Origin of the sequence: Azospirillum sp. TSO35-2 (genome assembly GCF_003116095.1) — a bacterium.
Lineage (GTDB): Bacteria > Pseudomonadota > Alphaproteobacteria > Azospirillales > Azospirillaceae > Azospirillum.
Genome location: NZ_LGRA01000021.1, coordinates 1,447,208 through 1,504,343 on the forward strand (window position 1 = coordinate 1,447,208; position 57,136 = coordinate 1,504,343).

Sequence of the window (57,136 nt, forward strand, 5' to 3'; positions counted from 1 at the left end):
GCCACGGCGCTGGCCACGGCACTGGATGACGCGCGGCGTCAGGCGGACGAGGGCGCGCTGATCGACCTCGCCGGTCTGGAGGACAGCGTCGCCCGCCTGTGCGCCGCCGCCGAGGCGCTGCCGTCGACCGAAGCGCGGTCGCTGATCGGCCGGCTCGGCGAGCTCGTCGCCGCGCTCGACCCGCTGGCTGCGGCGCTGGCCGACCAGAACGCCCGACGCGAGGACGCCATGGCCGCGGCCATCGCCGGCCGCGACGACCCCCACACCGCCCGCCAGCGCGCCGTCGCCGCCTATGGCCGCCCGGCGGCGCCCGAATCGACCTGAGACAAGAGTCCGATGGATCTCGACCAGTACATCCGTTTCCTGATGGCGCTGCTGTTCGTCGTGGCGCTGATCATGGTCGTCGCCTGGGTGCTGCGCCGCATCGGCATGGCCGGCGGCATGCCCGGCAAGGCGGCGCGCGGACGCGCCCGCCAGCGGCGGCTGAGCGTGGTGGAGGCGCTGCCGATCGACGCCAAGCGGCGGCTTCTGCTGGTCCGCCGCGACGACCGCGAGCACCTGATCCTGCTGAGCGCCAACGGTGACCTGCTGGTCGACAGCGCTCCGGCCGGCGGCTTCGACAGCGCGATGGCCCACAACGCGACCGCCCACAGCGACGCCGCGGCGGAGAGCCACGGCGCCGGGAGCGACGGGCGATGACCGCCCGGCGTCCGGTCCTGTCCCGGCCCGGCTGGAAACGGCCCGGCTGGAAGCCGCTGCTGGGCGGGCTGCTGCTGGCGCTGGCGGTCGGCACGGCGATGGGGCTCTGGGCCGGCCCGGCGCTGGCGCAGAGCGTGACCTTCGACCTGGGCGACGCCGGCGGCACCGCGACCTCGCGCATCGTCCAGACGGTCGGGCTGATCACGGTGCTGTCGCTGGCGCCGTCGATCCTGATCATGATGACGGCCTTCACCCGCATCGTCATCGTGCTGTCCTTCCTGCGCAACGCGCTGGGCGTCCAGCAGGTGCCGCCGACGACGGTGATGATGTCGCTGGCGCTGTTCCTGACCTTCTTCGTCATGGCCCCGGTGTTCGAGCGCAGCTACAACCAGGGCATCCAGCCGCTGATCAACCAGGAAATCGACGAGATGGAGGCGTTCCGCCGCACGGTGGCGCCGCTGCGCGAGTTCATGCTGCACCACACCAGCGAGAAGGATCTGCGCCTGTTCATGGACATGGCCCGCCTTCAGAACGTGGCGGAACCGGGCGACACCCCGCTGCACGTCCTGGTGCCGGCCTTCATGATCTCCGAGATCAAGCGCGGGTTCGAGATCGGCTTCCTGCTGTTCCTGCCCTTCCTGATCATCGACATGGTGGTGTCGTCGATCCTGATGTCGATGGGCATGATGATGCTGCCGCCGACGATGGTGGCGATTCCGTTCAAGATCATCTTCTTCGTGCTGGTCGACGGCTGGTACCTGATCGCCGGCTCGCTGGCCCGCAGCTTCGGCACGTTGTGATCGCCGGCGGCCCCTGACCTCCGCACGGTATGCGGGAGCAAGCCCCGCGCACTTCGTCGCAGGGACCAAGCGGAGGCGCCGCCGCGCAAGCTGGCGCTGGTGTTGCGGTCGGCAAACGCGTATGAGGAAACCGATGAGCGCCGGCGGGGCGCGCGGCGCTGGGTCACTCCACCGGGCCGCTCCGTCGGTCATCGGCCCGGCTGTTCGCTTGCGGCGGTCCGGGGCGTGCCATCATACCGACGGACCAACTTCGGACCGCAACCACTGCATGACTGAAACCGCTTTGAAGGCCGCGCAGCCCGACACCGGCAAGCTCGCGACGCTGACCCTCGGCGCGCTCGGCGTCGTTTTCGGCGACATCGGCACCAGCCCGCTCTACACGCTGCGCGAATGCTTCAGCCCGGAACATGGGCTGGCGCTCACCCACGACAACGTGCTCGGCATCATGTCCCTGGTGTTCTGGGCGCTGGTGATGGTGGTCACCGTCAAGTACGTGGTGTTCGTCATGCGCGCCGACAACAAGGGCGAGGGCGGAATCCTGTCGCTGCTGGCGCTGGCATCGAAGACCCGGCCCGACGCGTCCGGCCGGCTGACGGTGCTGACCGCGCTGGGCCTGTTCGGCGCCTCGCTGTTCTACGGCGACGGCATGATCACACCGGCGATGTCGGTGCTGTCGGCGGTCGAGGGGCTGGAGGTGGCGGAGCCGGCGCTGGAGTCGATGGTGGTGCCGATCACGGTCTGCATCCTGATCGCGCTGTTCGGCATCCAGAGCCACGGCACCTCGCGCGTCGGCGCGCTGTTCGGCCCGATCATGGTCGCCTGGTTCGGCACGCTCGGCATCCTGGGGCTGATCCAGGTGGTGCAGCAGCCCAGCGTGCTGGTCGCCTTCAACCCCTATTACGCCGTCAATTTCTTCATCCAGCATGGGCTGGCCGGCTTCCTGGTCCTGGGCGCGGTGGTGCTGGCGGTGACCGGCGGCGAGGCGCTGTACGCCGACATGGGGCATTTCGGCCGGCGCCCGATCCAGGTCGCCTGGCTGTTCGTGGTGCTGCCGGCGCTGCTGATCAACTATCTGGGCCAGTGCGCCCTGCTGCTGAGCGACCCGTCGGCGGTCCGCAGCCCCTTCTATCTGCTGGCGCCGGACTGGGCGCTGTACCCGATGATCGGGCTGTCGACGGCGGCGACGGTCATCGCCAGCCAGGCGGTGATCTCCGGCGTCTTCTCGCTGACCCGGCAGGCGGTGCAGCTGGGCCTGTGCCCGCGGCTGGACATCCGCCACACCTCCAACGAGGAGGAGGGGCAGATCTACATCCCTCGCGCCAACTGGGGCCTGCTGGCGGCGGTGATCGGGTTGGTGGTGCTGTTCCAGTCCTCCAGCGGGCTGGCGTCGGCCTACGGCATCGCGGTGTCCGGCGACATGATCATCACCACGCTGCTGGCGCTGGTGGTTGCGCACCGGAAATGGAACTGGAGCCTGCCGGTCTGCGCCGGGCTCGGCGTGACGTTCCTCTCGGTCGATCTGTCCTTCTTCGCGGCCAACGCGGTCAAGATCCCGCATGGCGGCTGGGTCCCGCTGGTGATCGCCGCGGTGACGCTGGGCCTGATGGCGACCTGGCGCCGCGGCCGCGCCGTGCTGACCCGGCGGCTGGCCGAGGAATCGCTGCCGCTCGACGCCTTCATCCAGCGGCGGGCGAAATCGGGCGACATCCACCGGGTGAAGGGCACGGCGGTCTTCATGACCTCCAGCAACGACACGGTGCCGATCGCCCTGCTGCACAACCTGAAACACAATCAGGTGCTGCACGAACGCGTCGTCTTCGTCACCGTGCTGGTGGAGGACGTGCCCCGCGTGCCGGCCAAGGAGCGCGTGGTGGTGGAGGGGCTGGCCGACGGCTTCTACCGCATCACCGTCCGCTACGGCTTCTCGCAGGAGCCGAACATCCCGAAGGCGCTGCGGCTGTGCAAGGCGTTCGGGCTGGAGTTCGACGTGATGGCGACCTCCTTCTTCCTCGGCCGCGAGACGCTGATCCCACAGATGAACTCGCAGATGGCGTTGTGGCGCGAGAAGCTGTTCGTCGTGATGTCCCGCACCTCGGTCAGCGCCACCGACTTCTTCAAGCTGCCGCCCAACCGCGTGGTCGAGTTGGGCACCCAGGTGCAGTTGTGACGGCCGCCCGCCCGACGGAAATACGTCGGAAGAGTTAGGCCGTTCGCGCCAAGAAAGCCGGCGGGTCCCGCAAACAATCCGGTGATCTGTTCGAAAAGCCGCCCCGTAACGGTGATGTGTCCGCCAAGAGCGGGCCTTCACCGACACGAGGACATGCTATGAAGAAGGTTGCCACCGTGGCGATCGCCACCCTTCTTTTTGCCGGTTGCGCCCACGCGGCGATGGAAAAGATGGTCGGCGGCGCGCCGATGTACCCCAGCAAGACCATCGTCGAGAACGCGTCCCAGTCCAAGGACCACACCACGCTCGTCGCCGCCGTGAAGGCCGCCGGGCTGGTCGACACCCTCAGCGGCAAGGGCCCCTTCACCGTCTTCGCCCCGACCAACGAGGCCTTCGCCGCCCTGCCCGCCGGCACGGTCGACAGCCTGCTGAAGCCGGAGAACAAGGGCCAGCTGACCAAGGTTCTGACCTACCACGTCGTCCCCGGCAAGCTGGACGCCAAGACCCTGATGGCGGACATCAAGAAGGGCAACGGCAAGGCGATGCTGAAGACGGTGGAGGGCATGCCGCTGACCGTCTCCCAGGCCGGCGACGCGGTCATGGTGGCCGACGCCTCGGGCGGCACCGCCCGCGTCACCATCGCCGACGTCGAGCAGTCGAACGGCGTCGTCCATGTGATCGACAAGGTTCTGCTGCCGAAGTAACCGGCGGGGCAACGGCGGGGAGTTGGACGGCCGGCCAGCTCCTCCCGCCAGTTCCTCCCCCTGCCCCACGCGCCGTGGCCCCGATCAGCTCGTCGGCTTGTCCGCCGTCTGTTTGCCGCGGTATCCCTTCAGGAACTTCTTGAACAGGTCGACCTCCGCGACACGCGAGCGGATCGTGCTGACGTCGATCAGCCCCATCGCCTGCTCCGGACGGGTCAAAATGCGGAAGGCGTCCTCGTTCGGACCGCCTTTTATCGCGCCGTCGAAGTCCTTTTTCAGCAGGTTCAAGCCGTTGCCGTCACCCGCCAGCGCCAGCGCGACGGCGCGGTTCAGCACGAGCTGCGAGGTGTTGGGGTCGAGCGGCTTGCCGGCCGCCGGCGGCGGACCGATCACCTTGTTCAGCGCCAGGGCCGCGGCATCCCACTTCTGGCCCTTCCAGGCGATGTCGACCCGCAGCAGGTTGGCGTTGGTGCTGTCGTCCTGCGCCAGCAACTGCATCGCCTCGTCGCCGCGGTTCAGCTCGGCCAACGCCTTGGCCTGCATCAGCCGCCGTTCCGCCGCCAGATCGGCCGGCATGCCGGTGACGTTGGACAGTTCCAGCGCCTTCAGCGCCTCCTCCGGCTTGTTGTCGAGCAGGCGGACCGAGGCGAGGCGGGTGCCGATCCGCGCCTTGTCCTGACCGGTCAGCCGGTATTCGACCTGATGCTGCAGCAGGTCGGCGGCGCGGTTCAGCAGGTCGATGGCGATCAGCCGTTCGGCCAGTTGCCGGATGATCTCGTCGCCGGCCTCGCCCACCGGGGTCAGCTCGCGGAACTGGTCGTAGAGCTGCAGCGCGTCGAGCGTCGGCATGCGCGCGGCGCCGTCCTTGAACAGGTCGGCGAAGATGCGCGACATCTCCTTGGTGATCGCCTCGGCCCGCGGGGTGTCGGCGACCAGGGCCGCCGTCTCCTTCATGGTGTTGAAGCCCTTGGCGTATTCGCCGCCGGCGATCAGGACCTCGCCCATGCGCGAGCGGATCTGCATCTCCAGATCGTCGCCGCGCCAGGTGAAGGTCAGGCCGGCCAGTTGCTCCGCCGCGGCGCTGGGCGACATCTTGCCTTCCGACAACTCCAGGTTGGTCAGGGCGAGCCCGGCCTTGGCGCGGTAGAGCCGGTCATAGCTGTTGAACGCGCCGGTCAGTTGCTGACGCGCCTGGTCGGTCTCGCCGGTCTGGGCGTAGAGCAGGCCGCGCAGATACTGGGTCTGCGGGTTCTCCTCCTGGTCGGGACCGCTGTGTTCCAGCACGCGGTCGAGCAGCCGCTTGGCGGTCGCGGTGTCGCGGGTTTCCAGCGCCGCCTCCGCCGCCCGCAGGCCGAGCAGGCCGATCATCGGTTCGGGGTAGGAGTTCAACACCGGGCCGGAGGAGCGGAAACCGGCCATCGCCTTGGGCCAGTCGCGGCGTTCGGCGGCGATGGCGGCGCGCCACAGCGCGGCCTCCGGGTTGCCGGCCAGCGCCGGGGTCGACAGGTCGGTCTCGGCGCCATCGAGGTCGCCGGTCAGCACGCGGGCGGCGCCGCGCAGGGCGCGGAACTCCGGCCAGCCCTCCAGGTCGGGCTGGTTCTGCTGCAGCACGTCGAGCATGCCCAGCGTTTCCTGCCCGAAGCCGTTGGCGAAGTAGAAGCGCGCAAGGTCGAGCTGCGCCTTGGCCCGCTCCGACTCCGGCGCGTTGACGACGGCCAGTTGCAGGTCCTGCCGCGCCTCGGTGAAATGGTCGAGATCGCCGCGCTTCCAGGCCGGCAGGTTGAACAAACGCCGGCCCTGGAGCGTCTGCCCCTTGGGCGGCTCCATCGCCGACGAGGCGCCGCCGGCGGGCGGCGGGACCGGCTGCGGCGCGGCGGCGAGCTGGGACGGCACCGGCTGGGGCGCCTGCGACGCCGGCGGGGCGGCCGGCGGGGTGGCCGGTGGCGGGGCGGCGACCGCCGGGTTGCCGGCGTCGGCGGCCGGCGACATGTGCAGCCCGCCGGCGCTGGTCAGCTCCACCCCCTCCTTCACCGGCCGGACCGTGACGTTGTCGGAGATCGGCCGGACCACGACGCCCTGGTAGGACGGCATGACCTCCAGGTCGGGGTAGCGGTGCGGCTCCGGCATGCCCAGGCCCGGCGCCGGCAGGGGCACCACCTGGATGCGGTCGCCGACGTCGGGGTCGGTGAACTGGACGACGTTCGCCGCGTCGGGCGCCCGCACCAGCAGCCGGGCTCCCAGCAGGAAATCGGGGTCGGGCTCCACCTTCAGGTCGCCGGCGCTGGCCATGTTGGCCGGGCGGGCCGAGGACAGCACCCGCCAGGTCGTGCCCTGGCGTTCGACCGTCGGCCACACCATCGGACCGATCCGGGTGCGGAACACGCTGCCGCCGGTCGCCGGCACCGGCTCCACCGTGCCCATCAGCTCCGAACCCGGACCGGACAGCTTGCCGGCGCCGATCGGCATCGGCCGGTCGAACACGATGTAGAGCTGGCCGGCGCGTGGGTAGACGGCGATGGAGGCTGGACCGCCGGTGTCGAAGGTCAGCGTCGGCCCCTTCGGCCCGGCGGCGGACGGCGCCTTGGCCTCGGCCGGGGCGGCGGTCGTCGGCTTCGCCTCGGTCCCGGCGGCGGCCGGGGCGGCAACCGGGGTGGCCGCGGCGGCGTTGGCGGCGGTCGCCGAGCGGCCGGAGGTGGTGGACGCCACCATCGGCGCGTCCTTCGGCAGCGGCGTCACCGGCAGCGCGGCGGGGGGCGGACCGGCGGGGGCCGGAGCCACGGATGGCGTGGCCGGTTCCGGACGGACCGTGGTGGTGGTCGGGGACGGCCCGCCGGACGACCCGCTGGGACCGCTGCGCGGCGGCTCGGCCCCTTGGGAGCCGGCGGGCTGAGCACCGCCCTCCCCCCCTGGCGCCTTGCGCGAGCCGGGGTTGCCGACCTCCAGCACCACCGACTTGCCGGCCTTGCTGTCCTTCACCTCGGCGTCCTGCGGCACGGCGAAGGTGACGGCCAGCGTGCCGTCGGGCTGGCGGTAGGCCTCGACATTCTGGACGTTGCGCGGCTTCGCCCTGGTCACCGCCGACAGGTCGGGGCTGCCGCCCTTGTCGAAGGCCACGGTCACCGCGGCGCCGTCGCGCTTCACCGTGTAGCCGACCGGCGCCGGCCAATCGAAGACCAGACGGCTGTGGTCGGGGTGGTCGGCGGCGCGCACCGCGACCTTGCCGGCCGACGGCACCAACTTGCCCGCAGTCGCGGACGGCAGCGGTTTGTCCGCGGTCGCGGACGGCGGTGGTTTGTCCGCAGTCGCGGACGGCAGCGGTTTGTCCGCGGCAGCGGCCGGAGCCGCGGCCTTGTCGGGTGCCGGCGCGGCGACGGCCGGCGACAGGTCGATCGCGACCGCGGCGCCGTTGCGGAAGCTCTTCACCGACACCGGGCGCTTCAGGTCGAAGGTCACCGTCTTGCCGTCCGGCTCCACCCGGCCGGCGGCCAGATAGTCCGGCAGGCTGCGGACCACGCGGTCCAGCGCGACGTCGATCGGCTGGGTGAAGGCGATGACCAGCCGATCGCCCTCCACCGCCGCGGTGTAGTCGACGGCGGACGGCCAGTCGAAGACCAGGCGGCCGAAATCCTTGTGGCTGCCCGCGCGCACCGGCACGGTGGCGGCGTCCGCCGGCGGCGCCAGCAGAACCGGCACGGCCAGCAGCGCCACCGCCGCGGCGCAGCCGCGCAGCCAGCGCCTCGTCACCAAGGCCGTTCGTCCCGATGCCGGCTGCCCCGTCACCTCAATCCGCTCCTTCCTCACGCACCACGATGTCGACCGGCAGGCGCCCGCCGCCATGGACCGGCGCACCCTCCGCCGGGATCATCACCGCCCGCGCCACCAGATCACGGCGATAGCCGGTCTCGCGCAGCGCCGCCGACACCGCCACCGCCCGGGTCAGCGCCCGTTCCCACGCCGCGCCGCCGGTCATGTCCTCGCGCTCGGCGTGGCCGACCAGCTCGATGCGGTTGCCGATGCGGCCGATCACGGCGCCCAGCAGGAACAGCACCCGCCGCCCTTCCTCGGTGAAGGCGGCGCCGGACGGGTCGAACAGCCGTTCGCCCGGCAGCCGGATGACGACCCGGTCGTCCTCCCGCCGGACATCGACCACCGACAGCTCGGCGTTCGACCGCAACTGGCTGCCCAGCAGGGCGGCCAGATAATGCAGGTCGATCGCCGCCCGCGCCTCCACCGCCTGGGCGTTGAAGGCGGCGCGCGGGTCGGCCGGCCGGTCCGACGGCGTCGTGGCGGTCGACCGCGCCGCCGGCATCGTCTCCGACACGCCCTTGGCCAGCTTCGTCCAGCGCTCCGCCTCCGGCTCGCTCATGGAATACATCAGCACGAAGAAGGCGAGCATCAAGGAAATCAGATCGGTGAAGCTGATCAGCCACAGCGTCTTGCGGTGGCCGCCGCCGTCGCCCGCGTCGCTCCGCACTGTCGGAACGCGGATCATCGCCGGCCCTCCGCCCTGCCGGCCCTGCGCGGTGCCGGGTCGTCGGTCCAGCGCAGGGAGAACAGCAGGCGGACGCCGCCCGGTTCCCCGCGTTCGATGCCGATGGTGACGTTGCGGGCCGGTGCCCCATCCTCGATCAACGCGCGGGCCAGCACGCCGGCGCGGGCCACCGGGCCCGGCGGCTGGCTGGGCGTGCCGGTCGGGCCGATGCCGAGCAGCGCGTCCAGCTCCACCCGCTCGCCCTGGCGCGACTGGCGCAGCGCGTCGGCGACGCGGTCGATCAGCCCCTGGCGGTCGGGCCGCAGCGTCATGGTGCCGGGGACGAACAGGTCGTCGGCGGGCAACCGCACCTCCAGCAATTGGCCGGGGGCCACCACATCCACCTTGGCGACGGCCACGGCGGTCGCGAACAGCGCGCCGACGTCCTCCAGGCGCTGCACGGCGAAGACCGTCCCGGCGCGCGAGGCCACCGGCTCCGCCCCGTCGCGCAGGCGCGGGTCGATGACGAAGCTGGGAAAGGTCCGCTCCAGCGACGCGGCCACCGCCTTCACCTTCTGCACCGTCTGCACCGAATTGGCGTTCAGCACGATGAAGAAGACCAGCAGCAGCAGGAACAGCGACAGCAGCATCAGGATGCTGCCGTTGTTGGGGTTGGCGTGGCCGTCGACCCGCCCGGCACCCGGATGCGGCGCCCGCAGTCCGGGCGTGCCGACTCCGGTGCTGGTGGTCCCGGTGCTGGTGGGCTTGCCGGCCAGCATGGCGTCAGTCGAAGCTGGCGAGCAGGCGGTCGATCTCGTCCTGGTCCATGGCGTTGCCGGGCAGCTGCGGCCCGTGCAGAAGCTGCTGCTCCGCCTCTTCGCTGCTCATCGGCTCGTAATGGCTCTCGGCCGCGGCGTCCTCGGCGGCGAGCTTGGCCAGCCGCGGGGCGTGGTTCTGCCGCACCTCGCTGCCGAAGGCGGCGACGATCTGGTCGACCTTCGATTCGATGTGCTTCAGCGTCCGCACCACCTTGCTGATGCGCTGGCCGGTGATGTCCTGGAAGTTGCAGGCTTCGTAGATCGCGGTGATCTGGTCGTTCAGCTTGGCCGCCGTTTCCGGCGCCGTCTGGCCGGCGATGCCGCCGATGGCGTCGCAGGCGTCGAAGATCGCGAAGGTCGCCTTCTCGGTGGCGCCCACCACCGCGTCCAGCTCGTCGGTCGCGCTGCGAATGTGCTCGTCGCGGATGTCGGCGGGCTGGAGCGCCGCGATCTCCTGCTTGGCGGTCTCGATGAAGCGGGCGAGGTCGACGACCTCCTTGTAGAGCCGCAGGTCGGTCGCCGAGATGTCGCCGTCCATGCTGCCCAGGATGGTGCGGACGATCTCCGTCACCTCGTCCCGCGACAGCGGCTTGGCCGCTTCGGCGAAGGCAACGTCGAGGCGCTGTCTCAGAAGCTTCTGCTCCGTCACGGCGGAATGGGCGGAAAAGGTCATCGGGCGTGTCCAGCGAGTGGGGCGGTTCCAGCGGGTGGTCGTTCCGCCGGCCGCCCGCGCGGAAAACCACGGTGGCGGCCGAAGGTGAAGCTGCCGGAACCGCCCCGGGGAGCGCTTTCGGGTGCCGGTGCCGGCCGGAGGAGCGATGCCCCGACCGCCCGCGGCGCCCAGCCGTCCCGCCCAACGGTCCCAGGAACTGTCCCTAGCGGATCAACCGTAATTCGCGAGGGTTAAGAGCCCGTAAAGAGAGATCCGCCGACACAACTGAGTGGCGGAATCGGCACAGGTGTGACCGCAGGACCGCGGCCCAAGCCGGTCTGCTCAGAACAGGCTGGCGGCCGGAACGCCCAGCAGGGTGGCGATGACGATCAGCGCGCTGACCGCGGTCAGCTTCTCCGCCGACGACCAACGCTGCCAATCCCTTTTGAAGCTCTTCAGTTCGTCGGCCATGACAAACCTTCCGGGTTCGAGAACTACACTGCAACGCAACGAAAGTGACACAGGGACAGTTGACGCGTGGTTAATGCCGCACATGGCCCTGTCAATCCCGACTACCTGGCACAGAAATGCCACAGTCGCGGCCGTCAGAGCGATGATCCGCATCAAAGATCGGATAAATTATCGGCATTTCCATGCTCTCACCCGAGATGGAAGCGGCGCCGGCGGCGTGCCTCTTATGGTGGCTTCCAGAGACGGGCGGCGATGCCTAAATGATACGCTCCAGGTCAAGGTGGCCAGGTCAAGGTGGCCAGGTCAAGGTGGCCAGGTCGGTCTGGCCCGGGCGGCCAGGCGGGTGGCCGGGGCCATGGCGGGAGCGGCGGGGAGCCAGGGGATGCGGATGGGGAACGGAACCGATCGGAAGATCGGGCTGGCGCTGGGCAGCGGCGCCGCGCGGGGCTGGGCCCACATCGGCGTCCTGCGCGCCATGGAGGAGATCGGCATCGAGCCGGACATCATCTGCGGCACCTCGATCGGCGCCGCGGTCGGCGCGGCCTATCTGACCGACCAGCTCGACGAGTTGCAGGCCTGGGCGCAGAAGATGGGCTGGATCGGCATGCTGGGGGTCATCGACCTGACCTTCCGGCGCGGCGGACTGGTCGCCGCCGAGAAGGCGTTCGGCCGCTTCGACAACGAACGCAGCAACGTCCGGATCGAGGATCTGCCCCGCCCCTTCGCCTCCGTCGCCACCGACCTGACCACCGGCCGGGAGATCTGGCTGCGCGACGGGCCGCTGATGTCGGCGGTGCTGGCCTCGGCCGCGATGCCCGGCCTGTTCCCGGCGGTGCGCCGCGACCATCACCTGCTGGTCGACGGCGCGCTGGTGAACCCGGTGCCGGTGTCGCTGTGCCGGGCGCTGGGGGCCGACGTGGTGGTGGCGGTCAACCTGAACAGCGAGCTGTCGCCGCTGGGACGTCCCAACGGCAAGGCGGTGGCGCGGCGGGAGCCGGTGACCGCCGGCGGCGACGCCGGTTCCCCCGCCTTCTCGCAGCTGACCGGCCAGATCTCCACCTGGCTCGGCCGCAAGCCCAACCGGCGCACCCGCTTCCTGGCCGACCAGATCGACCACGCCCACGCGCCGATGCCCAACGCGCTGGAGGTGATGGCGGGGTCGATCGACATCATGCAGGACCGCATCACCCGCTCGCGGCTGGCCGGCGAGCCGCCGGACGTGCTGATCGCGCCGCGGCTTGCCCACATCGGCATCCTGGAGTTCGACCGCGCCGCCGAAGCGGTGGAGATCGGCCACGCCGCCGCGTCGATGCTGCGCCCGTCGATCGAGCTGGCGCTGCGCCGCGCCTGAGCCGGCCCAGCGGGAGCCGCACCGGCGAGCCGCGCCACCCAAATTGTTACGGGTGCCGCGCTGGACAAAACCCTTCACCCACGTACCATTCCTTCGCCGGACTCCGTCCGGACACGCATGACGTTCCGCCGGCCGCCACGGGCGCGGAATGGACCTGGAGCCGTGCCGCATGAGCCAATCCGTACTGACCGACACCATCTCCGCCCTGCTGGCCAGCGGCACACCGCATTGGGGCAGCGGCGGCAGCGTGCTGGACGGCGGTTCCACCGGCGTCGCGGTGACCGTCTCCTACGCCTTCCTGACCAGTTCCCGGCAGGTCGCCGCCGCCGACGCGTCGGGCTTCGCCACCATGAGCACCGCCCAGCGCGCCGCCGTCCGGCAGGCGCTGGCCGCCTGGAGCGCCGTGGCGAACATCACCTTCGTCGAGACCACCGACACGGCGAACGCCACCATCGCCTTCGCCACCAACCGCCAGAACGGCCAATCCGCCGCCTACACCTATTACCCATCGACCGCGGCCCAGGGCGGCGAGGTGTTCATCGCCAACGACAGCCCCAGCAACAGCAACCCGGTGTCGGGCAGCTACGGCTACATGACGCTGGTGCACGAGATCGGCCACGCGCTGGGGCTGAAGCATCCCGGCAACTACAACGCCGGGTCGGGCGGCGGCGCGGAGCCGCCCTATCTGGCGTCGGCGCAGGACAATTACGCCTACAGCGTGATGTCCTATTACAGCAACGCCTCGCTGCCGTCGGGAAGCTACCTGACCGGCCCCAGCCTCTACGACATCGCGGCGATCCAGTATCTCTACGGCGCCAACATGGCGACGGCGGCCGGCGACAGCGGCTATGCCCTGAACACCGGCGGCTTCACCACGCTGTGGGACCCGACGGGGCGGAACAGCCTGGACGGCAGCGCCCAGACCGCGGCGCTGTCGCTCGACCTGCGGGAGGGCAGCTTCAGCACGGCGGGCAACACCACCTTCCTGGCGCTGGCCTACGGCACGCGGGTCCAGATGGCGACCGGCGGGTCGGGCGACGACAGCTTCACCGTCAACAGCCTGGGCGACAGCCTGAACGGCGGCACCGGCAACGACACCGTGGTGTTCAGCGGCGCCTCCGCGCAATACCGCCTCGCCCGGCTCGACAACGGCAGCTATATCGTCAGCGGCGTCGAGGGCAACGACCTGCTGACCAGCATCGAGTATCTGCTGTTTTCCGACCGGACGACGGCGCTGGCCTCGCTCTCCGTCGCCAGCTTCGACCCGTTGCGCTACATCGCCTCCAACGCCGACCTGATCGCCGCCTTCGGCGCCAACGCCGCCGCCGGCACCGCGCACCTGACCGGCTACGGGGTGTATGAGGGGCGCAGCCTGACCGGGTTTGACCCCTACAACTATCTCGCCGGCTACGGCGACCTGCTGAACGCCTTCGGCAGCAACGTCACCGCGGCGACGCAGCACTTCATCCAGAACGGCTACCGCGAGGGCCGGAACTCGACCTCGTTCGACGTGCTGTCCTACGAGGCGAGCAACCCCGACCTGATCGCCGCCTTCCGCGGCAACAGCGAGGCGGCCGAACTGCATTACATCCAGTTCGGCCGGTTCGAGGGGCGGTCCTTCACCGCCTTCAACGCCGCCGCCTATCTGGCCGCCAACCCCGACGTCGCCGCGGCCTATGGCGGCAGCCTGACCGGCGCCAGGCAGCACTACATCCAGTTCGGCTACGCCGAAGGACGGGCGCTGGCCTGACGGGGCCGCCGTTCAGGCTGCCCGGGTCCTCGAGCCGCCCATCAGGCGGCGGGCCACATCCAGGTGAGTTCGTGCTTGTTGTGGTGCAGGTGCAGCAGCCGCCCGCCGGGGATGGCGGCGAAGGCGCGGGCGGTTTCGTGGTCGGTCTCCGCCTGGAACTTCAGGGTGCAGACGAAGCGCTTGGCCAGCCCGCTGTCCATCCACTCCCGCACCAGCCGCAGCAGCCGCGTCGGGTAGCAGATCACGTCGCAGCACAGCCAGTCCACCGGCCCGACCGCTGCCGGCTTCAGGCCGAAGGCGCTTTCCTGGCGGATCTCCACCCGCGGCAGCGCGGCGATGGCGGGGTCGAGCGGCGCCTTGTCGACGCTGACCACCGACGCCCCCAGCTCGTGCAGCACCCAGGTCCAGCCGCCCGGGCAGGCGCCGAGGTCGAGGCAGCGATCGCCCGGTCCCGGCTGCTCGCCGAACAGGGTCAGCGCCTCCCACAGCTTCAGGTAGGCGCGGTTGGGCGGGACGGTGCGGTTCTCGACGAAGGTCACCTCGCCGTTGCGGAAGGGGCTGGAGCAGCGCGCGGCGGCGACGATGGTCGACTCGTCCAGCAGCGTCCAGGAGCCCAGCGGCGCGGTCGGCAGCGGCGACGGGAAGACCACCGGCTTGGCCGAGACGTGCGGCAGGTTCTCCTGGATCAGCGTGGCGCGGCGGTGGTGGCGCTGCGACCACAGGGCCCAGTTGCGCTGGATGTTGCGCAGCGCCTTCGCCCCGCCCTTGATCGAGGAGAACTCGATCCGCACCGGGTCGTACCAGATGTTCTGCGCCCAGGCCGCCGGCCGCGCCGGACCATCGGCGTAGACCAGCCGCCCGTCGACCGCGGCGACCTCGCCCAACTCGGCCACCAGATCGTCGAGGAAGCCGTCGGCCGCCAGATAGATCGTCTGGCCGAGCGGCGTCACCACGGCGCCGGCCGGGGTCTCGCCGGCGGAGGGCGGCGCGGAATCGGGGCCGGAATCGGGAGTGGTGTTGGGGGCGGTGTCGTCCATGCCCCACGGGCTACCGCCGCCCGGCCGCGATTGCAAGCGCAAGCGTGCGCCGATGCGGCCGATGCCCTTCCCCGGGCCATGCCGGGCCGGCCGGTGTGACAAAGGCGCACACCCCCCGCTAATATGCGAGCGGTTCGCAAAGGCAGCATTGACAACGATTCTCAGTCTCAGGTAATGCTGAGGACAGAACACGCCCGCACACCGAACGTTGCCGAGGGGCCATGTACGTCTGCGTCTGCCACGCGTTGAACGACAAGAAGGTCAAGGCCGCCCTGGACCAGGGCGCGACGACCCCGGCCTCGGTGTTCCGCCATCATCAGTGCCAGGTCCAGTGCGGCAAATGCGTGCCGATGATGCGCAGCATGGCCAGCGAGCATCAGGCGGCCATCGCCCAGAAAAGCGTCGACTGCGCCCAGCAGGGCGGCTGCCAGCACACGGTCGGCGCCCCGGCCAACGCCGACACCCAGCCGCTCCCCCTGCCCGCCTACGGCATCGCCGCCGAATAAGCGCCTCTCCGAGCGGGGTCCTGGTCCCGAACCTCGACTTTAGGCTGCGACAGAATGGTCGCCGTCTATGATTTTTGGTCGGATTGACCGACCCGCCGCGTTCCGGCACAAAAGCGTCAACAAAGCAAAATGGCCCCGTCAAAAAGACGGACTATATAAGGCCAAGCGGGTCGGATGAAACCGACCCTGGAGGAAACGCACATCCAACCAGGAAGACATCCTCGGCCACCGGGTTTGCCTTGTCCCACCGGATCAGGGCAGCCCGGCGGAATTTGGATTCGGACGGGAATAGCCTTGTCCGCTCCATCCATCATTCCGGCATAGCGGGCATCCCCCATCGGGGTGTTCCAACTGCGCTTCCGTTGCGTTTTCGACGCACCGGGCCGGCGGTATCGTGCCGCTTGGCCGAGATGTCAAAGAACGGTTGAGACTGACAGGAGGACATTTCATGAGCCGCCGCAACCGGCACGCCTTCGATACGCTGAGCCGTGACCTTGTCGTGCGCGCCACCGACCGGATGGAGACCCTGCGGTCCCTGGTCGAGCGGTCCGACAGCGACGGCCGCGAGGCGTGGGAGCGCACGCTCGACCATCTCCGCGGGCTGAACAACCGCGCCATCGCCCGCATCGAAGCCGCCCATCTGGCCGACGACGATGCGTGGCCCTTCGCCCGTTCCCGCGCCGACCAGGCGATGATGGATCTGATGCACGCGCTCGACGAATTCGACGGCCGCCTGCGCCTGCTGGCGGCGTAGACGCCTCCGCCCCACCCTGCGCGTCGGGTGAGGCCAACAAAATTGGGGCCGGCCGAGGATGATCCTCGCGCCGGCCCCATTCACGTTCGGGCTGACGGTTCCGGTCAGGACGCGCCGAAATCCAGCCCCCAGGCCGAATAGCGCTCCGGGTCGTCGACCCAGCCTTCGCGGACCTTCACGAACAGGATCAGGTGGACGCGGCGTTCCAGCATCTCCGTCAGCTCGCGGCGGGCGGTGGAGCCGAGCGCCTTGATCCGCTGGCCGCCCTTGCCCAGCACGATCGCCTTCTGGCTTTCGCGCTGCACGTAGATGACCTGCGAGATCTTCACCGACCCGTCGTCGAACTCCTCCCACACCTCGGTCTCGACCGTGGCGGAATAGGGCAGTTCCTGGTGCAGTTGCAGGAACAGCTTCTCGCGCGTGATCTCCGCCGCCAGCAGGCGCATCGGCATGTCGGAGATCTGGTCTTCCGGGAAGTGCCAGGGGCCGTCCGGCAGGCGGTCGGCCAGGAAGTTCTTCAGGTGGGCGACACCGTCGGCGGTGGAGGCCGACACCATGAAGATGTCGGAGAAGATCCCCTCCTGCCGGAAGGCGTCGGCGATGCCCAGCAGCACGTCGCGCTTCACCAGGTCGATCTTGTTCAGGATCAGGATGGCTTCGCGCCCCTGCTCCTTCAGCCGGGCGACGATGCTGCGGGTGTCGTCGTCGATGCCGCGGCGCGACACGTCGTAGAGCACGCCGATGACGTCGGCGTCCTCCGCCCCCTGCCACGCCGCCGCCACCATCGCGCGGTCCAGCCGGCGCTTCGGCTTGAAGATGCCGGGGGTGTCGACGAAGATCATCTGGGCGTCGCCCTGGATGGTGATTCCCAGGACGCGGGTCCGGGTGGTCTGCACCTTCGGGCTGACGATCGACACCTTGCTGCCGATCATCGCGTTCAGCAGCGTCGACTTTCCGGCGTTGGGCGCGCCGACCAGGGCGATGAAGCCGCAGCGCGGGTGCTCGGGCATGGTCGGCAGCGGCGGCAGGACGGAAATGGGCTGCCCGCGCGGGGCATCCTCATCGTCGAAGTCGCCGTCTTCGAAATCGTCCTCATACTCGCCGTCTTCGACGTCGCCCTCTTCGGCGTCTTCGCCCTCGACGTCGCCGTCCTCATGGTCCAGCGCCTCGTCGTCCGTTGCGGACTCCGGTGCCACGGACTCATGCGTCGGCTCCGCAGCGTCGGAACCGGGCGTTTCGTTCGTCGTCTTGTCGATGTCGTCGCGACCGTCAGTCATCGACCTGTACTCCCATCTGGCGCAGCAATGCGCTGGCCGCCTTCTTTTCCGCAATGCGCTTGGACGAGCCGGTGCCGGTGACCGGCTCCATGCCCGCGACGCGCACCGCAACCACAAACAACGGCTCGTGCGCCGGGCCGCTGCGTTCGATCAGTTCATACTGGGGCAGCGGCTTGCCGCGCCCCTGCGCCCATTCCTGCAAGCTCGTCTTGCTGTCGAGCGGCGGCGGGGTTTCCTTGTCGATCTCCCCCGCCAGGGCGTCGCGGACAAAGCGCGTCACCGGCTCCAGCCCGCCGTCGAGATACATCGCGCCCAGCACCGCCTCGCAGGCGTCGCCCAGGATGGTGCGGTTGGCCCGGCCGCCGCTCTGTGCCTCCGCCGGGGACAGGCGCAGATAGGCCCCCAGCCCGATCGAATCGGCGACGCGGCCCAGCGATTCCCGGCGCACCAGCGCGGCGTGCCGCTTGGCCAGCGCCCCTTCGCGCTCGTCCGGGTAACGCTCCAGCAGCCATTGCGCGACGACCAGACCGACGACGCGGTCGCCCAGGAACTCCAGCCGCTCGTAGGCGATGCCGGGGCCGTTGTGCGTCTTGCGGCCGGCGCGCTCCAGCCCCATCAGGCTGGGGTGGGTGACGGCGTCGCGCAGCAGCGACGGCTTGGTGAAGCTGTAGCCCAGCGCGCGCGCCAGCCCGGCCACGTCGGCGGAATCGGCCGCCTTCGACGCGTCGGCCTCGGTTGAGCCGGACCCGGCGCCTGTGTCGGCGGGCGCCATCTTGGCGATGGACACTTACCTGACTCCGTTGAACAGGCGGCTGAAGCGCAGGTCGACCGGCCAGCGCCAGATCTCGTAGAAGCGGGTGCCCTCGTCGAGCGAGAAGAACAGGAATTCGGCGCGGCCGACCAGGTTCTCGACGGGGACGAAACCCACCTGCGACGGCACCCGGCTGTCCAGCGAGTTGTCGCGGTTGTCGCCCATCATGAACAGGTGGCCGTCCGGCACCTTGAACACCGGCGTGTTGTCGAGCGGGCCGTTGTCCGACTCCTCGATGATCCGGTGGGTGCGGCCGTTCGGCAGCGTTTCAATGAACTGCGCGGTGCGGATGCTGCGGCCCAGCGAATCCGTGGTCACGTAATCCTCGATCCGGTCGCGCTTCACCGGCTGGCCGTTGATGTGCAGGATGCCGCCGATCATCTGGATGCTGTCGCCGGGCAGGCCGATCACCCGCTTGATGTAGTCGGTCTTGTTGTCGCGCGGCAGCTTGAACACCGCGACGTCGCCGCGCTCCGGCGGCTTGCCCAGGATGCGGCCCTCGAACAGCGGCAGGCCGAAGCCGACGGTGTATTTGCTGTAGCCGTAGCTGAACTTCGACACGAACAGGTAATCGCCGATCAGCAGCGTCGGGATCATCGAGCCCGAGGGGATGTTGAACGGCTCGAACGCGAAGGTGCGCACGCCGAAGGCGATCAGCACGGCGAAGATCACCGTCTTCACCGTCTCGGCGAACCCCGACTCTTTGGGCTTGGCGTCGGATGCCGTCTGCTTCTGAAAGGTCATTCTGGGGTCGCCGTGTCGGTGGGCATTGCGGAATGGATCGGATCGGCGCTGATGACGACGAAGGCCTCGGCCATCGGGTATTCGTCGGTCAGCGTCACATGGATGCGGGCGCGCATGCCCGGCGGCGTCATCGCCTCCAGCCGGGCCAGCGCCCCGCCGGTCAGGCGCATCGTCGGCTGGCCGGAGGGCAGGTTCACCACCCCCATGTCGCGCCAGAACACGCCGTCGCGGAACCCGGTGCCGAGCGCCTTGGAGCAGGCCTCCTTGGCGGCGAAGCGCTTGGCGTAGGTCGAGGCGCGGGCGTTGTTCTTCGCCGCCGACCCGGCCCGCCGCTCCGACTTGGCCTGCTCGATTTCGGTGAAGATGCGGTCGATGAAGCGCTGGCCGAACCGGTCCAGCGATTTCTCGATGCGCCGGATGTCGATCAGGTCGTTGCCGATGCCGAGGATGGTGCCGGACAGCATCATGCGCGCGCCGCGCCGCGGGCGGTGTCCATCGCCTTGCGCATGCGCGCGATGGCGTTGGTCAGCCCGACGAAGATCGCCTCGCCGATCAGGAAATGGCCGATGTTCAGTTCCACGATGGTCGGAATCGCCGCCACCGGCCCGACGCTGTCGTAGCTGAGGCCGTGGCCGGCGTGGCATTCCAGCCCGATCGCCTCGGCGTGGGCGGCGGCGCGGACGATGCGCGCCAGCTCCGCCTCGCGCTCCGCCGGGCTGTGAGCGTCGCAATAGGCGCCGGTGTGCAGTTCGACCACCGGGGCGCCCAGCCGCTTGGCGGCGTCGAGCTGCGCCGGCTCCGGATCGATGAACAGCGAGACGCGGATGCCGGCGGCGCCCAGCGCGCCGACCGGGCGGGTCAACGCGTCGTACTGGCCGACCACGTCCAGCCCACCTTCGGTGGTGACCTCCGTCCGCTTTTCCGGGACGAGGCAGGCGGCGTGCGGCTTGTGGCGCAGCGCGATGGCCAGCATCTCGTCGGTCGCCGCCATCTCCAGGTTCAGCGGGCGGTCGATCTCCGCCATCAGCCGGTCGATGTCGCGGTCGACGATGTGGCGCCGGTCCTCGCGCAGATGGGCGGTGATCCCGTCGGCCCCGGCCTCGATCGCGAGCTTCGCCGCGCGCACGGGGTCGGGATGGGCCCCGCCGCGCGCGTTGCGGACGGTCGCCACATGGTCGATGTTCACGCCGAGGCGCAGGAAACGGGACATGCACGGACTCCAAAGCGTCGCCGGCCCGCGGCGAGCCGCGGGAGCGATTCCGTCTATATAGCGGTGATGGGGCGTTCCGTCACGCCGAACCGACCGATGCACCCGCAGATGACAGGGAATTTACCGTCCCCGCGCGCGCTCCACCGAGTGGATGGCCGGGGTTGCGCGCAGGGCGGCCATGATGTTGGTCAGGTGCTTGGCGTCCTTCACGTCGATGTCGATCAGCAACTCGAAATAGTCGGTGCTGCGGTTGGTGATCTTCTGGTGGATGACGTTGCCCTGGTTCTTGCCGATCACCGTGAACAGCGTGCCGAGCGAGCCCTGTTCATTGGCGATGACCACGGTGATGCGGCCGACATGCTCCTCCGGCGAATCGGGGCCGGTTTCCCACGACACGTCGATCCAGCGTTCCGGCGATTCGTGGAAGCTTTCCAGCGTTTCGCAGTCGATGGTGTGGATCGTCACGCCCTTGCCGGTGGTGACGATGCCGACGATGCGGTCGCCGGGCAGCGGGTGGCAGCACCGGGCGTAATGCACCGCCATGCCGGGGATCAGGCCACGGATCGGCAGCGCCGATTCCTTGCGCGCCTTCTTCGGCTTGATGGTGGGGACGCCGGGTTCCTCCACCTCGCGCACCGCCGGCGCGGCCTGCGCCTTGTGGCCGGGGAAGACGGCGTGGAAGACCTCGCGCACCGAATGCAGGCCGGAGCCGACGCCGGCCATCAGATCGTCCACCGTCGGCTGCTGGAAGATCTTGGTGGCGGCTTCCAGCGCCTTCTCGGTGAACTCGTAGCCTTCCGACTTGAACTGCCGCATCAGCATGCCGCGGCCCAGTTCCATATACTGGGCGCGCTGCTGGGTGCGCAGGAACTTGCGGATGCGGGCGCGCGCCTTGCCGGTGACGACGAAGCGTTCCCAGCCCGGGACCGGCGTCTGCGCCTTGGAGGTGACGATGTCGACCTGGTCGCCGTTCTGCAGCTGGGTGCGCAGCGGCAGCATGCGGCCGTTGATCTTGGCGCCGACGCAATGGTCGCCGACCTGCGAGTGGACGGCGTAGGCGAAATCGACCGGCGTCGCCCCGCGCGGCAGCGCGATCAGGTCGCCCTTCGGCGTGAAGCAGAACACCTGGTCCTGGAACAGCTCCAGCTTGGTGTGTTCCAGGAACTCTTCCGGCTTCTGCGCGTGCTCCAGGATGTCGAGCAGTTCGCGCAGCCAGCGGTACTCGCCGCCGTTCGGGCGCGGCTGGTGGTCCTGCTTGTAGGCCCAGTGGGCGGCGACGCCCAGCTCGGCGATCTCGTGCATGTCCTGGGTGCGGATCTGCACCTCGATCCGGTTGCGGCCGGGACCGATCACGCCGGTGTGCAGGCTGCGGTAGCCGTTGGGCTTGGGCGTGGAGATGTAGTCCTTGAAGCGCCCCGGCACGACCGGGTAATGCGCGTGGACGACGCCCAGCGCCTGATAGCATTCGCCGACCGAGCCGACCGTGATGCGGAAGGCCATGATGTCGGAGAGCTGTTCGAAGCTGACATTCTTGCGCTGCAGCTTGCGCCAGATCGAGTAGGCGGACTTCTCGCGCCCCGACACCGTCGCTTCCGGCAGCCCTTCGGAGGCCAGCAGCTCGCGCAGTTCGGTGATGATGGTCTGGACGCGGTTCTCGCCCTCGCTGCGCAGGCGGGCCAGCTGGGCCAGGATGCTGTCGCGCGCGTCGGGGTTCAGCTCGGCGAAGGCCAGATCGTCCAGCTCGTCCTTGATCTTGTGCATGCCGATGCGCTCGGCCAAGGGCGAGTAGATCTCGATGGTCTCGCGGGCGATGCGGCGGCGCTTTTCCGGCTTCTTCAGGTGGAACAGCGTGCGCATGTTGTGAAGCCGGTCGGCCAGCTTCACCAGCAGGACACGGATGTCCTCCGACATGGCCAGCACCAGCTTGCGGAAATTCTCCGCCTGCTTGGCCTGTTCGCTGTGGAGTTCAAGGCGCGACAGCTTGGTCACGCCGTCGACCAGCCGGGCGATTTCCTTGCCGAACACCCGCTCGATGTCGTCGAGCGTGGCGACGGTGTCCTCGACCGTGTCGTGAAGCAGCGCCGTGGCGATGGTGCCGGCGTCCAGCTTCATCTGGGTGAGGATGCCGGCGACCTCCAGCGGGTGGAGGAAGTAGGGATCGCCCGACGCGCGCGTCTGCGACCCGTGCGCCTTCATCGAATAAACGTAGGCGCGGTTGAGAAGATCCTCGTCGGCCGAGGGATCATACGCTTTGACGCGCTCGACAAGCTCGTACTGCCGGATCATGGGGCCCGACCCGACGCACGCGGCGCCTCTGGTGTGTTCACGAAGGTCCTATGGGAACCGAAGGGGGGCCGGATGCCCCCCACCCTGGTCAGGGTCCTGCGGTCGTTGTCCAGAATCAGAGATCTCCGTCGGGATCCTCGGTCATGGCGAAACCGGCGCCCGGCTCGGCATCCATGTCGGCGGCGACGTCGTCCTCTTCGGTCAACTCCTCGCCGTCGCTCTCGCTCATGCCGTCGTCGTCGCCGAGCGAGTTGTTGCCGCGGGCGGCCCAATCGTTCTCGCCGGCCATCAGCTCGACGATCTCCTCCTCGGGCTCGTCGGGCTCGACGTGCTTCTGGTGGCCCTTGATCAGCGCGTTCTTCAGGTATTCCAGCGACACCGTCTCGTCGGCGATCTCGCGCAGCGCCACCACCGGGTTCTTGTCGTTGTCGCGGTCGATCGACAACGGCGCACCGCTCGCCACTTCGCGCGCGCGCTGAGCGGCCATCATCACCAGCTCGAAACGGTTCGGAACCTTCAGGACGCAATCTTCAACGGTAACGCGGGCCATGCCAGACGAACTCCGGATTCAAAGGAGGCTCTAGACTATATGGATGAGGTCCCAGTGGTGCAAGCGCGAACGACGGCGTTGCTGCCCTGCGCGGGACGGGCACTCGGCAGCGGGCGGCGAGCGGAAGGCGCCACCCTCTTGTTTGTTGGTAACAAATCCACTAAGTTTCAAAATTGGAATGCGAGATTTTTCGCACGCTCCATTGATAATCCACAAGCAGCGATGGAAGGATCCAGGCATTGGACCGCAATTCGACTTTGCCCCGCGACGTCAGCAAGTTGTTTTATAAGGAAGAACGGCTCGCTTTGTTCATTGATGGCGCGAACCTCTACGCCGCTGCGCGTTCATTGGGATTTGACATCGATTACAAAAGGTTGCGGGACGGCTTTGCCGGAGAGGGCCGGCTGATGCGCGCCTTCTACTACACCGCGTTGGTTGAGGATCAGGAATACTCGCCGATCCGGCCGCTGGTCGATTGGCTCGACTACAACGGCTACACCATGGTCACCAAGCCGACCAAGGAATTCACCGACGCGTCCGGCCGCCGCAAGATCAAGGGCAACATGGACATCGAGCTGGCCATCGACGTGATGGAAATGGCCGACCATGTCGACCACATCCTGCTGTTCTCCGGCGACGGCGACTTCCGCCGGCTGGTGGAGGCGGTGCAGCGCAAGGGCGTTCGCGTCAGCGTGGTCAGCACGGTGCGCTCGCAACCGCCGATGGTCGCCGACGAACTGCGCCGGCAGGCCGACAACTTCATCGAGCTGCAGGAACTGGCACCTTTCATCGCCCGCACCCACCATCACCGCGAACCGACCGCCGGCCACCAGGACCACCAGAGCGGCCCGACGATGTACGACCCCGACGATCGCGGCTGATCCCGCGCCGGCCAAGCGGCTAAATAGCACGAAAAAAGGAGCGCTCTGGCGCTCCTTTTCGCTTTGTGGGACGGGGCAAACGCCTAGGCGGGACGCGCCCCGCTCCGGTGCCGCGCCATGCGGTCGGCGGTGGTCAGCGCCGCGATCAGGCTGGTCGCGTTCGCCGTCCCCGTCCCCGCGATGTCCAGCGCCGTGCCGTGGTCGGGCGAGGTGCGGACGAAGGGCAGCCCCAGCGTGATGTTCACGCCGCTGTCGAAATCGACCGTCTTCAGCGGGATCAGCGCCTGGTCGTGATACATGCACAGCGCCGCGTCGAAGCCGCGGCGGGCGGCGGCGTGGAACAGCGTGTCGGACGGCCGCGGGCCGATGACCTCGATGCCCTCCGCCCGCAGGGCCGCGACCGCCGGAGCGATGATGTCGATCTCCTCGCGGCCCATCGCCCCACCCTCGCCGGCGTGCGGGTTCAGCGCCGCCACCGCCAGCCGCGGCCGGGCGATGCCGAAGTCGCGGGCCAGCGCCGCCGCGGTGACCTGGCCGGCGTGGATGATGGCCGCGCTGGTCAACTGGTTCACCGCGTCGCGCAAGGCGACATGGATGGTGACCGGCACCACCCGCAGGTCGGCCGCCGCCAGCATCATGATCGGCTCGTCCGTCAGCCCGGCGAGATGGGCCAGATACTCGGTGTGGCCGGGATGGCGGAAGCCGGCGGCGTAGAGCGCCGATTTCTGGATCGGGTTGGTGACCACCGCGGCGGCCTCGCCCGCCCGCACCAGGGCGACGGCGCGGTCGATGCTGGCGATCACCGCGGCCCCGTTCGCCGGATTGGGCGCGCCGGCAACCACCGGAACGGCGAGAGCCACCGGCAGCACCGGCAAGGCGCGGTCGAACAGGGCCACGGCCTCCGCCGCCGACCCGACCGCCTGCACCGGAACGGCCAGCCCCAGCCGAGCCGCCAGCGCCGCCAAGCGGGCCGGGTCGTCCAGCACGACGAAGGGCGGCAGACCTGCCTCGCGGCGCGCCGCCCAGGCCTTCAGCGTGATGTTCCCGCCGATGCCGGCCGGCTCGCCCATGGTGACGGCCAGCGGCAGCGCATCCGGCGGGGCGGCCATCAGATGCGCACCTCGATGAAGGCGGTGCGGCGCAGGTCGCGCAGGTAGCGCCGCGACAGCAGGTCGGCCCGCTCGTTGATCAGGTCACGCTCCACCTCGTCGCGGCCGGGCAGCTTGGCCTCCTTGACCGGCGCCGGGGCCGGGGCGGGGGCCGGCTTCGGCTGGGCTTCCGGCGGCGGCTGGATCATCGGGACGTCGCGCTTGCAGACGATCAGGATGACCGCGGCGGCCTGGCTCATCAGCACCGGGCTGGGCTGGCCCAGCGGGATGCCGAGGGCGAGGTTCTGCAGGCCGGGCGCCATGTCCTTGACCCGCATCGTGCCCATGTCGCCCGATTCCGGCATGCCGCTGTCCTTGGCCCGGGCCTGGAAGTCGCCGCAGCTCTTGATCGACTTGCGCAGCTTCTCCGCCTGTTCCTTGACCGCCTTGGCCTGCTCCTTGGACTCGATGGGGATGATGATCTGCTTCATGTTGACGGTGGCCTTGGCCACGTCGGGACGCGCCTGCGGGCGCGGCGCGGCGGGCTGGGCCGCCGGCATCGGCATCTCGCCGCCGCTGCTGCCGAAGGGCCGCTGCCCGCGCACCAGCAGGATGTGGTAGCCGGTGGCGGTGCGGATCGGCGCGGACAGCTGGCCGGCGCGCATGCCGGACAGCGCCTTGTCCACCTCCGCCGACAGCTCGCCGGTGCGCACCCAGCCCAGGTCACCGCCCGAGGCGGCGCCGGCCGACTGCGAGAACTGACGGGCCAGCGCCGAGAAGTTGCCGCCGCGCTTGACCTCCTCGACCAGACGGTCGGCGTTGCGCCGCACCTCGTCGTCCTGGTCGGGGGTGTCGACGGCCAGGAAGATTTCGGCGACCAGATATTCCGGCTTGCCGATGTTGGCCTTCAGCCGCTCCATCGCCGCGTCGACCTCGTCCTCGCCGACGACGATCTCCTGGCGGCCGCGGCGCTGCATCACCTTCTGCCAGGCCAGCAGCGCCTTGATCTGGTCCTTGAGGGTGGAGACCGGCACGTTCTGCCGCTTCAGCATCTCGTCGAGCTGGCCTCGGTTCATCCGGTTCTGCTCGGCGATGCGCTTGATCGCGTCGTCGATCTCGGAGGCCGAGACGCTGACACCCTGGCGCTTGGCCTCCTGCATCTGCAACCGCTCGTCGATCAGCAGGCGCAGCACCTGCGGGGCCAGCCGCTGGCGCGTCTCCTGGCTTTCGGCGGCGCCGGCGTTCAGCAGCGCCATGCGGATGCGGGCGTTGACGTCGGAGACGGAGACCACCTCGTCGTTGACGACCGCAGCAATGCCCTCGGCACCCGGCACCCGCGGGGCGGCGGCACTGCCGGGCGCCTTGTTCGACTGCGCCGCGGCGGGCAGAGCCAGAAGGGCGCAGGCAGTCGCCACGGCGAAGGCAGACCGGACGGCTCGCAAACTCGACATGGTGCTCAAGCTCCAAAAACGGGTCGCCCGTTATTACGGTGGGCTCAGTCCCTGTGCAAACGGAATCCGATCCGCCTTGATTCTGTGCGGAATTAAGGCGGCGGAATTATGACCGCCCCGGATAACCGGCGCCTTGCGACGGTTCGCCCCGGAGATCGCGCCACCAACCCGCCGCGATCAGCCATCCTCCAGATGCAGCAGGGCGGCGGTGCCCAGCAGCAGGCTGATGCCCGCCGGGCTCCAGGCGGCCATGATGATCGGGATCGTTTCCGACATGCCGAAGGTGCGCACCACGTCGGTCATCACGAACAGGACGAATCCGGTCAGCACGCCGCCGGTGACCATCGCCATGGTGCCGCCGCGCCGCGGCAGCCGCAGCGAGAAGGCGGCGGCGAACAGCACCATCGCCAGGAACAGGAACGGCTGGGCCAGCAGCGACTGGTAATGCAGCCGGTGACGCACGGCCGGGAACCCGGTGGTCTCCAGCGTGTGGATGAAGCGCGGCAGCTCCCAGAAGGAAATCGTCTCCGGCGGGGCGAAGCTCTCCTCGATCGTCGTCATGTCGAGTTCGGTCGGGATGGTGTAGCTCTCCAGCTTCTCCGGGTCCTTCCGCGCCATGTTCAGCACGGCGTCCTGCAACTCCCAGCGCCGGTCCTTCAGCGCCGCCGCGGGCGAATCAACGCGGCCGAGATAGGTCTGGTTGGCGTCGAACAGGAAGACGATGACGTTCGACAGCTCGAAGGTCACCGGGTTGACCAGCTCGGCGTGGATGAAGAACTGGTCGGTCTCGTTGCTCTGGCGCAGCCACAGGCCGGACCGCGAGATGTTCAGCGAACTGGACTGGAGCTTCAGGTAACGGTCCTGCAACTGGTCGTACTTGGCGATGAACACCGCGCCGACCGGGTTGATCAGCGTGACCTTCACCACGCCGATGGCGGCGGCGGCGAACAGCACCGGCATCAGGAATTGCCACGCCGACACGCCGACGGCGCGCGCCACCACCAGCTCCGCGCTGCGGGTCAGCCGCCAGAAGGTGAACATGCCGGCGAACAGGATGACGAAGGGGAAGATCTGCTGCCCGATCTCCGGCAGCTTCAGCAGCGCCATCTCCACCACCAGCCCGAAGGTGACGTGGGGCTTGGTGCCGGCGCGGCGCAGCAGCTCGACGGTGTCCAGCAGCAGCACGATGGCCAGCAGGATCACCATCAGCAGGCAGAACCAGACGATGAACTGGCGCCCGATGTAGCGGGACAGGGTCGGCGAGGAGTACATGCGGTGTCCGGTCTCCGGATCCCCGGCCGCGGCGCCGTGCAACCGTGGGCGCCCGCCGGAACGAGTCCCGGCTGTTTACCCCTGTTGCAGCGCGATGACAACCGCGCCCGCCGCGCGCCATGGCGGCCATGTGCGAAATGGCTCCCCCGCCTCGGCCCCGTTTTCCGGCTGGACTTCCCCGGTCCGGCAGCCAAACTATCTGTGGGGCAAGGGTGTGCACGGGAGGGCCGGTCGATGACGGACACCACGGTCGCAATCCGCGAGGCGCGCGCGACGGACGCCGCCGCCATGGCGCGGGTCCATGTGCAGAGCTGGCGGTCGACCTACCCCGGCATGATCCCCAACCCCTTCCTGGTGGCGCTGTCGGAGCCGGCCGCCGCCCAGCGCTGGGCCGCCATCGCCGAGGCCAGGGCGCCCGGCCAGGGCGCCTTCGTCGCGGTGGACGTCGCCGGCGCGCTGGCGCCGCCGGGCACCGTGGTCGGCATCGCCTCCTTCGGGACGCGCCGCGTCGCGGTGGAGGGCCACACCGGGGAGTTCCACGCGCTCTACCTGCTGGACGACGCCAAGGGCTACGGCATCGGCCGTCGGCTGATGGCGGCGATGGCCGACCGGTTCCTGGCCGCCGGCATCCGCTCCGCCGCGGTGTGGTGCCTGCGCGACAACCCGTCGCGCTGGTTCTACGAACGGTTGGGCGGCCTGCGCGTGGCGGAACGGCCGATCCGCTTCGCCGGCAGCGATCTGGTGGAGATCGCCTATGGCTGGCGCGACCTGACGCCGCTTGCACGCTTGTCGGCGGGGCCGGAGGTGCGGTAGTGAAGGGCCTTGAGTCCCCCGCATCAGGATTCGTCGATGTCCAGCGCCGCCTCCCTGTCCTCTGAACGCGTTCTCATTCTCGATTTCGGGTCGCAGGTCACCCAGCTCATCGCCCGCCGCGTGCGCGAGAGCGGTGTCTACTGCGAGATCCACCCGTTCGGCATGAGCGACGAGCGCATTCGCGAGTACGACCCCAAGGCCGTGATCCTGTCCGGCAGCCCGGCCTCCGTCACCGAGGCGAACGGCCCGCGCGCGCCGCAGGCGGTGTTCGACCTGAAGGTGCCGGTGCTGGGCATCTGCTACGGCCAGCAGACGATGTGCCACCAGCTGGGCGGCACCGTGTCGGGCTCCGACCACCGCGAGTTCGGCCGCGCCTTCATCGAGATCAAGGAGCCCTGCGCCCTGTTCGACGGGCTGTGGGACATCGGATCGCGCGAGCAGGTGTGGATGAGCCACGGCGACCGCGTCACAGCATTGCCCCCCGGCTTCCGCGCGGTGGCGGTCAGCGACGGCGCGCCCTTCGCCGCCATCGCCGACGACCAGCGCCGGCTGTACGGCGTGCAGTTCCACCCGGAGGTGGTCCACACCCCGCACGGCGCCCAGCTGCTGGCGAACTTCGTCCACCGCGTCGCCGGCATCACCGGCGACTGGACGATGGCCGCCTTCAAGCAACAGGCGATCGAGAAGATCCGCGCCCAGGTCGGCAGCGGCAAGGTGATCTGCGGCCTGTCGGGCGGCGTCGATTCGTCGGTGGCCGCCGTGCTGATCCACGAGGCGATCGGCGACCAGCTGACCTGCATCTTCGTCGACACCGGCCTGATGCGCGCCGGCGAGTCGGAAGAGGTCGTGCGCCTGTTCCGCGACCACTACAACATCCCGCTGGTCCACCGCGAGGCGTCGGACCTGTTCCTCGGCAAGCTGGCCGGCGTCACCGACCCGGAGCAGAAGCGCAAGATCATCGGCGGCCTGTTCATCGACGTGTTCGACGAGGAAAGCCACAAGATCGGCGGCGCCGAGTTCCTCGCCCAGGGCACCCTCTACCCCGACGTGATCGAGAGCGTGTCCTTCACCGGCGGCCCGTCGGTCACCATCAAGTCGCACCACAATGTCGGCGGCCTGCCCGACCGCATGAAGCTGAAGCTGGTCGAGCCGCTGCGCGAGCTGTTCAAGGACGAGGTCCGCGCGCTGGGCCGCGAACTCGGCCTGCCGCCCGCCTTCATCGGCCGCCACCCCTTCCCCGGCCCGGGCCTCGCCATCCGCGTCCCCGGCGAGATCACGCCGGAGAAGCTGGAGATCCTGCGCAAGGCCGACACGGTCTATCTGGAGGAGATCCGCAACGCCGGCCTCTACGACGCGATCTGGCAGGCCTTCGCGGTGCTGCTGCCGGTGCGCACGGTCGGCGTGATGGGCGACGGCCGCACCTACGACCATGTGCTGGCGCTGCGCGCGGTGACCTCCACCGACGGCATGACCGCCGACTGGTTCCCCTTCCCCCACGACTTCCTGGCGCGGGTGTCCAACCGCATCGTCAACGAGGTCCGCGGCGTCAACCGCGTGGTCTACGACATCACGTCGAAGCCGCCCGGCACGATCGAGTGGGAGTGAGGCGGGGTTCCGCCGACCACCGTTGAAGATCGGTCACGGAAAAGGGGCGGGAAACCGCCCCTTTTTTCCGTCCGAAGCGATCGGGCGTGCAAACCCTGGCTTGAGAAATCCAGACGCCAGGGAACCGGATAGCGCTCATGCCACCGTCATCCCCGCGGAGGCGGGGACCAGCCATTCCGCAAGTGAAGCGATGGGTAAGCGGGATTCCCGCCTTCGCGGGAATGACGGAAATCTTTCGAAACACCCGGCTCGTCCGGTGGGATTATCCCAGCCGTTTACCCGTTCAGAACAGCGGTTCGGCGTGCTGGGACCGGCCGCGCCGCTTGCCGCGCACCGGTTTGGGCGTGGACGGCAGCAGCCCTTCCTTCTGGGCGCAGAGGTCGTGCCAGACGCGACCCGGGCGCTCCGGGGTCCAGTACATGGGTTCCCCCAGCAGCACCTCGTCACCGCAGCAGGAGCAGGGCGGGTAGGGGCTGGATGTGTGTTCGGACCGGTCCATCCCACCTCTATGCCAGTGCCGACGCGCTCCGTAAGTGATGCGGATCAAATCCGACCGCAAGGATGCAAAAAAATTGTGTGCGGGAAGGCGCCGCCAAGCGCCCGCCCCCCTTACATCCCCGGGCCGCTGGCCAGCGCGACGCAGACGCGGTCGCGGCCGGCCATGCTGCCGCAGCCGTCGGCGCGTTGCGAGACGAAACGCATGACCACCCGCTCGCCCTTGCCGGCGGCGGCCTGCGGCGGCAGCAGCGCCTCGGCCACCTGGGTCGCGAACTGCGGGGCGACCTGATGCACCGTCGCCGGCGAGGCCGACTCGAGGCTGGCGACCTGGATGGGCTTGGCGACCGCGGCGGCGGGTGCGGGCGGCGTGATCGAGGCGACCACCACCGGAGCCGGAGCGGGTTCCACCGCCTTCGGTTCCATCCGCCGCGGCTCGACGGCGCGCGACGGCGGGGACGGCAGCGGGGCCTCGGCCGAGGCCACCACCACGGGGGCCGGCTCGGCACGCTGCGGCGGCAGCGACGCCGGCGACGCGGAGGTCCCGCGCGGCTTGGGCGCGTCGTCCGGCACCACCGCCACCTCGATCGCCGAGGCGCCGACGGACTGCGACGGCTCGCGCGGGGCGGAGCCGCGCAGCACCGGGGTCAGGGCCGCCAGATACAGCTTGGTCTCGCGCGGCAGCCTCTGCTTGCCGGCCAGATGCTGGGCGTAGCAGGCCGGGCCGCAATTGTAGGCGGCGAGGAACCCGGGGGCGCCGAACAGGTCGTACATCTGGCGCAGATAGGCGGCGCCGGCCATCACGTTGTCATGCGGATCGGACGGATCCGGCCCCAGCCCATACTGCACCCGCATCAGATCGTAGGTGCCGGGCATCACCTGCATCAGGCCGATCGCGCCGGCGGAACTGGTCAGCACCTTGCCGCTGCTGCCGGTGGCGCGCCCGTTGCTCTCGCGCATCATCACCGCGCGAATCCATTTTTCCGGCATGTCGTAGCGTTGCGACGCCTCGCGGATCAGCGGCACCCAGCGGGCCAGCGGGTCGTTCGGATCGGGCGCATAGGCTGCCGCCACCGGGGCCGCCGCGGTCTGCGGCGGTTCGGAGGCACAGCCGGCAAGCCCGAGGGCACCGACGGCCAGGCACAGCACCGCACCGGCGGCGTGGATCGTCGCGAGGTTTCGTTTGACCACGAGTGGATTTCCGAGCAGTTGGCGCAGGCGGGCAAAGTGTCGGAACGTTTCTCCAATGTACAGCTCATGCCTGTCAAGCGACAACGTGACCTTTTCTTGACGCCTGTCCCGATGATGCCTTGCCCCGCACTGGACAATTCGGATTTTCGGCAAATCTCCATAAGCCGTTCTTCAGTGCCGAACGAACAGAGGACCGGCGCGACAATGAGAACCTTGACGGAACATCGCCGCCATCCTTAATGGAAGGCGGCGACCGGGCCTGCAACCCGCCCTCCAGCCCACGGCACCGGGCACTGGCCACCGAAAAGCGCTGCCGAACAGGGCCGCCGAACAGGATCGAGTGTGATGACCGCCCCGCACAGGACCGTGTCTCCGGCACCGCCGCCGCTTCATCTCCAGCGGCCCGACCCCGCCCAGGATGAGCCCGCCCAGGGGCTCGTCCGGGAGCCCCCCCTCCCCCACCCGCGGCGGTTCCGCCGGCTGGGCTGGCTGCTGCTCCTGCTGTTGGTGGTGGCCGGGGGTGCGGCGCTTTGGCACGCCCGCGGCCCGGCCGCGCCCCCGGCCGCCCCGGCCCTGCCGGCGGCCGAACGCCCGGTCGAGCTGGCGGCGCTGGAGGTGACCACCGTCGCCCCGCGCCGGCTGGCCGACACCGTGCGGCTCAGCGGCTCGGTGGCGCCGATGGAGCAGTCGGCGATCAAGGCGGAGGTCGCGGCCCGGCTGTCGGAGGTGCTGGTGCGCGAGGGGCAGGCGGTGCGCCGCGGCCAGGTGCTCGCCCGGTTCGAGACGGTGGAACTCGCCGCCCGGCTGACCGAGAAGCAGGCCAACCTGGAGGGCGCCCGCGCCCAATTGGTGCTGGCTGACAAGACGCTGGCCAAGAACCGCACGCTGAACCGCAGCAACATCGTGTCCGACACCAGCCTGGATCAGGCCGAAAGCAGCTTCCGCTTCCAGGAGGCGCAGGTCGGCGCGCTGGCCGCCCAGGTCGAGCTGGCGCGCAAGGCGCTGCGCGACGCCGTCGTGGTCAGCCCGATCGACGGCATGGTCGCCACCCGCGCGGTCAACCCGGGGGAGACGCTGGCGGTCAACGCCGCCATGTTCACCGTCGTCGACCTGTCGCGGGTGGAGGTCGAGGCGACCGTCCCGGCGGAGCAGGTGGCGCGACTCGCCGTCGGCCAGACGGTGGCGCTGCGGGTGGAGGGCTTCGGCGACCGCGACTTCCCCGGCCGCATCGCCCGCATCAACCCGATGGCGCGGGCGGGATCGCGCGCCATCCCGGTCTATGTGACCGTCGACAACCCGGACGGCATCCTGCGCGGCGGCATGTTCGCCGGCGGCGAGGCGCTGGTGGCGGAGGCGGCGAACGCCGTCGCCGTGCCGCCGGTGGCCATCCGCCATGACGACCAGGGCGACTTCGTGCTGGTGGTCGCCGACGGCCGCACGGCGCGCCGGCCAGTGACGCGGCTGGCCGTGTGGGCGCGCGGCGATCTGGTGCAGGTCGACGGGCTGGCGCCGGGCGACCGCGTCGTCACCGGCAACCTGCCCGGCCTGACCGCCGGGCGGGTCGTCACCGTCGCCGGCTCCTGACCCGGACAAAACCACCATGCCGATCACCCGCATCAGCGTCGACAACCCGGTCTTCGCCACCATGATGATGGTGGCGTTGATGGTGCTCGGCCTGTTCTCCTACAACCGGCTGGGCGTCGACCAGTTTCCCGACGTCGATTTCCCGGTGGTGGTGGTCAGCACCAGCTATCCCGGCGCCAGCCCGGAGACGGTGGAGACCGACATCACCCGCCCGGTCGAGGACGCGATCAACACCATCGCCGGCATCAAGACGCTGACCTCGCGCTCCTACGAGGGCCAGTCGGTCGTGATCGCCGAGTTCGACCTGAAGACCTCGTCGGTCCAGGCGCTGCAGGACGTGCGCGAGAAGGTGTCGGCCATCCGCGCCACCTTCCGCGACGAGGTGAAGGACCCGCAGATCACCCGCTTCAACCCCGACGACCAGCCGATCCTGTCGATCGCGGTGACGTCGGACCTGCGGTCCTTGCGCGACCTCACCACCATCACCGACCAGATCATCCTGAAGCGTTTGCAGAACGTCCGCGGCGTCGGCAAGGCGACCATCGCCGGCGGGGTCAAGCGCCAGATCCTGGTTCGGCTGAAGCCGGAGAAGCTGGAAGCGCTGACCATCGGCGTCGACGAGGTGATCGCCACCGTCTCGGGCGAGAACCAGGACGTCCCCGCCGGCACCGTCAGCGGCCAGGGCCGCGAGCGGGTGGTGCAGGTCGAGGGGCGCGTGCGCAACCCGCGCGAACTGCTCGACCTGATCGTCGCCCGGCGCGGCAACAGCCCGGTGCGGCTGGGCCAGGTCGCCGAGGTGCTCGACGGCCAGGAGGAGCAGGACTCCGCCGCCTTGCTGAACGGCAACCCGGCGCTGGCGGTCGACGTGGTGAAGGTCCAGGGCGCCAACACGGTGGAGGTCGCCCGCGGCCTCCAGGCCGCCATCCGGGATCTGCGGACCAGCGGCGCGCTGCCGCCCGACGTGACGCTGGCGGTGGTGCGCGACAGTTCGCGCGGGATCACCAACTCGCTGAACAACGTGCAGGAAACGCTGCTGGAGGGCGGCGTGCTGACCATCCTGATCGTCATGGTCTTCCTGGGATCCTGGCGCAGCACGGTCATCACCGCGCTGACCCTGCCGGTGGCGGTGCTCGGCACCTTCGGCGTGCTGGCGGCCTTCGGCTTCACGCTGAACATCATGACGCTGATGGCGCTGTCGCTGGCGATCGGCATCCTGATCGACGACGCCATCGTCGTGCGCGAGAACATCATGCGCCATCTCGGCCGCGGCCAGGGTCACCGGCAGGCGGCGCTGGACGGCACGGCGGAGATCGGGCTGGCGGTGCTGGCGACCACGCTGACCATCGTCGCGGTGTTCCTGCCGGTCGCCTTCATGGGCGGCATCATCGGCCGCTTCTTCCTGCAATTCGGCATCACCGTGTCGGCGGCGGTGCTGATCTCGCTGTTCGTGTCCTTCACGCTCGACCCGATGCTGTCCAGCGTCTGGTACGACCCGGCGGCGCACGGCCGCCACGGCCGCTCGGTCTTCGGCCGCTTCGCCGCCGGGTTCGAGCGCGGCTTCACCGCCCTGTCGCATGGCTACGGCCGGCTGCTGCGCTGGGGCTTGCGGCGGCGCTGGCTGGTGCTGCTGGCGGCGGGCGGCATCTTCGCCGGCAGCTTCGTCCTGGTGCCGCGCATCGGCGTCGAGTTCGTGCCCGCCGCCGACCTCGGCGAGCAGATCGTCGAGGTCGAGGCGCCGGTCGGCTCCTCGCTCGCCACCACCACCGCCAAGGTGCGGCAGGTCGAGGCGGCGATCCGCGAATTCCCCGAAGTCGCCTACACCTACGGCACCGTCAACACCGGCGTGTCGGTCGGCCACAACCGCGGCAGCGTCTTCATCCGCTACACCCCGATCGAACAGCGCAAGCGCTCGCCCAACGACCTCGCCCCGCTGCTGCGCCAGCGGCTGTCGGCGATCCCCGGCGTCACCACCGGCATCGCCATTCCCGGCGTCGGCGGCGTGCAGAAGCAGATCCAGGTGTCGGTGCAGGGCCGCGACATCGCCGAGCTGGACCGGCTGTCGCAGCGGGTCGGCGCGGCGATGCGGGCGATCCCCGGCTTCGTCGACATCGACAGCACGCTGAAGGCGGCCAAGCCGACGCTGGCGGTGCGGCTGGAGCGCGACATCGCCAGCGACCTCGGCATCGGCACCGCCAAGGTCGCCGACACGCTGCGCCCGCTGTTCGCCGGCGACACGGTGTCGAGCTGGAAGGCGCCGGACGGCGAGAGCTACGACGTGCTGGTCCGCCTGCCGGAAGGCGACCGGGTCGGCCGCGCCGACCTTGACCGCATCTATTTTTCCGGCGGGGTCGACGCCAACGGCACGCCGCGGATGATCCCGCTGACCCAGGTGGCGGAGGTGACGACGACGCTCGGCGCCTCGCAGATCAACCGCCGCGACCTGCAGCGCGAGGTGAACGTCCAGGCCAACGTCCAGGGCCGCGCCGCCGGCGACGCCGGGCGCGCGCTGCAGGCGGCGCTGGCGACGATCGAGCTGCCGCCCGGCTACCGCATCGTCTTCGGCGGCTCGACCAAGGACATCGCCGAGACCAGCGGCTACGCCGCCCAGGCCCTGGCGCTGGCGGTGATCCTGATCTACCTGATCCTGGCCTCGCAGTTCGGCAGCTTCCTGCAACCGCTGGCGATCATGGCCTCGCTGCCGCTGTCGCTGGTCGGGGTGTTCCTCGGGCTGCTGGTGGCGGGATCGACGCTGAACATCTTCAGCGCCATCGGCTTCATCATGCTGATGGGGCTGGTGACCAAGAACGCCATCCTGCTGGTCGATTTCGCCAATCAGGCCCGGCGGCGCGGCGTCGCCCTGCATGACGGGCTGGTGGAGGCCGGCATCATCCGCCTGCGCCCGATCGTCATGACCACCATGGCGATGATCTTCGGCATGCTGCCGCTGGCGCTGGGCATCGGCGAGGGCGCCCAGCAGCGCGCCCCGATGGCCCACGCGGTGATCGGCGGGCTGCTGTCCTCCACCATCCTGACGCTGCTGGTGGTGCCGGTGGCGCTCAGCTACCTCGACGGGCTGTCGCGGCGGATGAAGCGCTGGTTCGCCCACAAGGACCCCGACGCGGCGCAGCCGGCGGAGTGAACCTCGCGATCACACCAACGCCGCCGACCGGGCCGAGCTTTCGACGCCGATCGTCGTCCGATTCTCGTCCACCCAGCGCCCCGCCGCTTCGCGCCCGGCGTCGCGCAGCCAGCTGAGGAAGCCCCAGTCGGTCATCAGCTTCGAATAGAGGCCCAGGTCCTGGAGATGCTCGTCGGCGTCGATCAGGTGCAGGCGCGGAGCGCCATCACTGCCGCCAAGCGCGCGCATCTCGTGCAGCAGCGTGGCGTTGAAGGTGATCTGGTTCAGGCGGGCGGCGATGCCGGCCGGGTCCTCCGGGGTGGTGGCGCAGGTCAGCGGGTTGATCGCCACCACCAGCAGGTCGGCGCCGGGGCAGGACTCGACCAGCGGGGACAGCGGCGGGTTGGCGAGATAGCCGCCGTCCCAATAATCCTGCCCGTCGATCCGCACCGCGCGGAACAGGTGCGGCAGGCAGGCCGACGCCAGCAGATGGTCGACCCCGACCTCCGTCTCGTCGAACAGCCGCAGCGCGCCGGTCCGCACGTTGGTGGCGCTGACGAACAGGCGCAGGCCCGACCGCCGGATCAGCGCCGGCTCCACCATCTCCGCCAGCAGACCGCGCAATGGGTGGAAATCCGCCGGCTGCGTCTGGTAGGGGGTGACCCAGCGCCGCGCCCAGTCCACCAGATGGCTGCCCGGCGCGTGGTCGACGTTCCAACGGCCGCGCAGCCGGTCGGACAGGCTCGGCCGGATCGGCCCCAGCCGGCCGGCGGCGCTCACCCGCTCCCAGAAACCCGCCAGTTCCGCCCGCGCGCCATCGCGTCCGCCCAGCGGCCCACCACGCGCCCAGCCCTGCACCACCATCACCGCGTTCATCGCCCCGGCGCTGGCCCCGCTGACCCCGGCGAGGTCGATGTCCTCCTCCAGCAGCCGGTCGAGCACGCCCCAGGTGAACGCCCCATGCGCCCCGCCGCCCTGCAACGCCAGCGCCAGCCGGGGCCGCGGCGCCGGCAAGGCCAGCATCGGCTCCGGCGCCGGCAGTTCCAGCGGTTCCGCCGGCATGGCCGGCCGAACAGGTTCGGGCCTGCGGCGCACGCGGTTCAACAGCTTGCGGATCATGGTCATGGTCGGCACGTCCTCAATCACTCATGCTGCATTGCAACATGAGCAGAGGCTTGAGCATCGGCAAGGGGGTATGCCGATGAGGCATGGGTGTTCTTCCGTCCGCTGGGATCCCCTCTCCCCCGGGGGAGAGGGAGGAAGGCGCAGGCCACACGCCATTGGAAAGCCGCCCCCATATGCACTAAGTAGGCACACACCCCGAACGCCGAGTTCCCCCTTGCCCACCATCATCGCCATCGACGACCCCGACGACCCGCGCATCGAGCCGTACCGCGATGTGCGGGAGCGCGACCTCGTCGGCCGCGACGGGCTGTTCATCGCCGAGGGGGCGGTGGTGGTGCGCAGCCTCGTCGTCTCCACCCGCTACCGCGCCCGCTCGCTGCTGATCGCCGACAAACGGCTGGCGGCGCTGGAACCGATGCTGGCGTCGTTGCCCGCCGACACGCCGGTCTACACCGCCAGCCAGCCGGTGCTCGACCGCATCGCCGGCTTTCCGTTGCACCGGGGAATCCTGGCGGTCGGCGAGAAGACGGTGATCCCGACGGCGGCCGACCTGCTCGGCGGCTGCGGGCCGGTGGCGCGGGTGGTGATGCTGTTCGCCATCGGCAACCACGACAACATGGGCGGCATCTTCCGCAACGCCGCCGCCTTCGGCGCCGACGCGGTGATCCTCGACCCCAACTGCTGCGATCCGCTCTATCGCAAGGCGATCCGGGTGTCGGTCGGCGCGACGCTGCTGGTGCCGACCGCAAGGCTGGCGCCGGGCGAGGACCCGCTGGCGCTGCTGGATCGTTTCGGGTTCGACGCGGTGGCGCTGAGCCCCGGCGGCGGCGAGACCCTGGCCGCCCTGGCCCCGCCGCGCCGCGCCGCCCTGCTGTTCGGGTCGGAGGGGCCGGGCCTGCCGCCCGCCCTGCTGGCCCGCGCTCGCGGCGTGCGCATCCCGATGGCCGGCGGCTTCGATTCCCTCAACGTGGCGACGACCAGCGGCATCGTGCTGCACCATGTCGCCAGCGGACAGGACGCATGAGCGACCACGCCCCCGAGCTGCCCGCCGACCCGCATCTGGTCCACGACCTCGCCGTCGCCCATCCGGAGGTGACGACGCTGGGCGCCGCCGGGCTGCTGCGGATGACCGACGCCGAGGCGCGCGGGCTGGTGCCGCTCGGCCTGCCGCTGCCCAAGGGCAAGCGCGACCTGCTGGTCCCGGCGGAGCGGCGCGAGGCCATCCTGATGGAGATCGCCGGCCGCATCGACCGCGCCCGGCGGCGCGACGCGCTGCTGGCCCAGGGGCGCCGGGCGCTGGCCGGCAGCCGCACCGCGCTGCTGTCCTGCGACGACCGCACCCGCGTGCGCGCCGTGCGCAGCGACGCCCTGCCCTGGCCCGGCCTGCCGCAGCCGGTGCAGCTCCAGGCGTCCCGCACCCTCGACGCGCTTGAGCTGTCCGACCTGTCCGACGCCGAGCTGGCGGCCCGGCTCGACCATGACCCCGCCCTGGCCGGCGCGCTGGAGGCGGCGCTGTCGCGCGTCGCCGCCGCCCTGCGCGGCTTCGCCGGGCGGGCCGGCGACGATCCCGACTGGGGCTTCGCCAGCCTGGCCGGGCGGCTGTCGAAGGCCGCCCGCAACCGAACCGACGCCGACGAGCTGCTCGACCGCTGGGAGCGGGAGTACGACCAGTGGCGGCGCGACCGGGCGGAGGCGCGCGGCCGCGCCTATGTCGACCGTCAGTTCGACTTTTCCCGCTTCGAACGGCTGTTCCCGGTGGCGCGCGGTATGAACCGCCGGCTGGTGCTGGTGATCGGCCCGACCAATTCCGGCAAGACGCACCGCGCCATCAGCGCGCTGAAGGGCGCCCGCGACGGCGTCTATCTGGCTCCCTTGCGTCTGCTGGCGCTGGAGGTGATGGAGCGGCTGAACGGCGAGGGCACGCCGACCACCCTGATCACCGGGGAGGAGGAGATCCGCACGCCCGGCGCCCGTCACACCGCGTCGACCATCGAGGTGATGGACCCCGACCGTCCGGTCGAGGTGGCGGTGATCGACGAGATCCAGATGCTGGCCGACCCGACGCGCGGCTGGGCCTGGACCGCGGCGCTGATGGGGGTGCCGGCCGAAACCGTCTACATCCTCGGCGCGCCGGAGGTCCGGCCGCTGGTGGAACGCGCGGCATCCCATCTCGGCGAGCCGCTGGAGGTGGTGGAGCTGGAGCGCAAGACGCCGCTGTCGATGCTCGACCGCCGGCTCGACTGGCCGGAGGTCGAGCCCGGCGACGCGCTGATCGCCTTTTCCCGGCGCGAGGTGCACAGCGTGCGCGACACGCTGCTGGCGCGCGGCCTGTCGGTCGCCGCCATCTACGGCGCGCTGGCCCCGGCGGTGCGGCGGCGCGAGGCGGCGCGCTTCCTGGCCGGCGAGGCCGACGTGGTGGTGGCGACCGACGCCATCGGCATGGGGCTGAACCTGCCCTGCCGCCGCGTGCTGTTCACCGCGCTGGAGAAGTTCGACGGCAGCGCCGTGCGCCCACTGACCGCGACGGAGGTCAAGCAGATCGCCGGCCGCGCCGGCCGCTACGGCCAGTTCGAGGAGGGGCATTTCGGCGTCATCGCCCGCGGCACCCCGGCCACCCTGAAGCGCCTGCTGGAGCAGCCCGACCGCCGGCTGCACGCCGACGCCCCCCTGCCGGTCCGCCCGACCCGCGCCATGCTGGCCCGGCTGGCCAGCCACATCGAGGCCGACGAAACCCGGTTGCTGGTGGAGTGCTTCGCCGACGCCGCCACCGCCGGCTCGCCCTTCCGGCTGGCCGACCTGTCGGCGTTGCGGCGGGCGGCGCCGATGCTCGACGCGCGGCGACTGGCGCTGTCGGCGCGGCTCGACCTGCTGCTCGCCCCCGCCGACCTGGAGGAGCCGGAGGACGCCCGCGTCTTCGCCGCCATCCTCGACGCGGTCGAATCGGGCGACCGGCTGCCGCTGGCCCGGCTGATGCCCGACCGTTTCGACGGGTTGGCGGCCGACGTGCTGGAAGGGCTGTCGCGCGCCTGCGACCTCTATTTCTGGGCGTCGCGCAAGTTCCCCGATGTCCTGCCCGACCGCGAGCGGGTGCGCGGCGCCCGCGACGCCATCGGCCAGCGCCTGTCGGACGCGCTGGCCTCCCGCGCCCGCCGGCGCGAGGCGCCGCCCGCCGCCGGCTTCCGCGGCGCCCCCCGCAAGCGGTTCGGACCCCGGCGGCGCTAGACCACAGCGGAGCTGTGTGGCGGAAGAGCCACCACATTGCGGCTTGACGCTGTTGCTGTGCGAACAAACTATGATCTGCGCTGTTCTGAACAGGGCTGCATCCCGCCGGCTTCGCATCGCCACCGATAGACACCATCTATTGAATCGTTTGGAAGTGCCGATTGGACACTATCGCCCAACCCTGCCACTCTGCCATCACCGGCCAAGCATAAGGCCGGCCTTTCCGGACCGTTCAGGAGCAACCGGCGTGACGACCGCAACCGACATCGCACAGACCGCCGACCGCAACCCGCTGCCGACCCCGGCGCCGGGCCGCCGCTTCTGGACCATGCTCGGCCCGGGTTTCGTCGTGGCGGTCGGCTATATGGACCCCGGCAACTGGGCGACCGACATCGCCGCGGGGTCGAGCTTCGGCTTCGCCCTGCTGTCGGCGGTGCTGATCGCCAGTCTGGCCGGCATTTTCCTGCAGACGCTGATCGTCCGGCTGACGCTGGCGACCGGCAAGGATCTGGCCCGGCTGATCCGCGACCGCTTCCCGCGCCCAGTGGCGATGGTGGTCTGGCTGGTGTCGGAACTGGCGATGATCGCCACCGATCTGGCCGAGCTGCTGGGCAGCGCCATCGCGCTGAAGCTGCTGTTCGGCATCCCGATCATGGCCGGCGTGCTGATCGCCGCGGTGCTGACCTTCGCCATCCTGGCGCTGCCCGGCGCCCGCGGCCGCGCGCCGGAACTGGTGGTCGGCGCGCTGATGAGCGTCGTCGTCGTCTGCTTCGCCTGGGAACTGGTGATCGCCGGCCCCGACCCGGTCGCCGTGCTGGCCGGGCTGGTGCCCAGCGTCGAGTTGGCCCGCGATCCGGAGATGCTGTACCTGTCGCTGGGCATCATCGGCGCCACCGTCATGCCGCACAACCTGTTCCTGCACTCCGGTCTGGTGCGGTCGCGGCTGGCCGCGGTGACGACGGAGGAGGAGCGGCAGCGGGCGGCGCGCTGGCTGACCATCGACCTGACCACCGCGCTGGCGCTGGCCGGTCTGGTCAACGGCGCCATCCTGGCGGTCGCCGCCGTCGCCTTCCAGGGCGCCGCCGGCACCGCGGCGCCCGGCATCGAGGACGCCCACGCCCTGCTGGGCGGCAGCATCGGCGGCGCCGCCGCGCTGATCTTCGCCATCGCCCTGCTGGCCGCCGGCCAAAGCTCCACCACCACCGGCACCATGGCCGGGCAGATCGTGACGGAAGGCTTCCTGAACCTGCGGATGCGGCCGATGACCCGCGCGCTGATCACCCGCAGCGCCTCGCTGGTCCCGGCGCTGGCGATCCTGGGCGTATCGGGCGACCAGGGGGTGGACGAGTTGCTGGTGCTGAGCCAAGTGGTGCTGGCGCTGACCCTGCCCTTCATCCTGGTGCCGATGCTGTTGCTGCTGCACAACCGCAAGATGATGGGTGGCCTGGCGATGGCGCCGCTGACGCTGCGGCTGGCCAGCCTGATGGTCCTGGTGCTGACCGGCCTGTCGGGCTGGCTGGCCGGGGCGAGCGCCATGGCCTGAGCGGCGGCGTCACCAGCCAGCCCACGACAAGCCCGCTCGACCCGGAACGGGGAATGGTCCATGTTGCGGCCCGTCCCCGTTCCCCCTCGACCCTCCTCCGGTGCCCGCCCCATGGACCCTGCGCTGCAACAACGTCTGGCCGACCTGGAAAGCCGCCTCGCCCACCACGAGCGCATGGCGGAGGACATGTCGGAAGTGATCATCGCCCAGGGCAAGACCATCGACCGGCTGACCCTTCAGATCCAGCGCCTGCGCGACCGCCTGGAAACGGCGGAATACGCCATCCTCTCCCCCGAGGACGATCGGCCGCCGCCGCATTACTGAGGGCCAGCCCCAGGCCGGCCCCTCCCCTCAGGCGAAGCCGTCATAGACCAGTTCGGTCATCATGCCGGTCGTCATGTGCAGCAGGTTGTGGCAGTGCAGCGGCCAGCGGCCCGGGTTGTCGGCGTCGAAGGCGACGGTGACGCTCGCCATCATCGGCACCAGCACGGTGTCGCGCACCGCCCCCACCACCGGCCGGCCGTCGATCGCCACCACCTGGAAATGATGGCCATGCAGGTGCATCGGGTGCGCCATCATCGAGGCGTTCTCGAAGGTCAGCTCCACCCGCTCGCCCGGCCGGACAAGGATCGGCCGGTGCGCGCCGAAGCCGCGGCCGTCGAGGCTCCAGGCATAGGGCGCCATCGACCCGGTCAGGGTGACGCGTTGCACCAGGTCGGCCTTGCGGGTCGCCAACGGCGTCAGCGCCGACAACTGCCGCTCCAGCCCGAGGTCGAGCGCCTCGGTCGGCGCGTCGCCCTGCCCGTCCAGCCGGGTGACGGTGGCGCCGGGGGTGGCCAGCACGATGCCGGTGCGCTGCGGCCCGCCCTCGCGCAGGGCCAGGATGGGGAAGGCGCCGCCGCCGGCCGGCAGGGTCAGGCGGATGTCGAGCCGCTGGCCCATCGACAGGCCGAACCGGCTGCCCGCCACCGGCCGCACCGCGTTGCCGTCGACCGCGATCACCTCGCCGCTCAGCGTGCCGAGGTCGAGGTGGAAGGCGGTGGAGGTGGCGCCGTTGATGACGCGCAGCCGCACCCGCCCGCCCCGCTCCACCCGCACCACCTCCGGGTCGGCCAGGGTGCGGTCGTTGGCCAGGAAGGCGTCGTATTCGACGTCGTTCAGGTCCATCACCATGCCGCCGCCGGTGCCTGCCGCGGGCATGGCGTGCCCCATCTGGGCATGGTTCATTTGGGCGTGGTCCATCGCGCCGTGGTCCATCGCGCCATGCCCTGCCGCGCCCTGCTCCGTGGCGCCATGCCCCGTCGCACCGTGCCCGTCATGGGCCGCGCCGTCGGCGGTCCCGACCAGCAAGGCCAGCAGTTCGGCCGGGTCGCGGAAGGTGAAGTCGTGCAGCAGGATGGTGACCTCCTGCTCGTCGGCGCCGCGGTCCGCCTCGCTCCGGACGATCAGCGGCGCCGCCATCAGGCGCTGCTCCTGCAGGCCGTGGTGGGAGTGCATCCAGTGGGTGCCGGGGCGCGCCGCGAAATCGTAGCGCGCGGTGCCGCGGTCGGGGATCATCGGCCGGTTGGTGTCGGCGACGCCGTCCTGGAGATAGGGCGGGGTCTGGCCGTGCCAGTGGATGACGCTGTCCTCCCCCGCCCGGTTGGCGAGATCGACCAGAAAGCGCTGGCCGGCGTCGAGCGTCAGGCCCGCCGTGCCGTCGGGCTGGAGGATGCCGAACACGCTGGCGGCCTGACCGTTCACGTCCAGCAGACGGCGGCCGATCGTCAGCCGGATCGGATCGCCGGGGACCCGGGCGAAGGCCAGCGTGGACCGGGGCATGGCGGGCAGCAGCGCGGCACAGCCACCGGCGACCGCCGCCGACAGCAGACGGCGGCGCGAAAGCGAGAGAGTCATCCTGGACTCCGGAAGATCGGGAACGCGAAGGGGGAAGGTTCGGGCGCGGCGTGGCGCGTCAGACCGGCCGTGGCGGCGGCAGGTCGGGACGGATCCCCAGCCCGTCGTTCAGGGATGCCGACCTCCAGGACACCGGCGAACGGCCGGGGTGGCCGCCCACCGCCAACCCGACCCCGATAACGGCGGCCTGCATCGCGGTGCAGGTCGTCCCGGCGCAGCAGGGCGGAACGGCCGGCCGGGCCGCGTGGCGGGATGCCCCGGCGTCAACCGACGGCGGGACCGACGCCACGGCGCTGGAGGATGTCATGGATGGGGAGATCGCGGCGCCGCCGTGCGGGCAGGCGGCCGACGCGGCGCCGGTCCACAGCAGGACGGCCAGCGCCAGCATGCCCAGCGTCCATGCGCCGGCAACGCCCGCCATCCGTCCCCGCAGCCCGGTCCTGCCGCGCATCGGCATCGCAGTCCCCCCGTGTGTGTTCGACCTTCCAGATAGGCGGTTCGCCGGGTGCGGTCAATCGCCTATGCCCCTGTGGTCAGAGGCTTCCCCATACGGCCATAGGTGTCGTCCCGAACATGGAACTGCAACACGCGGTCCCTATATTGGCGGTCACCCGAAACAGCCCCACGCCGTCCGTCATGTCCGCCTCCACCCGTTCGGGCCAACCGAACCATCCGGAAACGTCCGGCACTCCGGACCGCCGGGAGCGTCAACTTCATTGCGCCTGCTGCGGCCGCCCCTTCACCCGTCCGTCGACGCGGGGCCCGGCGCCGCTCTATTGCTCGGCCGATTGCCAGAAGCAGATGCGGGTGCGGACGCGGGTGTGGAGCCAGCGGGACGACGCCCCCGTCAGCCTGCGTCGCCTCTCCTAGAGTCCATCAGGCGCTCATTGACGCGCCTGATGGACTCCAGGCTTTTGGTCTTCGGGATTTTGGTTTTCCGTGTGATCCACGCTTCAAGCGATTCCGCTTGAACCGACCACACGCCAACGGCCATCAGCGGATCTCGACCGTGGCGCTGTCGCTGCGGCCGTCGGCGTCCAGCACGGTGACGCGGACCACCCCCGGCCCCTCCGGCCGCCACACCACCTCGCGCGCGATCGGCGAATAGGCGATGCGCCGGCCGTCGATCAACCAGGACAGCGGCCGCCGGCCGCCGCTGGCCGACAGGGTCATCGGCTCGCCCTTGCCGTCCGGCCCCAACGATTCCAGCACCATGTCGCTGACCGGGAAGGTCAGGCGCAGCCGGTCGGCCGGCTGGGCGCCGGCCACCACCGGCCCCTCCCCTGGGCGCAGCCGGCGCAGCAGCTCCGGCGGGGCGTCGTTGCGGACCGGTCCGGCGGGGCGCCCGCGGTCGGCGGGCAGCCGGTCGAACAGCTCGAACAGCAGCGGGGCGGCGGTGTTGCGGCCGTAGTGGTCCGGGCTGGGCGTGCCGTCGGGCCGCCCGACCCAGACGCCGACGGTGTAGCGCCCGGTCACACCGAAGGCCCAGGCGTCGCGGAAGCCGTAGCTGGTGCCGGTCTTCAGCGCCACCGGGCCGCTGCCGCGCAGCTCCTGCGCCTGGACGACGCCGGGCGGCGGCGGCGAGCCTTCCAGGATGGCGCGCACCTGCTGGGCGGCGGTGGCGGACAACAGCCGGTGCTCCGGCCCCTCCGCCTCGTCGCGGACGGTGCGCAGCGGCGCCACCAGCCCGTCGCGCGCCAGCCCGCTGTAGAGCGACGCCATGTCCCAAAGGCTGATCGAGGCGCCGCCGAGCGCCACCGGTAGGCCGGGCAGCCCGGCGCCGGCCGGCATCACCAGCCGCGCCCCGGCCCGCCGCAGCGCGTCGGTGAAACGCAGCGGCCCGACCCGGTCGAGCACCAGCACCGCCGGCACGTTCAGCGAGCGCTGCAGCGCCTCCATCACCGTCAGGTCGCCGGTGAAGCTGCGGTCGAAGTTGCGCGGCGCGTAGTCGCCGAAGCGGGTGGAGACGTCGGCGATCTGGGTCAGCGGGTGGATGATGCCGTCGTCGAAGCCCAGCCCATAGATGAAGGGCTTCAGCGCCGACCCCGGCGAGCGCACCGCCCGCACCATGTCGATCGGCCCCTGCCGGGTGTCGTCCAGCACGTCCGGGCTGCCGAGATAGGCGAGGACGGAGCGGTCGCGGTTGTCGACCACCAGCACCGCCAGCCCGGCGTGTGAGGTCAGGGTCTCCGCCGCGCGGCGGGCCATCGCCTCGACCGCGTGCTGCAGGGCGCCGTCGATGGTGGTGACGATCACCGGCCGGTCCGGGTAGCGCCCGCGCAGCCGGCCGGCGAGATGCGGGGCCGAGGCCGGCAGCGACAGGCGGGCCGCCGGCACCGGCTCGGTCTTCGCCTCCGCCACCGCCTTGGCCGGCAGCGCCCCGGCCTCCGCCACCCGGTCGAGCACCTTGTCGCGCGCCACCCGCGCCCGCTCCGGGTAGCGGTCCGGCCGCAGATGCGAGGGCGACTGCGGCAGCGAGACCAGCAACGCCGCCTCCGCCGCGTCCAGCTCGACCGGCGGCTTGCCCAGCAGCATCAGCGACGCGGCGCGGATGCCCTCGATGTTGCCGCCGTAGGGGGCGAGCGTCAGGTACATGCCGAGGATGTCGCGCTTGCTGTAGCGCCATTCCAGTTGCGCCGCCCGCGCCGCCTCGATCAGCTTGGCGGTCAGGCTGCGCGGCCGCGGCTCCAGCAGGCGGGCCACCTGCATGGTCAGGGTGGAGGCACCCGACACCACGCGGCCGGCCCCGAGATTCTGCGCCGCCGCCCGCAGCACCGCCGCCGGATCGACACCCAGATGGCTGTCGAAGCGGCGGTCCTCATAGGCCAGCAGCAGTTCGACGAACAGGGGGGAGACGTCGTCGACCGTCGCCGGCAGCCGCCACGCGCCGGCGGCGTTGGTGAAGACGCGCAGCGGCGCGCCCTTGCGGTCGGCCACGGTGACCGACAGGTCGTTCAGGGGCCCGAGCGGCGGCGGGAACAGCCGGTCGAGCGCCAGCGCCGTCCCCAGCACCAGCGCGACGCCGGCCGCCGCACCCGCCGCCCACCGCTGCCCCCGCCCCTGCCAAAGCCGCCGCAACCCGTCACTCCGCCGGATGGACCGTGATCCGCCCGGTGGTCTGGCGGGCGAAGAAGCGCGGCTTGTACATGTCCTCCAGCGTCGCGCCCGGCAGTTCATAGCTGCCGGGGGTGATGGCGCGGACGATGAAGGCCAGCTTGAAGGTCTGCTGGTCCTCGCCGATGTCGACGGCGGCGTTGTAGCGGTCGTCGCGCGCCTCCGACGTCCGGGTGGCGGTCAGTTCGCCCAGCCACGGCATCTCCTCCGGCGTGCCGGCGCCGAGCTTGGCGTTCTCGATCTCCCAGCCGGCGGGCAGCGGGTGGGTCACCATGCCCTGATGGAACAGCTTGGTGTTGGCCTCGCCCTCCAGCACGACGACGAAGACGTCGTTCTGCTTGATGGTGTCGAGGTTCAGCGGCTCGCCCTTGCGGGTGAAGAAGTAGCGCTTGATCCGCAGCCCCTCGCGCGCCGCCGGCTGCGGCGCCACCGGCACGCCGGACAGCGACACCGCCTGCCACACCGCCACCTTGCCCGAGTTGGCGACCGGGATGCCGGCCTTCAACTGGGCCAGCGTCGGCGTCAGGTCGACCCGCGCGCCGTCGCGCTTGGCACCGCCCAGCGTCACCTCGACCTTCGCCGGGGCGCCGCGCAGCAGCGCGTCGGCGGCCAGCACCGACCACGCCTTTTCCTGCGTGTTGGTGCGGTTCGCCGCGGTGGCCGACGCCGGCAGGCGGTCGATCAGCGCCGGGATGCGGTTGCCCGCCATGTTGACCTCGGTCATCAGCGCCACCAGCGCCGCGGCGTCGCGGACGGTGGAGCCGTAATCGACATGCCATTCCGCGCGCGCCAGATGGGCGACCGCGCTGTCGAAGGCGATGGTCGCCCGTTCCTGGTCGCCCATGCGGGCGAGCGCCGCGCCGAGCTGGCCCTTGGCGAGCGGGGTCGGCAGCGTCTCCAGCGCGGTGTCCAGCACATAGCGCGCCGGCCCCGGCAGGGATATCCCGGCCAGCGCCAGCGTGTGCAGGGCGTAGGCGCGGACCGCCAGTTCGTCCGGCTCCGACGCCTTTGAGATGGCGCGCTGGCGCAGCCACGACAGCGCGTCGGCCAGCGGCTTGTCCGGCACCGCCTCGCCCTTCTGCTTGGCGCGGACCAGGAACTCGGTGGCGTAGGCGGTCAGCCAGCCGTCGGCCTCGTCATGGGCGCCCCACAGGCCGAAGGCACCGTCGAAGCGCTGCTTGTCCAGCGTGCGGGAGATCGCCTGCTGCACCCGCCCCTCCAGCCCGTCGTCGGGCTTGCGGTCCTTGCCCAGCGCCAGCTCGACATCGCGCACCACCAGCAGCGGCAGGGCGCGGCTGACCGTCTGCTCCAGACAGCCGAACGGGTAGCGGTCGAGCGCGCGCAGGATGCCGCCGACGTCGAAGGGCGGCGCCGTGGTGAAGCTGGCCGACCAGCTCGTCGTGCCCGGCAGGTAGGCGGCCAGCTCGGCGCCGTCGAAACGCACGCTGTCGCCGGGGGCGATCTGGCGGGTGACGAACTGCGTCTCCACCGACCGCGCCGGGCGGACGGTGATGCCGTACTCGTGGTTGAGCGCGAGGTTGTCCGGCCCCTTCACCGCGACGGCGACGTGACCGATCCCGGCGGCAACGCCCTTCAGCGGCACGACCAGGGTCTTGCGCTCGCCCTTGGCCAGCGGGACCGACAAGGTGCCGCCCTCCACCGCCACGGCGTCGGTCGCGGTCACCGCGACGTCGTAGGTGCCGGCGGCGGCCTCGACATTGTGCAGCGACAGCGTCACCCGGCTGTCGTCGCCGGGGGCGAGGAAGCGCGGCAGGATGGCGTCGGCGACCAGCGGGTCGCGCACCGTCACCGCCCCGGCGCTGGAGCCGACGCGGCCGCGGCTGTAGGCCACCGCCATCAGCCGCAGCTCGCCGGTGAAGTCGGGGACGTCGAAGCCGATGCGGGCGGTGCCGTCGGCGCCGACCTTCACCGGGCCGTGGAACAGCGACACCACGGTGAAGGGCACCACCGGCAGGCCGGCGCCGCTGGAATCGCCACCCTGGCGCATCGCGCCGAACGGCCCCTCGAGCGGGCTGATCAGCCGGCCGTAATCGTCACGGATGTCGAGCCCGAGCCGGCGCTTGCCGAAGAAATGCTTCTCCGGCTGCGGGCTGGCGAAGTCGGTCAGGCGCAGGATGCCCTCGTCCACCGCGGCCAGCGTGACGTAGGTGTCCTCCAGCGATCCGCCACCGGCGGCGGCAACCGTCACCCCGACCTCCAGCCGGCCGTTCGGCCGCATGACCTGGGGCGCGTCCAGCGCGACGTCGATGGTGCGCACCGTCGGGTCGATGCCGACCCAGGCGACGCCCATGGCGCGCACCGGCTGGCGGTCGCGGCCCTTGACCGGCGGGCGGTAGGCGGTGGCGGTGACGTAGGCGCCCGGACCCCAGGCGGCGTCGACCGGGATCTCCACGGTCGCGCCCTCGGCCGGGACCGACAGGGTGCGGACGTCGAACAGCCGGTCGGTCGCCACCGTCACCAGCACCTCGCCGGCGAAGGGCGGCGCGATGCGGATGCGGGCGGTGTCACCCGGCTTGTAGGCCTGCCGGTCGGTGGAGACCTCCAGCTTGTCGGGGATGTCGGCGGTGTCGTCGTCGCTCTGCCAGCCAGAATAGAAGCGGTAGGAGCTGGCAACCCCGGCCGCCTTGTCGGTCACCTCGATCCGGTAGCGGCCGAAGTCGCGCTTGCCGAGCGCCAGCGCCGCCGGCTTGTCGGCGGCGACATCGACGGTGCCGGAGGCCAGCGGCACGTCGCGCACCGTGGCGTTGTAGCTGTAGCGGCCGTTGCGGCGGTACCAGACGAAGGACACCCGCTCTTCCACCAGCTCCCAATGGACGCCGGGCTTGGCGATGGCGCTGCCGTCCGGCGCCACCGCCACGAGGTCGAAGCCGGCCTCGGCCCCCTCGCCGATGCGGCCGTCGGAGAAGCGCGGGCGCAATCCCAGCGCGTAGGTCTTCGGCCGCACCGGCACCGACACCGACTTGTGCACCGGGCGCCCGCCCGGCTCCGACAGGGTGACGCGGATGTCGGCGCGCAGCGGCTTGGTGGTGTCGGGGATCTCGGGCAGCTTCACGTCGATGCGCGACACGCCCTGCGCGTCGGTCGTCGGGAACTCCAGCGGGTCGAGCCGCTCGGCCGGGCTGTCCTGGACCCGGCCGAACCGGTAATCCTTGAAATTCGGGTAGGGCATCGGGTCGGGCTTCAGCGCCACCTCGGCGGTGCCGTCCAGGCCGGCGGCGGGCGGGCCGTAGAGGAAGCGGCCCTGCGCCGTCACCTCGAAGGGTTGGCCCGGCACCAGGATCGGCGCCCCGGCGGTCAGGTCGAGCGCCAGCTTGACCGGCACGAAATCCTCGACCTGGAAGGAGCCGCGGCCGACCGGCTCGCCCTTCGGGTCGCTGTAGACCAGCACCTCCCAGCCGCCGAGCGGCGCGGTGCGGGTCAGCGACAGCGGCAGGAAGAAGCCGCCCGCCTCCTGCCCCTTCAGCGCGCCGCTGTAATACTCGGTGCCGCTGGGGCGCAGCACCTTGACGGTCAGCGGGAAATTCTCCACCGCCTCCGTCTTGTCGTCGCGCAGCAGGATCGACAGGTTGACCGTCTCGCCCTGGCGGTAGACGCCGCGGTCGGTGTAGACGAAGGCGTCCATCGGCCCCGGCGCCTCGCGCCCGCCAACGCCGCGGTCGCTGAGGTCGAAGGCGGCCTTGGTCAGGTCCTGCATGGCGAAATCGGTGCCGAGATAGGCCATCGCCATCTCCGGCGCGTTGCCGCCGGTCTTCAGCAGCCCGGACGGGAAGCGGGCGCGGCCGAGATTGTCGGTGGTCACCCGCGCCAGCTCGGCGTTGTTGCGGGCGATCAGCGCCACCTCGACCCCCGGCAGCGGCTTGGCGCTGCCGAAGGAGCGGGCGAAGACGGTCAGCCCGTCGGCGCCACGGACGCTGGTCAGCCCGATGTCGGACAGCAGCACCCATTGCGTCGCCAGCGAATCCCAGCGGTCGGGCGATTCGACGTCGTGCGGACGGGCGGTGACGGCGTAGAGGCCGGGCTTCGGATCCTCGCCCACCGCCTGGCGGAACGGCAGGGCGGCGGTGGTGTCGCGGTTGCGCTCCCCCTTGACGTCCAGCGTGCCCTTCCACACCAGCTCGCCGTTCTCCTCGGCCAGCCGGTCGGCGGCGTAGGAGGTCAGCTCGCTGAAGATGTTGCCTTCATACTTGCTCGCCACCAGGGCGCGGTCGGTGATGCGGTAGACGGCGACGTCCAGCTTGTCGGTGTTGACGCTGACCACCGGGATGCCGTCGCTGCCGGTGCGCGGCAGGATGTAGGCGGAGCCGCGGAAGGCGGCCATCGCCGGCCGGTCGGGCACGCGGATGCGCTGGGTCTCGTCGGCCTTCAGCAGCACGCCGTCCTCGCCCGGCAGGCCCTTGCGCAGGGTGACGGTGTAGCCGTTGCCGTGGGTCATGCCGCGCAGGCACAGCGTGTTGTCGCGCGGCTCGATGGCGATCTTGGTCGCCGGTTCGACCTGGAGGTAATCGCCGAAGCGCACCCCCTGCTTCTCGCTCAGCCGGTCGGAGAACTGGAAGCAGACGCGCGGGTTGGTGCCCTCCGGGTCGACGGTGACGCTGGCCAGCGTCATGCCGGCCTTCTGCCGCATGGCGATCCAGCGCTTGTCGAGGTTCGGCGCCTGGGCGTCGAGCGTCGCCGCTTCCAGCCGCCCGCTGAGTTCGCGAATCGCGGCCAGCGCCTTCACCCCCTCCTCCGGCTTGCCGAACGCCTCGTCCATCAGGGTGGCGAGGCGCCAGAGGATGGCGACCCGCTCCTCGTCCTTCGGGTTGAACTGGCCGGCCATCACCGCGCTGTGCAGCGCGCGGTCCTTGTTCGGCGGGGTGGCGGCCATCCAGGCGGCGCTCAGCTCCAGCCACAGCGAGGGCGAACCGCCGCCCTGGGTGATCGCCTGCTCGTATTTCTGGATCGCGCCGGCGATGTCCTTGCGGTCGCGGGCGGCGCGCGCCTGCTTCAGCAGGTCGGCGATGACCTGGGGCTTGGGCTGCGGCGGTGATTTCAGCAGCAGGCCATTGGCGTAGGCGGTGGCGTCGGCCAGCGCTCCCGGCGGCGTGTAGTCGGCCCGGACCGTGCCCGCCGACGCGGCCATCACCACCAGAACCCAGAGCAACGTCAGCAGCCGTACCATTGGGTATCGCCTTGAACCGGAAGCGGAAGGGCTTCCGTTATAGCGCCGATAATCGGTGGGGTGCGAGGTGGCGTTGTGGCGAACGCCGATAGATCGTTTCGCCTAGGACGGGGCGTCCTCTCCCAGCGCGATCCGCACCAGGGCCCGCTCGGCGATGCTGCGGTGGCGGTCGCGGTGGCGGACCAGATGGAAGCAGCGGGCCGGCAGTTCCAGCCCCTCCAGCGCGACGATGCGGCCGGCGGCCAGATCCTCGGCGACGACCAGATCGGACAGCACGCCGGCGCCGACGCCGGCCAGCAGGGCGGCGCGGATGATGCAGCCGCCGGGCAGCGTCATCGCGACCTCCAGCCCGGCGGGATCGAGACCGGCGGCACGGATCGCCTGGTCGAACAGGGCGCGGGTGCCGGAGCCGGGTTCGCGCAGGACCCAGCGGGCGGCGGCCAGTTCGTCACGCTTCACCCGCCCGCGCGTGGCCCAGGGATGGCGGCTGCCGACCACCAGCCGCAGCCGGTCGCCCGGCACCGCGTCCGACAGCAGCGCCGGGTCGGCGACCGCGCCCTCGGTGATGCCCAGTTCGGCGCGGCCGTCGCGCACCGCCTCGGCCACCTGCTCGGTGTTGCCGATGGTCAGGTCGACGCGGATGCCGGGATGGACGGCGGCGAAGCGCAGCAGGCGCGGCGGCAGCCAATGGTTGCCCACCGTCTGGCTCGCCGCCAGCCGCAGCGAACCGCGTGTCAGCCCCGACAGCTCGCCCAGCATGGTCCCGGCCTCCTCCACCTTCAGCAGGATGGCGCGGGCCTCGCGGTGCAGCAGGGTGCCGGCGGCGGTCAGTTCCACCCGGCGGCCGATGCGGTCGAACAGGCGCAGGCCATGCTCCGCCTCCAGCGCGGCGACGGCGGCGCTGACCGCCGGCTGCGACAGGTGCAGCGTCTCCGCCGCGCGGGTGAAGTGCAACGCCTCCGCCACCGCGACGAAGACGCGCAACTGCTCCAGCGTCACGCGAACAGCCCGGTGAAGGGCAGGAAGTCGACCAGATCGCCCGGCCGCACCGCCGTGGCCTCGGCCGGCATGTCGACCAGCCCATCGGCCTCCACCATCGAGGTCAGCACGCCGGAGCTGTTGGACGGGAACTTGATCGCCAGCGGCCGGCCGTCCTCGCCACGCTCCAGCCGGGCGCGCAGGAATTCGCGGCGGCCGGGCTTCTTGGTGAAGGAGAAGCCGGCGACCACCAGGCTGCGCGGCGTCGCCGTGCTGGTGGCGCCGGACAGCCGCAGCACCAGCGGCCGGCCGACCAGCAGGAAGGTCACCATCGCCGACACCGGGTTGCCCGGCAGCCCGAGGAAGGGCGTGTCGCCGACCCGACCCAGCGCCAGCGGCTTGCCGGGCTTGATCGCCAGCGTCCACAGGTCGATGGAGCCCAGCGCGTTGACCGCCGCCTTGACATGGTCCTCCTCGCCGACCGAGACGCCGCCGCTGGTGATCATCAGGTCGGCGGTCCCGGCGGCCTCGGCCAGGGCGGCGCGCGTCGCCTCGGGCTTGTCGGGCAGGATGCCGAGGTCGCGCACCTCAACCCCCAGCGCGTCGAGCTGGGCGGCCAGCGTGTAGCGGTTGGCGTCGTAGATGGCGTGGTCGGGCTTGGGCGTGCCCGGCTCCCGCAGTTCGTCGCCGGTGGAGAACAGCACGACGCGCAGCCGCTGGCGCACGGTCAGGGCGGAGCGGCCGACCGCGGCGGCCAGCCCGACCTCCTGCGCGCGCAGCCGCTGGCCCGGGTGCAGCACGGTGGAGCCGGCGGTCATGTCCTCCCCGGCCTTGCGGACGTTGGTGCCCGGCTTGAGCGAGGCCGGGACCAGCACGCCGTCCGCCTCGGTCCGGCAATCCTCCTGCATGGCCACGGTGTCGACCCCGGCGGGGACCGGGGCGCCGGTGAAGATGCGCACCGCCTCGCCGGCCCCGACCACGCCGTCGAAGACGGAGCCGGCGGGCACGCGGCCGACCGCCGCCAGCCGCCGGTGCCCCTCGCCCGCCACCGCCGCGAAGCCCCAGCCGTCCATGGCGGAGACGTCGGCCGGCGGCACGTTGACCGGCGCCACCACCTCCTCCGCCAGCACCCGGCCGAGCGCCTTGCGCAGCGGCACCTCCTCCGTCCCGGTCACCGCGCCATAGCCCTGCTCGATCCGCGCGACCGCTTCGTCGAGCGACAGGGGGGTCGGGCCGTGGGCGCTGCAATCGTCCATGATGTCGGTGTCCTTAAAAGCGTTGAAGCTGCGTGGATATGACGGCCGTCACGACTAGACCCGACCGCAGCGCCGGACATTGATCCCCATCAAACGTGGGGTCTGGCAATTTCATGACCAGATCCGCAGGCGGTCGGCTTGATGTGCTTCATCGCCATATGTGACTTCACCACATCGCAGGAATGGCTTATCTTGGAGCATGAACAAAGCCGTTCTCCTCCTGTCCCGCAAGACGATCTACGACGACGGAAGCATTGTCCAGGTCCGGGTCTGGTCCGTGACGGCCCCGGTGCCTCCGTCGGAGCACCGGTACAAGTACAGCCTGTTCTACGGCAGGGCTGGTGAACGGATCGTCGGGTACGACAACGAAAAGGGCAAGGGCGACCACAAGCACATCCGGGGCCAGCAGTCACCGGTTGCGTTCGAGTCAATCGACCAGTTGATTGACCAGTTCTTCACCGATGTCGCAGCGTTCAGGGAGGGAAGCCTATGACGACACTTCAGATCCACATCGGGGTTGACCTCCAGGCCGAGGCCGCCGCGATCAAGGACGCGATTCGCCGCCATGAAGCGGGCGAGACGGTCCGGGAACACCACATCACCTTCGAGTCCTTCGAGGGCATGAGCCGGGTGCTGACGCCAAAGCGACTGGAAATCCTCCGGCATCTGCACCGCAATCCCACCACGAGCATCCGGGCCCTGGCCGGGGCGCTGGGCCGCGATTACCGCAACGTCCACCTGGACGTGACCGCCCTGATCGAAGCCGGCCTGATCGACGATCAGGATGGGTTGCGGGTCGAGTATGACGATGTCGAGATGAAGATGGCTCTCTGACCAAGATTGCCCAACGGCATCAATCGTCTCGCGGCCCCGGGCGTCGGCCTTGCTTGACCTCCGACCGCTGGGCCTTGCCCTCCAGCCGTCGCTGCTGCGACCCGTAGGTCGGCTTGGTCTTGCGGCGGATTTTGGGCACGACCGATGCGTCGCGGATCAGGTCGATCAGCCGCTCCCGCACATCCTCGCGGTTCCGGAGCTGGCTCCGGTAGCTGTCGCCCTGGATGATCAACACCCCGGCGGACGTCATCCGCGATCCCGCCAACTTCGCCAGCCGGACCTTTACATCCGGTGGGATGTTCGGGGAGGCAGCGACATCGAATCGGAGCTGGACCGCCGAGTCCGTCTTGTTGACGTGCTGTCCGCCCGGCCCGGAGGCGCGGACGAACTCCTCCTGAAGCTCGGACTCGTCCAGCGAAATCCGATGGGTGACCCGGATGCTCATGGCGCCTCCGCTGGTGGCTCCGCCGCCGGCGCGATCGGATTGCGGGCGCGGAAGGCGCGGGCAAGCGCGGCGAAGCCGGCGACGTCGACCTCCTCCGCCCGGCCGGTCGGCGGGATGCCGGTCTCCTCCAGCAGGGCCTCGGCGTTGCCCAGCGACTTCAGGCTCTGGCGCAGCATCTTGCGGCGCTGGCCGAAGGCGGCGGCGGTGACCTGCTCCAGCGCGCGCCAGTCGGCCGGCTCCGGGTTGGCGCGCGGGGTCAGGTGGACGACGGTCGATTCGACCTTGGGCGGCGGGGTGAAGGCGCGCGGCGGCAGGTTGAACAGCACGCGCGCGTCCGACCGCCACTGGGTGATGACCGACAGCCGGCCGTACGCCTTGCTGCCGGGCTTGGCGACCAGCCGGTCGGCGACCTCCTTCTGGAACATCAGCGTCAGGCTGACATAGGCGTCGATGCGCGCCAGCCAGCCCAGCAGCAGCGGGGTCGCCACGTTGTAAGGCAGGTTCGCGACGATGGCGCGGGGGGCCGGCGCCAGCTGTTCGGTGTCGACGGTCAGCGCGTCGGCCTCGACGATGGTCAGGCGGCCGTGGGCGGCCTCGACCACGTCCTGCAGCGCGTCGATGAAGCGGCGGTCGCGTTCGATGGCGATGACCTTGACCGCATCGGTCGCTAGCAGCGCCCGGGTCAGCCCGCCCGGACCGGGGCCGACCTCGATCGCCGTGGTGCCGGCCGGCAGGTTGGCCGACCGCGCGATCCGCCCGGTCAGGTTCAGGTCGAGCAGGAAATTCTGCCCCAGCGACTTGCGCGCCTCCAGCCCGAAGCGCGCGATCACGTCGCGCAACGGCGGCAGGGCCTGCGGGTCGAAGGCGGCGGACGGCGCCGCGGGGGCGGCCGGGGGAACGGCCGGGGGAGCAAGGTTCGGGTCGGTCATTCCCGACTTATAGGCATCCCCCGCCCGCTTCACCAGACGACAGTTTGCAGGGCGCC

The 57,136-nt window shown here is 70.6% G+C and carries 47 protein-coding genes; 20 read left to right on the plus strand and 27 right to left on the minus strand.

The features are described 5' to 3' along the window. The 5 genes from TSO352_RS33620 to TSO352_RS22705 form a co-directional block, all read left to right on the plus strand. A partial coding sequence (locus TSO352_RS33620) for a hypothetical protein (protein WP_199231699.1) occupies positions 1-324 on the plus strand: 324 nt, incomplete at its 5' end. Between the two features lie 12 nt (positions 325-336). Next, positions 337-699 carry a flagellar biosynthetic protein FliO gene (locus TSO352_RS22690; RefSeq protein ID WP_109109464.1) on the plus strand — a complete coding sequence of 121 codons (363 nt, stop codon included), beginning with the start codon at positions 337-339 and terminating at the stop codon, positions 697-699. Then, positions 696-1,499 (plus strand): flagellar type III secretion system pore protein FliP, encoded by an 804-nt coding sequence (gene fliP, locus TSO352_RS22695; RefSeq protein ID WP_109109465.1) that lies wholly within the window; start codon positions 696-698, stop codon positions 1,497-1,499. Before TSO352_RS22690 ends, fliP begins: the two co-directional genes overlap by 4 nt. A gap of 268 nt (positions 1,500-1,767) precedes the next feature. Then, positions 1,768-3,666 carry a potassium transporter Kup gene (locus TSO352_RS22700; protein ID WP_109109466.1) on the plus strand — a complete coding sequence of 633 codons (1,899 nt, stop codon included), beginning with the start codon at positions 1,768-1,770 and terminating at the stop codon, positions 3,664-3,666. 158 nt (positions 3,667-3,824) lie between these two features. Continuing rightward, on the plus strand, positions 3,825-4,370 hold the full coding sequence (locus tag TSO352_RS22705) for a fasciclin domain-containing protein (protein WP_109109467.1): 546 nt from the start codon (positions 3,825-3,827) through the stop codon (positions 4,368-4,370). A gap of 84 nt (positions 4,371-4,454) precedes the next feature. Here TSO352_RS22705 and TSO352_RS22710 read toward each other — a convergent pair whose 3' ends face one another. The 5 genes from TSO352_RS22710 to TSO352_RS34295 form a co-directional block, all read right to left on the minus strand. Next, a complete protein-coding gene (locus TSO352_RS22710) occupies positions 4,455-8,114 on the minus strand; it encodes a tetratricopeptide repeat protein (protein WP_247872321.1) in 3,660 nt (1,219 codons plus the stop codon). 37 nt (positions 8,115-8,151) lie between these two features. Continuing rightward, complete coding sequence (locus TSO352_RS22715; RefSeq protein ID WP_109109469.1) at positions 8,152-8,862, minus strand: flagellar motor protein MotB; 711 nt, start codon at positions 8,860-8,862, stop codon at positions 8,152-8,154. Further along, the gene (locus TSO352_RS22720) at positions 8,859-9,620 is read right to left on the minus strand and encodes a hypothetical protein (RefSeq protein WP_247872322.1); all 762 of its coding nucleotides are present in this window, start codon (positions 9,618-9,620) and stop codon (positions 8,859-8,861) included. Before TSO352_RS22720 ends, TSO352_RS22715 begins: the two co-directional genes overlap by 4 nt. 4 nt (positions 9,621-9,624) lie before the next feature. Then, positions 9,625-10,332, minus strand: a complete 708-nt coding sequence (locus tag TSO352_RS22725; protein ID WP_109109470.1) for a protein phosphatase CheZ — start codon at positions 10,330-10,332, stop codon at positions 9,625-9,627. Between the two features lie 321 nt (positions 10,333-10,653). Continuing rightward, entirely contained in the window at positions 10,654-10,782 is a 129-nt protein-coding gene (locus TSO352_RS34295) for a hypothetical protein (protein ID WP_282183904.1), read from the minus strand. 388 nt (positions 10,783-11,170) lie between these two features. On the opposite strand from TSO352_RS34295, the gene TSO352_RS22730 reads away from it, so the two are divergent. Together TSO352_RS22730 and TSO352_RS22735 are read left to right on the plus strand one after the other, a co-directional pair. Continuing rightward, a complete protein-coding gene (locus TSO352_RS22730; RefSeq protein ID WP_109110809.1) occupies positions 11,171-12,133 on the plus strand; it encodes a patatin-like phospholipase family protein in 963 nt (320 codons plus the stop codon). 169 nt (positions 12,134-12,302) lie between these two features. Further along, positions 12,303-13,883, plus strand: coding sequence for a matrixin family metalloprotease (locus tag TSO352_RS22735; protein WP_109110810.1), 1,581 nt, complete (start codon positions 12,303-12,305; stop codon positions 13,881-13,883). A gap of 41 nt (positions 13,884-13,924) precedes the next feature. Here the strand turns inward: TSO352_RS22735 and TSO352_RS22740 are convergent, their stop codons facing one another. Then, positions 13,925-14,920: an SAM-dependent methyltransferase gene (locus TSO352_RS22740; RefSeq protein WP_247872323.1), complete on the minus strand. Its 996-nt coding sequence runs from the start codon at positions 14,918-14,920 to the stop codon at positions 13,925-13,927. A gap of 221 nt (positions 14,921-15,141) precedes the next feature. Here TSO352_RS22740 and TSO352_RS22745 point away from each other — a divergent pair, with 221 nt between their 5' ends. Both TSO352_RS22745 and TSO352_RS22750 read left to right on the plus strand, forming a co-directional pair. Continuing rightward, positions 15,142-15,426: a (2Fe-2S)-binding protein gene (locus TSO352_RS22745; RefSeq protein WP_109109471.1), complete on the plus strand. Its 285-nt coding sequence runs from the start codon at positions 15,142-15,144 to the stop codon at positions 15,424-15,426. A gap of 448 nt (positions 15,427-15,874) precedes the next feature. Then, positions 15,875-16,180 (plus strand): hypothetical protein, encoded by a 306-nt coding sequence (locus TSO352_RS22750; RefSeq protein ID WP_109109472.1) that lies wholly within the window; start codon positions 15,875-15,877, stop codon positions 16,178-16,180. Between the two features lie 104 nt (positions 16,181-16,284). On the opposite strand, the gene era is transcribed toward TSO352_RS22750, so the two are convergent. From era to rpoZ, 7 genes are all read right to left on the minus strand, one after another. After that, positions 16,285-17,190 carry a GTPase Era gene (gene era, locus TSO352_RS22755; RefSeq protein WP_109110812.1) on the minus strand — a complete coding sequence of 302 codons (906 nt, stop codon included), beginning with the start codon at positions 17,188-17,190 and terminating at the stop codon, positions 16,285-16,287. Positions 17,191-17,449: 259 nt separating this feature from the next. Beyond that, entirely contained in the window at positions 17,450-18,244 is a 795-nt protein-coding gene (rnc, locus tag TSO352_RS22760; RefSeq protein ID WP_247872324.1) for a ribonuclease III, read from the minus strand. Continuing rightward, positions 18,245-19,012, minus strand: a complete 768-nt coding sequence (gene lepB, locus TSO352_RS22765; protein ID WP_109109473.1) for a signal peptidase I — start codon at positions 19,010-19,012, stop codon at positions 18,245-18,247. Further along, on the minus strand, positions 19,009-19,479 hold the full coding sequence (gene acpS / locus TSO352_RS22770; protein WP_109109474.1) for a holo-ACP synthase: 471 nt from the start codon (positions 19,477-19,479) through the stop codon (positions 19,009-19,011). Before acpS ends, lepB begins: the two co-directional genes overlap by 4 nt. Beyond that, positions 19,476-20,222, minus strand: a complete 747-nt coding sequence (locus TSO352_RS22775) for a pyridoxine 5'-phosphate synthase (RefSeq protein ID WP_109109475.1) — start codon at positions 20,220-20,222, stop codon at positions 19,476-19,478. The genes acpS and TSO352_RS22775 overlap by 4 nt, the downstream gene beginning before the upstream one ends. Positions 20,223-20,342: 120 nt before the next feature. Then, positions 20,343-22,508, minus strand: a complete 2,166-nt coding sequence (locus TSO352_RS22780) for a bifunctional (p)ppGpp synthetase/guanosine-3',5'-bis(diphosphate) 3'-pyrophosphohydrolase (RefSeq protein ID WP_109109476.1) — start codon at positions 22,506-22,508, stop codon at positions 20,343-20,345. 115 nt (positions 22,509-22,623) lie between these two features. Next, entirely contained in the window at positions 22,624-23,058 is a 435-nt protein-coding gene (gene rpoZ / locus TSO352_RS22785) for a DNA-directed RNA polymerase subunit omega (protein WP_109109477.1), read from the minus strand. Between the two features lie 278 nt (positions 23,059-23,336). On the opposite strand from rpoZ, the gene TSO352_RS22790 reads away from it, so the two are divergent. After that, positions 23,337-23,939: an NYN domain-containing protein gene (locus TSO352_RS22790; RefSeq protein WP_109110814.1), complete on the plus strand. Its 603-nt coding sequence runs from the start codon at positions 23,337-23,339 to the stop codon at positions 23,937-23,939. A gap of 83 nt (positions 23,940-24,022) precedes the next feature. Here TSO352_RS22790 and pdxA read toward each other — a convergent pair whose 3' ends face one another. From pdxA to lptG, 3 genes are all read right to left on the minus strand, one after another. Then, positions 24,023-25,048, minus strand: a complete 1,026-nt coding sequence (gene pdxA / locus TSO352_RS22795) for a 4-hydroxythreonine-4-phosphate dehydrogenase PdxA (protein ID WP_109109478.1) — start codon at positions 25,046-25,048, stop codon at positions 24,023-24,025. Continuing rightward, positions 25,048-26,478, minus strand: a complete 1,431-nt coding sequence (locus TSO352_RS22800; RefSeq protein ID WP_109109479.1) for a peptidylprolyl isomerase — start codon at positions 26,476-26,478, stop codon at positions 25,048-25,050. The genes pdxA and TSO352_RS22800 overlap by 1 nt, the downstream gene beginning before the upstream one ends. Positions 26,479-26,655: 177 nt before the next feature. Next, the gene (gene lptG, locus TSO352_RS22805) at positions 26,656-27,750 is read right to left on the minus strand and encodes an LPS export ABC transporter permease LptG (RefSeq protein WP_109109480.1); all 1,095 of its coding nucleotides are present in this window, start codon (positions 27,748-27,750) and stop codon (positions 26,656-26,658) included. A 234-nt stretch (positions 27,751-27,984) separates the two neighbouring features. On the opposite strand from lptG, the gene TSO352_RS22810 reads away from it, so the two are divergent. Then, positions 27,985-28,563, plus strand: coding sequence for a GNAT family N-acetyltransferase (locus tag TSO352_RS22810; protein ID WP_109109481.1), 579 nt, complete (start codon positions 27,985-27,987; stop codon positions 28,561-28,563). 36 nt (positions 28,564-28,599) lie between these two features. Continuing rightward, entirely contained in the window at positions 28,600-30,168 is a 1,569-nt protein-coding gene (guaA, locus tag TSO352_RS22815) for a glutamine-hydrolyzing GMP synthase (protein WP_109109482.1), read from the plus strand. Positions 30,169-30,451: 283 nt separating this feature from the next. On the opposite strand, the gene TSO352_RS22820 is transcribed toward guaA, so the two are convergent. Both TSO352_RS22820 and TSO352_RS22825 read right to left on the minus strand, forming a co-directional pair. Then, positions 30,452-30,667 carry a hypothetical protein gene (locus TSO352_RS22820; protein WP_109109483.1) on the minus strand — a complete coding sequence of 72 codons (216 nt, stop codon included), beginning with the start codon at positions 30,665-30,667 and terminating at the stop codon, positions 30,452-30,454. A 110-nt stretch (positions 30,668-30,777) separates the two neighbouring features. Next, complete coding sequence (locus TSO352_RS22825; protein WP_247872325.1) at positions 30,778-31,854, minus strand: lytic transglycosylase domain-containing protein; 1,077 nt, start codon at positions 31,852-31,854, stop codon at positions 30,778-30,780. Between the two features lie 345 nt (positions 31,855-32,199). Here TSO352_RS22825 and TSO352_RS22830 point away from each other — a divergent pair, with 345 nt between their 5' ends. Both TSO352_RS22830 and TSO352_RS22835 read left to right on the plus strand, forming a co-directional pair. After that, the gene (locus tag TSO352_RS22830) at positions 32,200-33,438 is read left to right on the plus strand and encodes an efflux RND transporter periplasmic adaptor subunit (protein ID WP_109109484.1); all 1,239 of its coding nucleotides are present in this window, start codon (positions 32,200-32,202) and stop codon (positions 33,436-33,438) included. Between the two features lie 16 nt (positions 33,439-33,454). Further along, the gene (locus TSO352_RS22835) at positions 33,455-36,577 is read left to right on the plus strand and encodes an efflux RND transporter permease subunit (RefSeq protein WP_109109485.1); all 3,123 of its coding nucleotides are present in this window, start codon (positions 33,455-33,457) and stop codon (positions 36,575-36,577) included. A 9-nt stretch (positions 36,578-36,586) separates the two neighbouring features. On the opposite strand, the gene TSO352_RS22840 is transcribed toward TSO352_RS22835, so the two are convergent. Beyond that, a complete protein-coding gene (locus TSO352_RS22840; protein WP_109109486.1) occupies positions 36,587-37,681 on the minus strand; it encodes a patatin-like phospholipase family protein in 1,095 nt (364 codons plus the stop codon). A 214-nt stretch (positions 37,682-37,895) separates the two neighbouring features. On the opposite strand from TSO352_RS22840, the gene TSO352_RS22845 reads away from it, so the two are divergent. From TSO352_RS22845 to TSO352_RS22860, 4 genes are all read left to right on the plus strand, one after another. Then, positions 37,896-38,705 carry an RNA methyltransferase gene (locus tag TSO352_RS22845; protein WP_109109487.1) on the plus strand — a complete coding sequence of 270 codons (810 nt, stop codon included), beginning with the start codon at positions 37,896-37,898 and terminating at the stop codon, positions 38,703-38,705. Beyond that, complete coding sequence (locus TSO352_RS22850) at positions 38,702-40,903, plus strand: helicase-related protein (protein WP_109109488.1); 2,202 nt, start codon at positions 38,702-38,704, stop codon at positions 40,901-40,903. The genes TSO352_RS22845 and TSO352_RS22850 overlap by 4 nt, the downstream gene beginning before the upstream one ends. A gap of 247 nt (positions 40,904-41,150) precedes the next feature. Next, positions 41,151-42,446 carry an Nramp family divalent metal transporter gene (locus tag TSO352_RS22855; protein ID WP_247872326.1) on the plus strand — a complete coding sequence of 432 codons (1,296 nt, stop codon included), beginning with the start codon at positions 41,151-41,153 and terminating at the stop codon, positions 42,444-42,446. Positions 42,447-42,557: 111 nt separating this feature from the next. Further along, complete coding sequence (locus TSO352_RS22860; protein ID WP_109109489.1) at positions 42,558-42,770, plus strand: SlyX family protein; 213 nt, start codon at positions 42,558-42,560, stop codon at positions 42,768-42,770. A gap of 27 nt (positions 42,771-42,797) precedes the next feature. Here the strand turns inward: TSO352_RS22860 and TSO352_RS22865 are convergent, their stop codons facing one another. From TSO352_RS22865 to glp, 6 genes are all read right to left on the minus strand, one after another. Next, the gene (locus TSO352_RS22865; protein WP_109109490.1) at positions 42,798-44,342 is read right to left on the minus strand and encodes a multicopper oxidase domain-containing protein; all 1,545 of its coding nucleotides are present in this window, start codon (positions 44,340-44,342) and stop codon (positions 42,798-42,800) included. 58 nt (positions 44,343-44,400) lie between these two features. Then, positions 44,401-44,793 carry a hypothetical protein gene (locus TSO352_RS22870; protein WP_146210784.1) on the minus strand — a complete coding sequence of 131 codons (393 nt, stop codon included), beginning with the start codon at positions 44,791-44,793 and terminating at the stop codon, positions 44,401-44,403. Positions 44,794-45,335: 542 nt separating this feature from the next. Beyond that, positions 45,336-47,420: a penicillin-binding protein 1C gene (gene pbpC, locus TSO352_RS22880; RefSeq protein WP_247872327.1), complete on the minus strand. Its 2,085-nt coding sequence runs from the start codon at positions 47,418-47,420 to the stop codon at positions 45,336-45,338. Positions 47,421-47,424: 4 nt separating this feature from the next. Next, positions 47,425-52,638, minus strand: coding sequence for an alpha-2-macroglobulin (locus TSO352_RS22885; protein ID WP_109109494.1), 5,214 nt, complete (start codon positions 52,636-52,638; stop codon positions 47,425-47,427). A 102-nt stretch (positions 52,639-52,740) separates the two neighbouring features. Next, entirely contained in the window at positions 52,741-53,637 is an 897-nt protein-coding gene (locus tag TSO352_RS22890) for a LysR substrate-binding domain-containing protein (protein ID WP_109109495.1), read from the minus strand. Beyond that, the gene (gene glp, locus TSO352_RS22895; protein WP_109109496.1) at positions 53,634-54,872 is read right to left on the minus strand and encodes a gephyrin-like molybdotransferase Glp; all 1,239 of its coding nucleotides are present in this window, start codon (positions 54,870-54,872) and stop codon (positions 53,634-53,636) included. Before glp ends, TSO352_RS22890 begins: the two co-directional genes overlap by 4 nt. A gap of 199 nt (positions 54,873-55,071) precedes the next feature. Here glp and TSO352_RS22900 point away from each other — a divergent pair, with 199 nt between their 5' ends. Next, on the plus strand, positions 55,072-55,365 hold the full coding sequence (locus tag TSO352_RS22900; protein WP_109109497.1) for a DUF6516 family protein: 294 nt from the start codon (positions 55,072-55,074) through the stop codon (positions 55,363-55,365). Next, on the plus strand, positions 55,362-55,706 hold the full coding sequence (locus TSO352_RS22905) for a winged helix-turn-helix transcriptional regulator (protein ID WP_109109498.1): 345 nt from the start codon (positions 55,362-55,364) through the stop codon (positions 55,704-55,706). Before TSO352_RS22900 ends, TSO352_RS22905 begins: the two co-directional genes overlap by 4 nt. Before the next feature lie 19 nt (positions 55,707-55,725). Here the strand turns inward: TSO352_RS22905 and arfB are convergent, their stop codons facing one another. Further along, the gene (gene arfB, locus TSO352_RS22910) at positions 55,726-56,151 is read right to left on the minus strand and encodes an alternative ribosome rescue aminoacyl-tRNA hydrolase ArfB (protein WP_109109499.1); all 426 of its coding nucleotides are present in this window, start codon (positions 56,149-56,151) and stop codon (positions 55,726-55,728) included. Further along, positions 56,148-57,080, minus strand: a complete 933-nt coding sequence (gene rsmA, locus TSO352_RS22915) for a 16S rRNA (adenine(1518)-N(6)/adenine(1519)-N(6))-dimethyltransferase RsmA (protein ID WP_247872328.1) — start codon at positions 57,078-57,080, stop codon at positions 56,148-56,150. The genes arfB and rsmA overlap by 4 nt, the downstream gene beginning before the upstream one ends. Between the last annotated feature and the right edge of the window lie 56 nt (positions 57,081-57,136).

What these genes read in the sequence shown, in the direction of transcription:
- TSO352_RS22835 (WP_109109485.1), top strand. Translation starts at nt 33,455, where the DNA reads ATGCCGATCACCCGCATCAGCGTCGACAACCCGGTCTTCGCCACCATG.
- TSO352_RS22700 (WP_109109466.1), top strand. Translation starts at nt 1,768, where the DNA reads ATGACTGAAACCGCTTTGAAGGCCGCGCAGCCCGACACCGGCAAGCTC.
- TSO352_RS22840 (WP_109109486.1), bottom strand. Translation starts at nt 37,681, where the DNA reads ATGACCATGATCCGCAAGCTGTTGAACCGCGTGCGCCGCAGGCCCGAA.
- TSO352_RS22820 (WP_109109483.1), bottom strand. Translation starts at nt 30,667, where the DNA reads ATGGACCGGTCCGAACACACATCCAGCCCCTACCCGCCCTGCTCCTGC.
- TSO352_RS22720 (WP_247872322.1), bottom strand. Translation starts at nt 9,620, where the DNA reads ATGCTGGCCGGCAAGCCCACCAGCACCGGGACCACCAGCACCGGAGTC.
- rsmA (WP_247872328.1), bottom strand. Translation starts at nt 57,080, where the DNA reads ATGACCGACCCGAACCTTGCTCCCCCGGCCGTTCCCCCGGCCGCCCCC.
- TSO352_RS22690 (WP_109109464.1), top strand. Translation starts at nt 337, where the DNA reads ATGGATCTCGACCAGTACATCCGTTTCCTGATGGCGCTGCTGTTCGTC.
- TSO352_RS34295 (WP_282183904.1), bottom strand. Translation starts at nt 10,782, where the DNA reads ATGGCCGACGAACTGAAGAGCTTCAAAAGGGATTGGCAGCGTTGGTCG.
- TSO352_RS22830 (WP_109109484.1), top strand. Translation starts at nt 32,200, where the DNA reads ATGACCGCCCCGCACAGGACCGTGTCTCCGGCACCGCCGCCGCTTCAT.
- TSO352_RS22865 (WP_109109490.1), bottom strand. Translation starts at nt 44,342, where the DNA reads ATGACTCTCTCGCTTTCGCGCCGCCGTCTGCTGTCGGCGGCGGTCGCC.
- pdxA (WP_109109478.1), bottom strand. Translation starts at nt 25,048, where the DNA reads ATGGCCGCCCCGCCGGATGCGCTGCCGCTGGCCGTCACCATGGGCGAG.
- era (WP_109110812.1), bottom strand. Translation starts at nt 17,190, where the DNA reads ATGCCCGAGCACCCGCGCTGCGGCTTCATCGCCCTGGTCGGCGCGCCC.
- TSO352_RS22730 (WP_109110809.1), top strand. Translation starts at nt 11,171, where the DNA reads ATGGGGAACGGAACCGATCGGAAGATCGGGCTGGCGCTGGGCAGCGGC.
- TSO352_RS22745 (WP_109109471.1), top strand. Translation starts at nt 15,142, where the DNA reads ATGTACGTCTGCGTCTGCCACGCGTTGAACGACAAGAAGGTCAAGGCC.
- lepB (WP_109109473.1), bottom strand. Translation starts at nt 19,012, where the DNA reads ATGACCTTTCAGAAGCAGACGGCATCCGACGCCAAGCCCAAAGAGTCG.
- TSO352_RS22885 (WP_109109494.1), bottom strand. Translation starts at nt 52,638, where the DNA reads ATGGTACGGCTGCTGACGTTGCTCTGGGTTCTGGTGGTGATGGCCGCG.
- TSO352_RS22860 (WP_109109489.1), top strand. Translation starts at nt 42,558, where the DNA reads ATGGACCCTGCGCTGCAACAACGTCTGGCCGACCTGGAAAGCCGCCTC.
- TSO352_RS22735 (WP_109110810.1), top strand. Translation starts at nt 12,303, where the DNA reads ATGAGCCAATCCGTACTGACCGACACCATCTCCGCCCTGCTGGCCAGC.
- guaA (WP_109109482.1), top strand. Translation starts at nt 28,600, where the DNA reads ATGTCCAGCGCCGCCTCCCTGTCCTCTGAACGCGTTCTCATTCTCGAT.
- TSO352_RS22780 (WP_109109476.1), bottom strand. Translation starts at nt 22,508, where the DNA reads ATGATCCGGCAGTACGAGCTTGTCGAGCGCGTCAAAGCGTATGATCCC.
- rpoZ (WP_109109477.1), bottom strand. Translation starts at nt 23,058, where the DNA reads ATGGCCCGCGTTACCGTTGAAGATTGCGTCCTGAAGGTTCCGAACCGT.
- TSO352_RS22705 (WP_109109467.1), top strand. Translation starts at nt 3,825, where the DNA reads ATGAAGAAGGTTGCCACCGTGGCGATCGCCACCCTTCTTTTTGCCGGT.
- TSO352_RS22850 (WP_109109488.1), top strand. Translation starts at nt 38,702, where the DNA reads ATGAGCGACCACGCCCCCGAGCTGCCCGCCGACCCGCATCTGGTCCAC.
- TSO352_RS22905 (WP_109109498.1), top strand. Translation starts at nt 55,362, where the DNA reads ATGACGACACTTCAGATCCACATCGGGGTTGACCTCCAGGCCGAGGCC.
- fliP (WP_109109465.1), top strand. Translation starts at nt 696, where the DNA reads ATGACCGCCCGGCGTCCGGTCCTGTCCCGGCCCGGCTGGAAACGGCCC.
- arfB (WP_109109499.1), bottom strand. Translation starts at nt 56,151, where the DNA reads ATGAGCATCCGGGTCACCCATCGGATTTCGCTGGACGAGTCCGAGCTT.
- TSO352_RS22725 (WP_109109470.1), bottom strand. Translation starts at nt 10,332, where the DNA reads ATGACCTTTTCCGCCCATTCCGCCGTGACGGAGCAGAAGCTTCTGAGA.
- TSO352_RS22800 (WP_109109479.1), bottom strand. Translation starts at nt 26,478, where the DNA reads ATGTCGAGTTTGCGAGCCGTCCGGTCTGCCTTCGCCGTGGCGACTGCC.
- TSO352_RS22775 (WP_109109475.1), bottom strand. Translation starts at nt 20,222, where the DNA reads ATGTCCCGTTTCCTGCGCCTCGGCGTGAACATCGACCATGTGGCGACC.
- TSO352_RS22900 (WP_109109497.1), top strand. Translation starts at nt 55,072, where the DNA reads ATGAACAAAGCCGTTCTCCTCCTGTCCCGCAAGACGATCTACGACGAC.
- lptG (WP_109109480.1), bottom strand. Translation starts at nt 27,750, where the DNA reads ATGTACTCCTCGCCGACCCTGTCCCGCTACATCGGGCGCCAGTTCATC.
- glp (WP_109109496.1), bottom strand. Translation starts at nt 54,872, where the DNA reads ATGGACGATTGCAGCGCCCACGGCCCGACCCCCCTGTCGCTCGACGAA.
- TSO352_RS22870 (WP_146210784.1), bottom strand. Translation starts at nt 44,793, where the DNA reads ATGCGCGGCAGGACCGGGCTGCGGGGACGGATGGCGGGCGTTGCCGGC.
- TSO352_RS22715 (WP_109109469.1), bottom strand. Translation starts at nt 8,862, where the DNA reads ATGATCCGCGTTCCGACAGTGCGGAGCGACGCGGGCGACGGCGGCGGC.
- TSO352_RS22750 (WP_109109472.1), top strand. Translation starts at nt 15,875, where the DNA reads ATGAGCCGCCGCAACCGGCACGCCTTCGATACGCTGAGCCGTGACCTT.
- TSO352_RS22810 (WP_109109481.1), top strand. Translation starts at nt 27,985, where the DNA reads ATGACGGACACCACGGTCGCAATCCGCGAGGCGCGCGCGACGGACGCC.
- acpS (WP_109109474.1), bottom strand. Translation starts at nt 19,479, where the DNA reads ATGATGCTGTCCGGCACCATCCTCGGCATCGGCAACGACCTGATCGAC.
- TSO352_RS22740 (WP_247872323.1), bottom strand. Translation starts at nt 14,920, where the DNA reads ATGGACGACACCGCCCCCAACACCACTCCCGATTCCGGCCCCGATTCC.